This is a genomic window from Pedobacter insulae (assembly GCF_900113525.1).
Classification (GTDB): domain Bacteria; phylum Bacteroidota; class Bacteroidia; order Sphingobacteriales; family Sphingobacteriaceae; genus Pedobacter; species Pedobacter insulae.
This window is the reverse complement of sequence record NZ_FOPP01000002.1, coordinates 461,372-519,042: the sequence shown is the minus strand read 5'-3', so window position 1 is coordinate 519,042 and position 57,671 is coordinate 461,372. Positions and strand designations below refer to the sequence as shown.

37 protein-coding genes (2 of these 37 running past the window's edge) are annotated in these 57,671 nt (G+C 38.8%); 12 read left to right on the top strand and 25 right to left on the bottom strand.

What is annotated here, in order from left to right; translation table 11 throughout:
- The 6 genes from BM207_RS05115 to BM207_RS05090 form a co-directional block, all read right to left on the bottom strand.
- Nucleotides 1–2,840: the 5' portion of a SusC/RagA family TonB-linked outer membrane protein gene (locus tag BM207_RS05115; protein ID WP_090992530.1), read on the bottom strand. The gene continues 322 nt to the left of window position 1, outside the view; 2,840 of the gene's 3,162 nt are visible here — the first part of the coding sequence; it begins with the start codon at nucleotides 2,838–2,840; its stop codon lies beyond the left edge, outside the window.
- Between the two features lie 325 nt (nucleotides 2,841–3,165).
- The gene (locus BM207_RS05110; protein ID WP_090992476.1) at nucleotides 3,166–5,079 is read right to left on the bottom strand and encodes a 7TM diverse intracellular signaling domain-containing protein; all 1,914 of its coding nucleotides are present in this window, start codon (nucleotides 5,077–5,079) and stop codon (nucleotides 3,166–3,168) included.
- A gap of 43 nt (nucleotides 5,080–5,122) precedes the next feature.
- The gene (locus BM207_RS05105) at nucleotides 5,123–5,581 is read right to left on the bottom strand and encodes a MaoC family dehydratase (protein WP_090992475.1); all 459 of its coding nucleotides are present in this window, start codon (nucleotides 5,579–5,581) and stop codon (nucleotides 5,123–5,125) included.
- A 35-nt stretch (nucleotides 5,582–5,616) separates the two neighbouring features.
- Entirely contained in the window at nucleotides 5,617–6,087 is a 471-nt protein-coding gene (locus tag BM207_RS05100) for a pyrophosphohydrolase domain-containing protein (RefSeq protein ID WP_090992474.1), read from the bottom strand.
- 33 nt (nucleotides 6,088–6,120) lie between these two features.
- Nucleotides 6,121–6,897 carry a 3-keto-disaccharide hydrolase gene (locus tag BM207_RS05095; RefSeq protein WP_090992473.1) on the bottom strand — a complete coding sequence of 259 codons (777 nt, stop codon included), beginning with the start codon at nucleotides 6,895–6,897 and terminating at the stop codon, nucleotides 6,121–6,123.
- 62 nt (nucleotides 6,898–6,959) lie between these two features.
- On the bottom strand, nucleotides 6,960–8,774 hold the full coding sequence (locus BM207_RS05090; RefSeq protein ID WP_177217057.1) for a M61 family metallopeptidase: 1,815 nt from the start codon (nucleotides 8,772–8,774) through the stop codon (nucleotides 6,960–6,962).
- Nucleotides 8,775–8,968: 194 nt separating this feature from the next.
- Between BM207_RS05090 and BM207_RS05085 the strand changes: the two genes are divergently transcribed.
- From BM207_RS05085 to BM207_RS19085, 6 genes are all read left to right on the top strand, one after another.
- Complete coding sequence (locus tag BM207_RS05085) at nucleotides 8,969–12,121, top strand: SusC/RagA family TonB-linked outer membrane protein (RefSeq protein ID WP_090992471.1); 3,153 nt, start codon at nucleotides 8,969–8,971, stop codon at nucleotides 12,119–12,121.
- Between the two features lie 10 nt (nucleotides 12,122–12,131).
- Nucleotides 12,132–13,706 (top strand): RagB/SusD family nutrient uptake outer membrane protein, encoded by a 1,575-nt coding sequence (locus tag BM207_RS05080; protein WP_090992470.1) that lies wholly within the window; start codon nucleotides 12,132–12,134, stop codon nucleotides 13,704–13,706.
- 17 nt (nucleotides 13,707–13,723) lie between these two features.
- Nucleotides 13,724–14,410, top strand: coding sequence for a hypothetical protein (locus BM207_RS05075; protein WP_090992469.1), 687 nt, complete (start codon nucleotides 13,724–13,726; stop codon nucleotides 14,408–14,410).
- A gap of 29 nt (nucleotides 14,411–14,439) precedes the next feature.
- A complete protein-coding gene (locus BM207_RS05070; protein ID WP_177217056.1) occupies nucleotides 14,440–15,420 on the top strand; it encodes a DUF5007 domain-containing protein in 981 nt (326 codons plus the stop codon).
- 109 nt (nucleotides 15,421–15,529) lie between these two features.
- Nucleotides 15,530–16,237, top strand: coding sequence for an NUDIX hydrolase (locus BM207_RS05065; RefSeq protein ID WP_090992467.1), 708 nt, complete (start codon nucleotides 15,530–15,532; stop codon nucleotides 16,235–16,237).
- A gap of 61 nt (nucleotides 16,238–16,298) precedes the next feature.
- Nucleotides 16,299–16,457 (top strand): hypothetical protein, encoded by a 159-nt coding sequence (locus BM207_RS19085; RefSeq protein ID WP_177217055.1) that lies wholly within the window; start codon nucleotides 16,299–16,301, stop codon nucleotides 16,455–16,457.
- Nucleotides 16,458–16,596: 139 nt separating this feature from the next.
- Here the strand turns inward: BM207_RS19085 and BM207_RS05060 are convergent, their stop codons facing one another.
- The 5 genes from BM207_RS05060 to BM207_RS05040 all read right to left on the bottom strand — a co-directional run bounded on the left by BM207_RS05060 (nucleotide 16,597) and on the right by BM207_RS05040 (nucleotide 27,022).
- Nucleotides 16,597–20,145: a family 43 glycosylhydrolase gene (locus tag BM207_RS05060; protein WP_177217054.1), complete on the bottom strand. Its 3,549-nt coding sequence runs from the start codon at nucleotides 20,143–20,145 to the stop codon at nucleotides 16,597–16,599.
- Nucleotides 20,146–20,289: 144 nt separating this feature from the next.
- Entirely contained in the window at nucleotides 20,290–22,587 is a 2,298-nt protein-coding gene (locus BM207_RS05055; protein ID WP_245768029.1) for a S9 family peptidase, read from the bottom strand.
- A 239-nt stretch (nucleotides 22,588–22,826) separates the two neighbouring features.
- Nucleotides 22,827–24,239 (bottom strand): APC family permease, encoded by a 1,413-nt coding sequence (locus BM207_RS05050; RefSeq protein ID WP_090992465.1) that lies wholly within the window; start codon nucleotides 24,237–24,239, stop codon nucleotides 22,827–22,829.
- 61 nt (nucleotides 24,240–24,300) lie between these two features.
- The gene (locus BM207_RS05045) at nucleotides 24,301–25,950 is read right to left on the bottom strand and encodes a DUF885 family protein (protein WP_245768028.1); all 1,650 of its coding nucleotides are present in this window, start codon (nucleotides 25,948–25,950) and stop codon (nucleotides 24,301–24,303) included.
- Nucleotides 25,951–26,116: 166 nt separating this feature from the next.
- Nucleotides 26,117–27,022: an AraC family transcriptional regulator gene (locus tag BM207_RS05040; RefSeq protein ID WP_090992463.1), complete on the bottom strand. Its 906-nt coding sequence runs from the start codon at nucleotides 27,020–27,022 to the stop codon at nucleotides 26,117–26,119.
- A 277-nt stretch (nucleotides 27,023–27,299) separates the two neighbouring features.
- Between BM207_RS05040 and BM207_RS05035 the strand changes: the two genes are divergently transcribed.
- Nucleotides 27,300–29,282, top strand: a complete 1,983-nt coding sequence (locus BM207_RS05035; protein WP_090992462.1) for a glycoside hydrolase family 97 protein — start codon at nucleotides 27,300–27,302, stop codon at nucleotides 29,280–29,282.
- A 344-nt stretch (nucleotides 29,283–29,626) separates the two neighbouring features.
- Here BM207_RS05035 and BM207_RS05030 read toward each other — a convergent pair whose 3' ends face one another.
- From BM207_RS05030 to BM207_RS05005, 6 genes are all read right to left on the bottom strand, one after another.
- Entirely contained in the window at nucleotides 29,627–32,383 is a 2,757-nt protein-coding gene (locus BM207_RS05030; protein ID WP_143095919.1) for a DUF5695 domain-containing protein, read from the bottom strand.
- A 126-nt stretch (nucleotides 32,384–32,509) separates the two neighbouring features.
- Nucleotides 32,510–33,757, bottom strand: a complete 1,248-nt coding sequence (locus BM207_RS05025; RefSeq protein WP_090992460.1) for an NAD(P)/FAD-dependent oxidoreductase — start codon at nucleotides 33,755–33,757, stop codon at nucleotides 32,510–32,512.
- 11 nt (nucleotides 33,758–33,768) lie between these two features.
- Entirely contained in the window at nucleotides 33,769–34,770 is a 1,002-nt protein-coding gene (locus BM207_RS05020) for a 4-hydroxyproline epimerase (protein WP_090992459.1), read from the bottom strand.
- On the bottom strand, nucleotides 34,770–36,350 hold the full coding sequence (locus BM207_RS05015) for an aldehyde dehydrogenase (NADP(+)) (protein ID WP_090992458.1): 1,581 nt from the start codon (nucleotides 36,348–36,350) through the stop codon (nucleotides 34,770–34,772). Before BM207_RS05015 ends, BM207_RS05020 begins: the two co-directional genes overlap by 1 nt.
- Before the next feature lie 158 nt (nucleotides 36,351–36,508).
- Complete coding sequence (locus BM207_RS05010; RefSeq protein ID WP_090992457.1) at nucleotides 36,509–37,426, bottom strand: dihydrodipicolinate synthase family protein; 918 nt, start codon at nucleotides 37,424–37,426, stop codon at nucleotides 36,509–36,511.
- Between the two features lie 142 nt (nucleotides 37,427–37,568).
- Nucleotides 37,569–38,894 (bottom strand): DUF6055 domain-containing protein, encoded by a 1,326-nt coding sequence (locus tag BM207_RS05005; RefSeq protein ID WP_143095918.1) that lies wholly within the window; start codon nucleotides 38,892–38,894, stop codon nucleotides 37,569–37,571.
- A gap of 441 nt (nucleotides 38,895–39,335) precedes the next feature.
- Between BM207_RS05005 and BM207_RS05000 the strand changes: the two genes are divergently transcribed.
- From BM207_RS05000 to BM207_RS04980, 5 genes are all read left to right on the top strand, one after another.
- Nucleotides 39,336–41,249 carry a sialate O-acetylesterase gene (locus BM207_RS05000; RefSeq protein WP_090992455.1) on the top strand — a complete coding sequence of 638 codons (1,914 nt, stop codon included), beginning with the start codon at nucleotides 39,336–39,338 and terminating at the stop codon, nucleotides 41,247–41,249.
- A 3-nt stretch (nucleotides 41,250–41,252) separates the two neighbouring features.
- Nucleotides 41,253–43,466, top strand: a complete 2,214-nt coding sequence (locus BM207_RS04995; RefSeq protein ID WP_090992454.1) for a glycoside hydrolase family 52 protein — start codon at nucleotides 41,253–41,255, stop codon at nucleotides 43,464–43,466.
- A gap of 10 nt (nucleotides 43,467–43,476) precedes the next feature.
- The gene (locus BM207_RS04990; RefSeq protein WP_090992453.1) at nucleotides 43,477–44,673 is read left to right on the top strand and encodes an MFS transporter; all 1,197 of its coding nucleotides are present in this window, start codon (nucleotides 43,477–43,479) and stop codon (nucleotides 44,671–44,673) included.
- A 4-nt stretch (nucleotides 44,674–44,677) separates the two neighbouring features.
- Nucleotides 44,678–45,475, top strand: coding sequence for a phytanoyl-CoA dioxygenase family protein (locus BM207_RS04985; protein WP_090992452.1), 798 nt, complete (start codon nucleotides 44,678–44,680; stop codon nucleotides 45,473–45,475).
- Nucleotides 45,476–45,546: 71 nt separating this feature from the next.
- Nucleotides 45,547–46,608 (top strand): LacI family DNA-binding transcriptional regulator, encoded by a 1,062-nt coding sequence (locus tag BM207_RS04980; protein WP_090992451.1) that lies wholly within the window; start codon nucleotides 45,547–45,549, stop codon nucleotides 46,606–46,608.
- A 93-nt stretch (nucleotides 46,609–46,701) separates the two neighbouring features.
- Here BM207_RS04980 and BM207_RS04975 read toward each other — a convergent pair whose 3' ends face one another.
- The 8 genes from BM207_RS04975 to nagA form a co-directional block, all read right to left on the bottom strand.
- On the bottom strand, nucleotides 46,702–47,880 hold the full coding sequence (locus BM207_RS04975) for a glycoside hydrolase family 88 protein (RefSeq protein WP_090992450.1): 1,179 nt from the start codon (nucleotides 47,878–47,880) through the stop codon (nucleotides 46,702–46,704).
- Nucleotides 47,881–47,889: 9 nt separating this feature from the next.
- Nucleotides 47,890–49,944 (bottom strand): polysaccharide lyase family 8 super-sandwich domain-containing protein, encoded by a 2,055-nt coding sequence (locus tag BM207_RS04970; RefSeq protein WP_090992449.1) that lies wholly within the window; start codon nucleotides 49,942–49,944, stop codon nucleotides 47,890–47,892.
- Nucleotides 49,945–50,108: 164 nt separating this feature from the next.
- Nucleotides 50,109–51,575, bottom strand: a complete 1,467-nt coding sequence (locus BM207_RS04965; RefSeq protein ID WP_090992528.1) for a glycoside hydrolase family 28 protein — start codon at nucleotides 51,573–51,575, stop codon at nucleotides 50,109–50,111.
- Between the two features lie 13 nt (nucleotides 51,576–51,588).
- Nucleotides 51,589–54,450 (bottom strand): glycosyl hydrolase, encoded by a 2,862-nt coding sequence (locus tag BM207_RS04960; RefSeq protein WP_245768027.1) that lies wholly within the window; start codon nucleotides 54,448–54,450, stop codon nucleotides 51,589–51,591.
- Nucleotides 54,451–54,457: 7 nt separating this feature from the next.
- The gene (locus BM207_RS04955; protein ID WP_245768026.1) at nucleotides 54,458–55,279 is read right to left on the bottom strand and encodes a sugar phosphate isomerase/epimerase; all 822 of its coding nucleotides are present in this window, start codon (nucleotides 55,277–55,279) and stop codon (nucleotides 54,458–54,460) included.
- Nucleotides 55,280–55,294: 15 nt separating this feature from the next.
- Nucleotides 55,295–56,110: a phytanoyl-CoA dioxygenase family protein gene (locus BM207_RS04950; protein WP_090992447.1), complete on the bottom strand. Its 816-nt coding sequence runs from the start codon at nucleotides 56,108–56,110 to the stop codon at nucleotides 55,295–55,297.
- A 60-nt stretch (nucleotides 56,111–56,170) separates the two neighbouring features.
- On the bottom strand, nucleotides 56,171–56,932 hold the full coding sequence (locus tag BM207_RS04945) for a 6-phosphogluconolactonase (RefSeq protein ID WP_090992446.1): 762 nt from the start codon (nucleotides 56,930–56,932) through the stop codon (nucleotides 56,171–56,173).
- A 7-nt stretch (nucleotides 56,933–56,939) separates the two neighbouring features.
- Nucleotides 56,940–57,671, bottom strand: the 3' portion of a protein-coding gene (gene nagA, locus BM207_RS04940) for an N-acetylglucosamine-6-phosphate deacetylase (protein ID WP_090992526.1). The gene runs 468 nt beyond the window's last position; 732 of the gene's 1,200 nt are visible here — the last part of the coding sequence; the start codon falls outside the window, past its right edge — the gene reads right to left on this strand; its stop codon occupies nucleotides 56,940–56,942.

Genomic DNA, 57,671 nt, shown 5'->3' with positions numbered 1-57,671 from the left:
GTCCATGGCATATTGGCTGTTCCAAAAAATGGTGCTAATGTTTCTGTTGCAATTAAAAAAGATCTTTTTAACGTACCTTGAAAAGCGATAGAGAAATCAAAGCCTTTCCATTGCGCACCTAAATCAAAACCATAAGAATAACGTGCGCTTGTTGTGCCTAGGTTTACCAAATCCCCTGGGTTGTCTGGTGTACCCCCTCCGGCGCTGATTACACCGTCGCCATTCAAATCTAAATATTTAAGATCGCCAGCCTTTGTATTGGCAAAAAATGGATAAGTAACTTTTGTTTTATATTCGGCCGCCTCTGCGTCGGACTGGAAGAAACCATCAGTTTTGTAACCCCACACAGTACCCAGCGGAAAACCTTCCAATGCATTTACCACCCCACCGGCTCCAATAGAATTTCTTCCCTCATATTTAATCAATTCATTTCGATTATCTGAAAAATTAACCCCAACACTATAGCGTACTGCACCTAACTTATCTTTCCACCTCACATCGGCTTCCCATCCAAAACTTTTTAACTCGCCTACGTTGCTGCTTGAAATTCCAACACCGATGATGCTTGGCACGTTCAATGTTGCCAACATATTCTTATTTCGATTCTGATAAATCTCTGCAGTTCCACTTAATTTCTCATTTAGAAATCCAAATTCTAGCCCTAAGTTAGCAGATTGAACCGTTTCCCAGGTTTTACTGGGTGATGGAAGTGTGTTTTGATAAAAGTAAGGTGTTCTTACGCCGTTAAAGACCAAAGCATTGCCGTTCGTTAACAAACCAATGTAGTCATACAGCCCCAATACAGAGCCATTACCCACCTGTCCCCATGATCCGCGAAGCTTAAAATTAGATACAAAGGGAAGTGAAGCTTTGAAAAAACCCTCTTCGCTGATCCTCCATCCTGCGGAAAATGACGGAAATAACTGCCACCTGTCTGATGGTGATAAACGTGAACTACCATCATTACGAACGGTGGCCTCAAATAAATATTTCTCATCGTAATTATAATTGAACCTTCCAAATACGGAGCTAAATGCCCAGGTTTCTACTAGGTCTCTATTGGTTCTATTTAATGGATCAGAATAATTTAAGCTAAAGGAATCATTGCTATAGAGAACGGTTGTACCCGCTTCAATTTCGTCTTTTCTATATTGCTCATATGATGCACCCCCTAAGAGTTTGAAATTATGCTTTTGTGCCACTTGCAGTTCATAATTTATTGTTCCCTGAAGATTATCTAGGTAGCCTCTGTTTTTGACCAAGCTTATACCATTTGGCACATTAACCTGGTTGCGGACTGTCGAAGTAGATCTTCCATACCATGCAATACTTCTTCTATTTTCTTCGTAGTTATAGCTGTCTTGATTTCTTGAAGCTATTCCATTAAAGGATAGTCCCTTAACCAGGTTTTTAATTGTGACGTCAAATTTACCGGTGAAACTTTCGTAGATGGATCTAGCGGTACCCGCATTTTTTTGGATATCAATTGGATTGATTTGCAAATCACCATTAAATGGTTGCCCAGTTGTGTCTTCGCTAGGAACAAATATTGGCTGACGGTTACGCACCCTGTATAAAGCATTGATGATGCTACCAGTCGAGAAAGAATTTTCGTTGGTAATCGTACCGATATAACCCACTACCAAACCCAAATTGATATATTTATTAACCTCAGCATTTACGTTTAACTTAAGGTTATACCGAGCATTATCATCTGGACCATAGCGCAAAACACCGTCGCGCTGATTGTAACCAGTAGAAAACAGATAGTTGAGTTCTTTATTGCCCCCACCTACCGACAGTGAATAGTTTTGCAACGCATTCACTTTACTAAGTCCTTCTTTTATCCAGTTTGTTTTACTAAAATATTCCCAACGATCGGAGGTTAGGTTTGGACGATAGTTAAAGTTCGGGTTCCTGATCCATTGTTCCATTTCAGGTGTATATTCTTTAGCCCCCGTAGCATTAAAACGAGATTCGTCAATTAATGTCTGCTCATCCCAAGCATTAAGGCGTTCTGGCTGACGGGCTGTTACGTTCATGCTATAAATAGAATTGAAACTGATCCTCGTCTTACCACTTGTACTTCTTTTGGTGGTTACCAATACCACACCCCCTGCGGCCCGGGCTCCATAAATTGCCGACGCGGCTGCGTCCTTTAAGAATGAGATGCTTTCTACGTCATCCGGATTAATTAAATTAAGATCCATTTGAATTCCGTCTACGAGAACTAGTGCGTTAGAACCATTGATAGAGTTTGTACCGCGGATACGTAAGCCAAATCCCTCACCTCCCGGCCTCCCGTTGTTGCGAGTAACGACCACCCCAGAAACTCTTCCCTGCAAAGCCGCAGTTACATTCGGTACTGGCCTGCTCATTAACTCTTCTCCACTAATTTGAGAAACTGCCCCGGTTAGGTTAACCTTCTTTTGCGTACCATAACCAACTACAACTACTTCATTTAATCCCTGGGTATCATCTTCCAAAATAATTTGAAGTGTTAATTGGCTACCTACAGTTATTTCTTGGGATTTAAATCCCACGCTGCTAAATACAATAACATCGCCTACTTTCACATCTTTTAATGTAAATCTACCCTCCCCGTCTGTAATAACCACTTTTTGAGTGTTTTTAACTTTCACTCCAGCACCTGGTACCGGTGCACCATTTGCATCCTTCACGATACCAGAAATGTCGGCAAACTTGCTTGTCTTATTTAGGTAATTAGAGATGCCATTACTGCTCAGATAACTGGCAGTAGCATTGTTTTGTAGAAAAAAGCACCCGAGAAGCGCAATAGCGGATTTCCACAAAATTCTTTTTAATAGAATTTTACTCATACGGTTTTTAATTTGGTTAGTTAATCGTCCAAAAAATTTGGCGCCGTAAATATAGAGCAATACAATTCAGAAAAACAAATAAAAAAATACGTAATTAACTGATATTTAATGTGTTACAATAATTTTAATACACTTATTTCGCAAAACATAAATTTGATAACTCGCTGTAATAATGAGTTTTACAAAAAGGAAACAAAAGTGATTTGATACGCTTTATTCGCAACGAAAAAAAGATGTGATTTTTATCAACATTTACTGGAATGGAGCTCCAGAAGTGATTTTTTTGGAAGAGTTTATCGTCGCTGCGAGTCCCGTAATGACGATTTTATTTAGGAATGCTTTCCAGTACGAGTTTACTCCAGCCTGCCTTACCTGTGCCCTTAATGTCTTTTTTACGCTCTTCCATTATCTTTTTAATTTTAGACGCATAAACCCAACAAGTGCTTTGCCTAATCCCAATCTTTTCAGACAGTTTGTGCGAAGAAATTGCGCCCTTGCTGCTGTACATCAGATACACAAGGTAAAATGCCTTATTTATTGGAATACGGTTGTTTTCGAAAATGGTGCGCTGTAAAACGGACTCTTCATAGGAACACTTAGTACATCTTCTATTGAAAGGAACTTTACCATTGCAATAGCTCGAATTATGACATTTTATACAGGTGTAGCCATGTTCCCATTTCATATCAGCTAAAAACTTATAACAGGAATCACGATCTGGATATTTTTGACTAAATTCATCAAAATCGAGTTCAGTTGCGTTTACACGAGCAGTTGTTACTTTTTCAATACTGGTTTTCAAGTTAACGTTATCCTTTTCCAGTAAAATATTCATTCTGGAAATCTCTTCGGCCTGCGCCTCCAATAAAGCATTGATGGCCAGCAACTCCTCATTTTGGTCTTCAATTTTAATGTTCTGTTGATGCAGCTCTTTCGACTTCTGTTGGACTTCCTTTGTACGCTGTTCGACTTTTATTTCCAGTTCTTTATTGATACTATCCTTAAGTTCGGCATTCACCTGCATTTGTTTAATGATCTGTTTGCGGGCAGTATCTTTCTTTCTCTTTAATATCCTTACCTGGTCTCCAATGGCAAAGGATAAGAATACCATTTCCAGTAAAAACCCGAAACTTAAACTATAATAACCCAGGGCGCCAGGAATATGTCTGGCATAACCTAAAATATGTATCACCTTTATTATGAATCCTGCAAACAGAAAAAAGTATCCCAATACAAAAAACCTTGCGGGGCGGTATTTAAGTTTCCACCAAATATAAATCCCTGTGAAAAAAGCGACTGATAAAGGAATAAACTCAATGAATTTATATTTAAACCAATCGTTATTGTAAAAAAGGCATAATAGAAAAAATACTAGGCGCAAGCCAATTATCAAATTGATTATTGAATTTATTTTAGGAGCCTTAATCTTAACATGCAAAAGTTCCTTCGTAAAAATCAATGCAAATGTGCTTAAAAAATACAAGGAAACCCCATAAGCATACTCGTTCCAAATAGGATGATTGGGCCATAAATATTGAAATGCGATGCCGTCGATGGACATTTCGTACATGCCTACACTTAAGATGTAAAGAATGTAATAGAGATATTGTTTTCGTTTAACTGCCAAGAACATGAGCAGATTATGAAAGCTAAATATCACAATCATCCCATAAAAGAAACCATAGGTTAAATACTCGGTTAAAGTATATTGAATAAATCGCTCTGTAGTTCGCAAAACGATAATAACATTCACTAAATCTTTAGATTTTAATTTAAAATAATAGGTATGCTCACCCTTTGTTGCAGTATTTATCAGAAACTCAAAATTCTTATGCTGATATAAACGCTGGTTAAAAGGTAGATCTGCCCCAGCTTTACTGCTAACATAGCCTCCGTTACCATCTGGAATAAAAGCTTCGATATGATCAGTAGTTTGGTCAAAAAACTCGAAATTAGAAGCCCTCGTTAAGTCTTTGGTATATTTTACCTTGATTTTGTACCAATACGCAGATGAGCGGTTAAAGTTCTTCGGATAGTAATTCCTATTAACTTTAAATTTGTCCTTATAAGCGTTACTGGTAATTTCATTGAAGGTTAACTGATTGCTACTATCTTCCAAAAACAGTACATCGTCGCTTCTAAAAATATGTTCTTTTATACTTTCGTTAATGACCACCACTCGCTGCGCCCTCAGGCCAAGAGTACTCAATATAACGGCACAAAAGATCCAGAAATTCATTAGTTTTTTATCAAATCAAGAAGCTCCTCGAAAGCTATTACGCTCAATTAAAGTGATATAAAAACATTACATCACCAGTATAGGCGGGCTTTTTCTCGCCCTCTATCTCTAAAATCGCTTCAATAATAACCTTGGTAATTCCTCTTAAATTAGTAATAGATTTTAGTTTGGCCTTTAAGCATACCCTGCTATCAACCACTACCGCTTGCCCGAATTTAAAACTCTCTATTCCATAATTGATTTCCATTTTAATATTACGAATGTCGGCAATCTGCTTCCATAAATATGGGATAAGCGATAAAGTGAGATAACCATGTGCAATGGTTGCTTTAAACGGTCCTTCAGTTGCCGCCCTTTCTTTATCACAGTGGATCCATTGATGATCTAATGTAGCGTCGGCAAACTTATTGATCTGTTCCTGATCTATGGTATGCCATTGAGAAATACCGATTTCCTTACCTAAATAAGTTTCAAATTCTGCGTGACTATTTACAACTAGCATAATACGATAGGTTGAGTTTTTGGTTTCTTGGATAATTATCTTTCTACGATTGTTTTCAAATCAGCTGGAGAATAGGCAATCGACTTTAAAGTTTTAAAATCTCCGTCCCGATATACTAAAAACAATCCATCAATCTCTTTATAATGCGCCGCTACATTACCTTTACTTTTGTAATGGGCGAGGGTTTCATTTGCTTCTTCAATCGTTTTACAGGCTTTGCTCATATTAGAACGATGAACTTCATCAAAGAGTTCCTTAAATTTATCGCCGAGCCCGAATTCAAGCACAGCGCCAGCCAGTACATATTGTAAATCACATAAGGCATCGGCAATTTCAACTAGGTTATTATCATCTACTGCCTCTTGCAACTCTTTTAATTCCTCTGCCAACAAAGCTATCCTTAACTGGCATCGTTCTTTACTGGGTATAGCTGCTTGCTCAACAATCGGATGTTTAAAAGTTTTATGAAATTCTGCTACTTGGCTTAATGCGTTTAAATCGTTCATTCGTTCTTATTTCTTGTGCCTAAATTATTAATATTATAACTCCCTTATCCAGATATTGCGAAAGCTGATTGGCTCGCTTTTATCACCATGAGATTGTAGTTTGATTGGACTAGCGCCATGAGCTTTGTTATATGCAGCTTTACCAATGTATTGTGTTGGCCCGGCCAGTTCAAAATTGTGCTGAATTAAAACCCCATTAAATAAAACCGTTACTTTAGCCGCACTTTTTAAACTGCCATCTTCCTTAAATACCGGGGCAGTCCAAATCACATCATAACTCTGCCACTCTCCCGGTTTACGGTTAGCATTAACAATTGGTGCAGTTTGCTTATAAATGCTTCCTGCTTGTCCGTTGGTATATGTTTTATTGTTATAAGAGTCTAATATTTGTAGTTCGTAACCTAAATCGCCACCGCCCGTAGAAGCTAAAAACAAGCCGCTGTTGCCTCTGGCCTGGCCTTCTCCGGTAATATTTGATGGAATTTGCCATTCTAAATGCAGCTGATAATTGGTAAACTTTCTTTTAGTCTCTATATTGCCGGTAGTTTTATCAACGGTAAATGCACCATTGTTAACAATCCACTTTGCGGGGCTATTATCCTTTACACTCACCCACTCGTTTAAATTTTTACCGTCAAATAAAATAATCGCATCCGATGGAGCACTGCTATTTGTTGCTCCAGGGCTTACAACAGCCGGAACAGGAGTGTAAAATTCAGTATCAGCAGGCTTTGGCTTTTCTTGTGCATTAGCAGTAATAAATTGACTGCCAGCTAGAACCATAGAGGTAATTAAAAAACATCTTTTCATCTTCAAAAATCTATCTTTCGAAGATAGTAATTAGCACCAATAAATAGAATTTAATTTCTTGTTTATTCCTTTAACCAGCTCTTCAAAATTATTTTCTGAAGTTCATTGGGCCTCGAAAGTCGTTTGATCTCGAAACTTGTCTCACTTTTCTTACCCAAGAGCATCGGAATAATTGCTTTCTTACCACGATCAAAAGTCTCGATCTTTATTCTGTCATTTGGATGATTTTGCTTTGTTATTTGATCCAATAGTGTTTTACTCGCGGGCTGACCATTGATGCTGGCAATAACCTGGTTTCTTCTAATACCTTCAATCCAAGCTGGCGAGTTCCAGTCTACATCTCTAACCCGCAAGCTATCGTTTACAACAGCCGCATGAATTCCATGCCAAGCTCCTTCCATAACTCTTGGTTTAACATCAATCGTTAGACCTGCATAATTGAGATATTTGACATAATCCGGGGTTTTCACGGTGTATATGTAGCTAAAAAATTCTGCTAATGATCCCCCAGCTGTCTGCTCACATACCTTACGAAATTCATCTTCCGTATAACCTCGGTTTTCTTTTTTATAAAAAGTATAATACAAAGTCCTCATTACATCATTTAATGATTTCTTATTCTTTGTCTCATGTCTGATCTTAAAATCGAGCAACATCCCCATTACAGGACCCTTATCATAATAGGAAACAGTTTTATTAACCTCATCCCCTATTCTGCCAAAGGGGCCGTCAGACCAAGTATCATAACTTGCCTGACTAACAGCTTGAAACAAACTTCCGGGCGATGTCTCATATTTCTTAATTGCTTGTTGAAAGTTTACCAAAATTTGTTCACTGGATTCTAGTTTAGCCCACCTTAATAACATCTCATCATAATAGGTGGTAACGCCTTCCGCTACCCAAAGCATATTGGTTCTACTACCATTATCATAGTCAAAAGGCCCCAATTCTATGGGCCTAATCCTTTTTGCATTATAATGGTGAAAATATTCATGACCCAAAAAGCTTAGAATCCCCATCCGGCCACCTGGCTTATCTAAACTCTTGGATCCTGTAAACGCCACAGCACTGGAGTTTAGGTGTTCTATGCCACCTCCACCCGGACCGATACCGATAAAAGTATAATCTTTAAATGGTATATCGCCAATTACGGCTACAGCAGCTTCAATTACCTTTTTCAAATCTGCCATAAAAGCTTCCTTATTAAAATCCCCTAATTGATAGCCGATGAAATAATGTGGCACACCCTTAACAGTAAAGAAGGGCAATTCTTCCAGCTTTCCGATTAAAATCGGGCTATCATACAAGATGTCGAAATCATTTGCATGATATGTAAATTCTTTGATCTTTTCCAGGCCTGTTGCGATCCTGTTCCAACCCCTATACGGTTTAATATGAACGGTTACAGGTACATTAATCTGATCAGCAACATGCATAAACAAACCTGTTGGCGCAATAAAAGCACGTTCTGAATTCAAATAATTGGTAGCCACAAAAGATCTATTGGTCTTTACCTCATAATTAAGCTCAATTGCCTTTACCCCTCCTGAATACACTCTCCAGGTGTTGTGGTTTGCCTTATCCCATTTGACCGGATTACCTTTTAAATCACTAATTTTTAAATTTTTAATATCATTTGCATAATTTAATATTTGATAATAACCCGGCATCCATACCGGGATCTTAAAGTCGTAATAATTTTCACTTAATCCACCACAATTCAATACAACCTGAAAAGTATTTGACTCAGGTTGCTCCATTGAAACTGTATAAACCATCTCAAGTCTCGAAGCCTTATTAGACTGGCCGTTTGTGGTACCGGAAATAAACAAAATAAACAAGAGAAAAAAACTACTGAACTTGGGTTGCATTTTCATAATACGATCCATTTTTAATTAGGCAATTAAGGTAAATAAAAGTGTCAAAATCGATTTACCACCCTACTTATTTGGTTAAAAAATGATCATGATTAGATAATATATGAAGTATTAAACCATAAGTGGAATCATAATTTTAGTTAATGTTAAATCAATAATTAAAAAACAGCTAACTCACCCTAAACCAAACCATTATGAATTTGAAAAATTACCTAAGTAGATTATTTGGCGTTATTGCGATTATGATAATTCCATGGGCTGTATTTGCGCAGACCAAAATTACCGGAACCGTTAAGGATGCAACCGGACCAATACCTGGAGTTTCTATTTTAGAAAAAGGCACCAAAAATGGTACTCTAACAAATAGTGAGGGTCAGTTTACGCTAACCTTAACTAAGCCGAGTGCGGTGCTAGAGTTTAAGATGCTTGGTTTTATAACCAAAGATCTGTCGACCGAAGGCAAAAGCTCCCTTAGTGTGATCTTAGAAGAAGACACCCGAAGCTTGAGTGAAGTCGTATTAATTGGATACCAACGTATCACTAGAAAAAAGAACACAGCGTCCATTTCCAGTATCTCGGCTAAGGAGCTTGAGAATTTACCGGCCGCAAGTTTTGACCAACTTTTACAAGGTCGTGTATCGGGTGTAAACGTTCAAAATTTTTCTGGACAGCCTGGTACCGCACCTACCGTATCAGTTAGGGGTAACTCTTTACTTAGCAGGGGCTATGACGAATTTAATGTAGTGAATTCGCCCCTCTATGTAGTTGATGGAGTACCTCAGCCTACTGAGTCTTATGTAGGTCCTGGAACAGGAACGGGAACTAACTATCTTGCCGGAATCAACCCTATGGATATCGAGTCGATCGATATCTTAAAGGATGCTTCAGCCGCTGCGATTTATGGATCAAGAGCAGCGAATGGCGTAATTTTAATTACCACAAAAAAGGGAACAAGTGGTGACCCTAGAGTGGGCATCAACACCTATTATGGTGTTACAGCACGTCCTGAATTGCGTGATGTTACTTTAGGAACCGTTGAACGTAGACAAAAATTAGCGATTTTAGAAAATCAACTTACTTATGCCGATCAAAAACAATTACCTTACCTTTTAACAGACAGTTTAAATTCTGCATTCAATGGTAATACCGATTGGCAGGACATGTTTTATCAGCAAGGAAGAATCAGCAATGTCGATCTTAACCTAAGTGGTGGTGGAAACGGTGGAATGATCTATAGATTTAGCGGCGGCGCCTATAATGAAGAAGGTATTATCAAAGCTACCGGTTTTAAAAGATATACCGGTCGACTAAACCTTTCATCAAAAGCACTTAAAGAAAGATTAACTATTAACCCGCTTGTAGCCTTTTCTCGTTCGGATAGAGCAAGAGGAAATGGTAGTTCTGGAAGTCCAATTGCTTTAGGTTCTGGCAATATGCCTTCGTCGCTTTTCAATATGGATGATGAAAAAAGGGCTTTTTTATTGGGTGAATATGACGAAAACCTTGATAAAAACATAAGCAATCAGCTCACCTTGAATTTGAATATGAGCTATGATTTTTCTCCTAATTTCAGATTTACTTCTCAATCCTCTTATAAAGGAGATAATGATAGAAGAGATTTTAATAGAGGAAATGCATTGCAAAATAATCAGGGTAATTATTCATACAGCTTTGCCTCTAATGCAATAGATTTATTAACCTCGAACTTTTTAAGCTATAACAATACCTTTAAAAAACATAGCCTTAGCGCAGTGGTAGGTCAAGACATCCAATATAACCAATACCAAACCATAACCGCATCTGGATCCAACGGTGCGTCTGACAATATTCAAGTGGTAAATGGATTTCAGCAAGCAAAAATTGGTGCAGGATCTGACTACCAAGCATATGGTTTACTATCGTATTATGCAAGGATAGCCTATGATTTCGATAGTAAATATTTATTCTCATTTAGCGCCAGAGCAGATGGATCATCGCGTTTTGGAAAGAATAATAAATGGGGTTATTTCCCTTCTGCCTCGGCAGCATGGTTGTTAAGTGAAGAAGATTTCATGAAAGACAATAAACTTTTTTCAATGGTTAAATTGAGAGCAAGTATTGGTAACTCAGGAAGCTTACCAACAAGCAATTATCTACAATACAACCTATATAACGTAAACGCAGCTGGCTATTTTGGTGGAGGAGGTTCTACCTCTTACAATGGGGTTACTGCAATTACACCAAATTTTTATGATGGGGTAGCTCAGAAAAACTTAAGTTGGCAGAAATCAATGCAATGGAACATTGGTACTGACATTGAGCTTAAAAACGGAAAATTCGCTTTCCAATTTGAAGTCTATAACAAAGAAAGTTCTTTACAACTATTTAGCGTAAATTTACCTTTAACAACAGGTTATGATCTTGCATTAACCAACTCAATAGGGGTAAGAAACTCAGGAGCCGAGGTAACGGTGATAGCCAATCCATTAAAAGCTTCCAGTAAATTTAGATGGACTACCCAATTTAACATCTCCTATAACAAAAACCGTATCATGAGCTTGCCAAATGGCGGTAGAGATTTGGTTATGGATGGGGATAGGTTTGATAAATCTCACATTCTATCAGTAGGCAGTCCGATTAATGCATTCTATTTGTATAGAACCAAAGGTGTATTTAAAAGTGATGCCGATGTACCTCAAAACCCATTCACCGGTGAGAAGTATAGAAACAGTAACGGAACGTTCTTAGGAGGTATGTTTTATTTCGACGATTTGGATGGAGATTACTTTACCGACGTGTTTAATTCAGGGATAAATCCAGACAAACTACCAATGGGGGATCCTAATCCGAAATATACCGGGGGTTGGACAAACAACTTCAGTTACAAAGGTTTTAGTTTACAAATCTTCTCTGCATTTACCTTTGATAGAGATGTACTTAATCTATTTGAAGCAGATCGTTTCTCGACTTCAACTGATGGTAATGCCGTGGCTAATTATGCACAATTTTCTTCACCAGATTATAGTAATATCGATATCTGGAGAAATCAAGGCGATGATGCCCGTTATGCCAAAGTAGACCTTGGTTCGTATCGTTATTATTATACGAGTGCACAAAGTTTTTTCTTAGAAAAGGGTGGATGGTTTAGAATCAAGAGCATAAACGTAGGTTATCAACTGCCTGCGCCAATGACAAAAAAATTAGGTATGTCCAAACTTAAAATATTCGGAATCGCTGACAATGTAGCCATGTTCCAACAATCGAAAAGACTACCTGATGCAGAAGCGGTAAATCCATACGGCGAATATAACGGGGCAGGTTATCCAATTCCAAGAAAATACACCTTAGGTTTAGAAATTCAATTTTAACTTCTAAAAGATGAAAACAATATATAAAAATTTAATTATACTAAGTACAGTGCTCATTGCAACTAGTATAACCTCATGTAAAAAACTTTTAACAGAAGAGCCTAAAAATTCTACCTATCAAGAAGTTTTCTGGCAAAATGCCAGAGATGCTCGAAGCGCGATAGCCGGTAACTATGCTTTGTTAAGAGATGCTGTTACCGATAAAGAAAACAGATATTATATGTACGGTGATGCAATAGCGAAGAGCTACTTTACCATGCAATATACCGGTGATGGTTTAGAAGGCATCCAAAATGGTGATTTCACGTTCCAATACAATGTCGAAAGTTTGGCTAATTGGACCAAATACTATAAAACAATTGCCATGTCTAACATTGTATTGGCAAACATCCCTAAAATGACCGATACGCAGCTGAAAGATGAAGAGAACCCAACTGAATTTAGAAATAGCTTAATGGGACAAGCTTTATTTATTAGAGCACTTAGTTATTTTATGATGGTGAGAGTTTGGGGCGATGTGCCATTGGTCACAGAAGCGTATGAAGATCCGATCAGCGCGCCACAATTAGGTCGTTCGCCAAGGGCAGCTGTAATGAAACAAGTTGAAGACGATTGCCACAAGGCTGCAAGCCTTTTAAGCTGGACTTACGAGAATACTGGAGACGCTAAAGTTACGGCTAACAAAGGGTCGGTTTATGCTTTATTAGCTCACTTATATCTTTGGAGAGCAACTATGACAGATGTAAGTAACAATAGTCCTATTATGGCTGATGTTAACAGTGCAGATACAACCATCAATGCAATTATCAGTCGTGGAGGTTATTCTCAGACAGATACATCGAAATATTACAATACCTTCATTGGACGCTCACCGGAAGGCATTTTCGAGATCAATATGAGTGATAATACATTAGAAGGTTCAAATAGTAGCATTGGAACACGTTTCTTAAATGGCTCATATGTGAATGGTTATGGAAACAATCCACGCAATTTCGTACTAAAAAGCTACCTAGATAATCATTTTGGTTTAGGTGGTCAGTGGGTATGGGACGGCACTCAATGGAACTGGGTTGCTCCTTTAGATAAAGGCGATGTAAGGTTTAAAAAGAACTTTGACCTTGTTGAAACTGATAAGCCAATGCTGATCAAATACTCAAACGTAATTTATCGTAATCCTGGACAACGCCTTGATGCAGTACTTAGCAATAACATGATTATCTTTAGATTGAGTGATATGATGTTGTTAAAAGCAGAGATTGCTTTATATAAAAATGACCCAGCCACAGCAACTGATATTATCAATTCGTTCAGAAAAAGAAATGGGGCTTCACCACAAGCACAAATCCCAGCGGGATGGAGCAAAGACGATGTAATGTATGAATACATTTTAGAGCGTGGAAAGGAAATGTTCTTAGAAGGACATCTATACTATGATTTACTTAGAACTAGGACTTATGAGTATTTTATTGATTGGATGAGCGAAGACAGGTTTAAACGTGAAGGGTTCTACTGGCCAGTTGATCCAGCGTTATTTAGAGAAAATCCAAATTTAAAACAAACCACTTATTGGTTAGGTAAAGTTTAATCTAAGAGAAATTAATTATGAAAAATAAAATCACCATCTGTGTACTTTTTGCACTTTCTATATTGTTTGCCTGCAAGAAGGATGATTATAAAAATGACGGCGGCAAAAGTATCGCTTACGTTGATATGACGACCTATGATTACCTAAAATCGAACAAAAAATTCGACTCTTTGGTAAAGGTAATTGATAAGGCAGGTTTAAAAGATGCCATCAATGGAAATATTACCTTTTTTGCCACAACCAACTATGGTGTAGCAGATTACGTAGCTGCCAAAAAATACAAAAGATCTGTAGAACTTGGTGATGAAAACATCAAGTTTACCATTCAGGATTTGAATGTACAAGAGCTACGCGATTCTTTAAAAACTTACATGTTTCCCGGTAAAATAAACAGAGAAGATATAACCCTAGGCGGAGTATTATATGATAGTGCATTAGGGAACATTCCTGATGTAAAATTTATGATCAAATTTAGAAGATCATATAGCTATAGCAACTATGTAAGCTTTATCGACTACGTGACCTACACTAAAGTAATTGGAACCCGAGATGATAAAGAAGCCGATCAAGCTACAATCCCGCAAAATCAAAAGGATAAAGCAGTTGATTGTCAAACATCGGGAATTATCACCAAAACGGGTATTATTCATGTGCTAGATGGTAATCATCGATTGTTTTTCAACGCTGAATCAACAGGAGGTTAAAGATGGATAATCACATTTTAAAAAATTATATGATGAAATTTAAATATATATTGGCAGCTGGGCTTTTAGTAAGCATAGCAGCATGTACAAAAATCGATGATGGTTTTCAAAGTTCAGCAATCCGTTATAAGAACAATGATATCTTCGCAAAAAGGGGCCTAATACTAACCCAATCTGACCGAATAAATGCAGATGGTTCTACGCCTCCCTATACTTTTAAGATGCTGAATCTTAGAGGTGTTGACGGAAGCCCAGCACCAAAAGAATTCTCGACTGAATATGAAGTATTAGTATTTAAAACTGGTGAATCATTTAACATTGCAACAGATACAACCGTTGCGTTGCTAGATAAGAAAAGGGAGTTGCAAAAGAAATTCCCAATGTACTTTAATGAGCAAAGTGGGCAACTAACTTTCAATAAGGCATCTGCCAACCTTCCGATTGGCAAATATGTTTTTGATGTTGAAATGACCAACCCTACTGGAACTAAAGTATTTCCATCGCTGGCAACAATCAATGTAGTTGATCCAATTGGAGAAGATTTATTTGTAGTGAACTCTACAGGTGCTGCAGGGGCCCATGATGTGACTGGTGCTTTTCTAGACATGAAAGCGCCGAAAGTAACTGCAAAGAAAATCTCTAACAATGGTGCTCGTGCTATTTTAAAGATCGTTGATAGAAATGGAGTAACCTTTAATCCGAAAGCGGGTGAAATTATTAAACGTGGCGACCGTCCTATTTTCGAAAATTACGCAAAATTTAACCCGGTATTAATTACAGATACGGCGATGATCTGCGACTTTGAAGTTGCACCATTTCCTTTAGCAAGGTATGTTACGCCTGCAACAGACTGGGGGTTTTTGATGTACTATAGGATACCAAGTCAATTTGTGAATATTGATGGGATGGCTCCTGGCCTTTACTCGGCTAATCCTAGATTTGAATTCCAATTAAAATTAGAAGGAACCTATGTAATTGAAGTTAAGTTAACTGATGTAACTAAAAAATAATCGATTTCTTTTTAAAACTTAGGCAATCACTTTGACAAATCAAATATTTGTTAAAGTGATTGCTTTTTTATATCCAAAAACTACTATCTTAACTTCATAAAATACGTTAATGAGACTATATACCGACCAAACTCGCATCTTAGTTGCAGTAGACTGTATCATATTTGGTTACGATGGCGAAAATCTAAAATTACTACTTATTAAAAGAGGCTTTGAACCTAGAAAAGATGAGTGGAGCTTAATGGGCGGATTTATTGGCGGAAACGAAAATTTATATGAGGCCGCCGAACGAATATTATATCAATTGACGGGTTTAAAGGAGGTTTATTTAGAACAACTGAAAGCTTATGGCACACCAGATCGTGATCCTATTGAGCGGACATTATCGGTTGCCTATTGTGCATTAATTGATATAAACAAATATAAGATGCAAATTAATGACCAATACCATCCCGAATGGTTTTTGCTCAATGAGCTGCCCAGGCTTATTTTTGACCATGATAAAATGGTGGATGAAGCCAAACGCAAAATAAGATATAAGGCGGCTATCCATCCTATTCTATTTGAGCTGCTACCCAAAAAGTTTACCATTCCTCAACTTCAAAAACTGTACGAGCAGGTATATGGCACTACAATTGACAACCGAAACTTAATCCGTAAAATAAACTCCAGTAAATTACTCATCAGACTTGATGAAAAAGATAAATCAAGTTCAAAAAAAGGTGCCTTTTATTTTAAGCTAGATGAAGATAAATATGAAGCTAACTTCCAAGCATTCCTTAACTTTATACCCAATCCTGGCAACCTTATAGGTTAAATCCCCCACCGATCACCCTAATGTTTGGTAAAATCTACCAGCTGTAAAGTTTGATATTCCATTGGTAACTGAGCTAGGCGCTATTACAGAGGCTGAAGATCTTCCACCCACCAAAGAAACACAAGTAACTACCCAATGTATTAAAGACGTCAATACAGCCATAGGCTTGTTAAGCTGGGACTATGAAAACCCGAGCAATAGAACCGTTAGAAATACGTAAATCGTGCAAACTAATATGTAGTGAAGCAATTTAGTAGTCAGATTACTGTGGCCGACTCCACTGTGGCTCTAGTAAACAAAAAAACAAGATCAGCCTGTTTTTGTTAACTAACTTCCGTCATTGCGAGGCACGAAGCAATCTAGTCGTGAGATTGCTTCGTGCCTCGCAATGACGTTTTTCGTTGATCAATCCTAAAATTACTAAACGAACCGTATCCACTTTGTTCACCATAAGTAGCATGATATAGGCCAATTTGAAGAGGCTTCTTGTCCATATCAGTACGTAGCACCGGACTTCCTGGTAACTCTTTCCAAGATTTGCCATCCTCACTTGATCTCAAATAAAATATATTTCCATCACGCTCAATCTGCAGATATCTATGAAAATTGAAAGCAGTATTATTATTGGTTTGAATACGACCACGGCTACCGAAATTCGTAACCATATTGCCAATCCCCCACCCCAGCATCACACTGTTTTGCAACAAACCACCGTTTTCTGCATTCCGTACCATGAGGCCTACGTCACTAGCGCCATTAGCTTTTCTTTCTTTCAAGCCACTCATATCGGTCAAATTAACTTCAGCAACAAAATTGCCACTAATGGTTTTGTATAAAAAGGGGCCAAGTGGAGTAGATCTATCCCATTTTGTATTGGTAGACGACAAGGTTAACACCCCTTCTGCAACAGCTGCCTGGTCTGCATTGCCCATCAGACCATCCCATCCGGTTGAAGAAACTCCATTCTTAAAATCAATGTTAGTACTAAAACCATTGTTAAATATCTTAAACTGATTTTTAGCGGTATTTACGTTAACATAAACCGCCGGCAGAGTTACATTGCCAAAGTTATCTCTTGCTTTAACGGTATATTGATAGGTCTTCTCTTCAATTAAACCAAAGTTCGTAAACTTTTTATCATTTATCCACCCACTGTTAAACAGCCCATCGTTGGTGGTAAAATAGTATTTCACGCCCTTGCCTGGCATTTTCGCAATCTTCGCAGACATGGTAATCATTGTTGGTGAAATAGCAATCGGTTGCTGTTCAAATTCAGCAACTACACTGGATGCAAGTTTGTGTTGCTGCCAACTTTCATATTGAGCTAATGCGGCATTGTGGCTAAGTGCATAATTATAAAGAATAAGTGAGGCAATTCCATTTTTGGAACTTTCAGCTCCCTCATTATTTGTAAAGATGTTAAAACCATTACGACTAATTTTCTCTACATTAACAATGTTCTGTTTATCGATTATGCCATTTATATAGGTTTGATGGAGGCGGCCATCAAAAGTGCTTACTACATGCTCCCATTTTCCAGTCCCCTTAATTTTTAAGCGCTTAGCGCCCATACTAAAAGTTAAGTCTTGTTTAGCCGATGAAGCAAATACCTGTGCAACGATGGTAAAAGGCTTTTCAGCTGAAGGACTAGCTTTATCAAAAGTAACTTTACCGCCATTTCCCAAATTAAGTGCAACTTTACTTTCCATATCTTCAACTATGAGAGGGTTTTCGGCTGGCACTAAATTCCCACCAGCAAAACCCTCATTTTTCCAAGCCTTTAGCTTACCATAGTCCAATGAAGTAGACTCGAAATATAAAGCCGCCTCCGAATCGTTATTTTCAGTTGCCAATTTCTTTACCTCATTTGCCGAAAGTGGAGTATCATAGAGCTTTACGGAGGCTATTGCACCCGAGAAGTAAGCATTTCGATCTGGAGTAGTACCGATATAAATCTCACTAAGCCGGTTGATAAAAAGCATTTTCCGTTCCTCGGTATCCAACACACCATCCACATACAGTCGTTCCATAGTACCATCAAACACCAATGCTATATGATGCCATTTCCCAGCTTCCGGTAATTTTTTATAGGGCATATCAGGCCAACCCATGTGGGCTACTGCACCCCAGTTTCTATTGCGGCCATAACCAACGGTGGCATTTGTTAAATCTACTCCTCCGCGTTGGGTCCAAGAAAGAATTGGCTCTTCATCCCCAATTGTTGGATTATAAACCCACATTGCTGCAGTAAAACTACTGTTTCCACTTAAAGAACCTGGTGCTTTGAAGCTGGATTTAAAATAAGACTTTCCCGGAAAAACCAGTGCTTTTTTCCCTCCGATAATATCCACAACTGGCGCCTCTGTTTGATCGGTAGAAAAAACACCTTTCACCTTACCTGCATTTAGCCATTCGCTTACACTGCTTCCAACTTTCAAAGATTTAGCGTTAAGGTCTACAATTAAACCTTGGGGAGTATATGTACGGTGATCGGCCAACTTTTTGGTAGTGGTAATTGCATTTGGGCGATACGCATCGTTATCGAAGACTTTTATGTTCCACACAGCCTTGTTTAACCCCGGATATTCAGTATCAGTAATGGTTAATTTAAGATAACGGGCCTTTACATCCCCAAAATCTATAACTGGACTTCCATGCTTCGTGTTTTGCGTTTTATCAGCGTATACTTTCCATATTTTACCGTCCACAGAATAATCAATTCTATATTGGTAATACCATGTGGCATATTCAAATTGCGTATGAATGCTCTTCACACGCTTAACAGTCCCCAAATCTAGTTCTAGCCACGAAGAAACCGTATTATTTTTTGGCTTCCATAGCGTTCCATTATGATCATCAACGGCAAAACCCGGCTTAAAATCTTCACCATAAAACGAAGAAGCTTTAACTTTTGCATTAAAAGCTAAATTAGGGAATGGGTTACTATTTTTAGCTAAATAACCTACTCCTTCATGAGTTGGATTAATTTTAACAATATTTCCTTCCGAATCAAATTCCATCTTATCGGCTACAACTTGTCGGTGATAGCCACCTTCGTTATTCGGATTATTGTGCCTATGATATATCATGTAAAAGTCGGCACCTTGCTGTAAAACGGACTGATGTCCAGGCCCATGAACTGTGCCATCTGCATTGGTAGAAAGCACCGGATTGTTCTTTCCGAACACGAATGGTCCCATTGGCCCGGTTTTACTCATTACATACTGAACCCTATAGGTACCATCTTCACAACGACCAGAAGAGTAGGTTAAATAATAAATACCATTCCTCTTAAACATAAATGGGGCTTCGAAAAAATCCTTCGCCACCGTATTGGGAATTTGTGCTAACTGCGCAAAAGACTTCATATCAGCATTCATTAAACCCACCCCACAACCATGGTTAGGGTAAATGCCCCAAGTACCCCAATACATGTAGAATTTTCCATCATCGTCTCTAAAGGTCTGCCCATCGAGCGTAATCACATTAGGAACTAAAAAATTGGGTACTATTGGCTTTCCTTCTGGCAATAAGGAGGTCCACGGACCCACCGGCGTATCGCCCACTGCTCCAAAAATTTCTACCGGCTGGCAATAGTAAATGTAATACTTACCATCGTTTCCTTGTGTTACATCTGGTGCCCAGTAATGATGGGTTGTTGGCCAGTTCATATCTTGCAGCGACCAGTTTACAAAGTCTTTCGACATCCATACCTGCGATGGACCGAAACCTCCTCCATTCCCATCCGTCGTTGCATAGATATAATAGGTATCGCCAAACTTTTTCACAGTTGGGTCGGCAAAATAACCTGGAATAATAGGGTTTCCTTTACCCGGCTGTTGATGAGTTTGAGCAAGCAAAGCTGTACTGAAACAACACAAAATTAATAGAACTAAGTATCGTAGCATAAGTTGTTGTTTTGGAGGTGGCATTCGTCTTTGAGTGGTTATTCGCCATTGCGAGGTACGAAGCAATCTCCTTTCTAATGGTGTGCTGTAAGATTGCTTCGTACCTCGCAATGACGATGAAACCGTTTGTATTTACCCACGACGTTAACGTGTTGCAGTTTGATTATTTCGGCTAGGTAGCTCAATGTTGAGCAAATGTTTAATAAAGAACTCACGTTTTCTGCGCCTTCCGTACGTACCGCCATCGCTATGTCCCATTCCTGGAATAGTTAAAATCTCGAAATCCTTATTTGCCTTAATGAGCGCATCGCCCATTCGATAAGTCGATTCTGCCGGTACATTCTCATCCGCTTCACCAACAATAAGTAAAAGATCTCCTTCCAATTTATGTGCGTTGGTTATATTAGATTGGGCTGCATAATGTGGACCAACGGGATATCCCATCCACTGTTCATTCCACCATTGCTTATCTACCCGGTTATCATGGCAACCGCAGGCTGAGACTGCGGTTTTATAAAACTCAGGATGGAACAACAAAGCACCCGCCGAATTTTGTCCACCTGCAGACGTTCCGTAAACACCAACCCTGCTAATATCAGCGTAGGGATACTTTGTAGCCATTGCTTTCATCCACGCAATCCGATCAGGAAAACCAGCATCAGCCAGATTTTTCCAAGCCACATCATGAAAAGCTTTTGAACGATTAGCTGTACCCATTCCATCAATTTGCACTACGATAAATCCCAATTCTGCAATACTCTGCATTTCACTAACAGGCATAAAATTTTTAGGCACAAAACTGTCCTGCGGACCCGCATAAATATTTTCTATAACCGGATAAGTTTTATTAGGATCTAGGTGGGACGGCCGACAAATTACGCCCCAAATATCCGTAATACCATCTCTTCCCTTTGCCATAAAGGGTTCTGGTAATTTAACACCGGTTGCAAGGTACGCTGCTGCGGAGCCCCTCTCCACTTCCATTAGTTTCTTGCCGTCGGCAACTCGTCTGAACTCCATCACTGGTGCAATATTAACCTGAGAATAGGTGTCGATATAATATTTTTTATCAGGGGTATAAGTAACCGTATGATTTCCTTTTTCTGGTGTTAGATCTAACATTCCCTTCCCATCAAAACCAATGCGGTAATAATGGATATAATAAGGATCTTCATTGGAATTTACTCCGCTTGCTCTAAACCAAAGCTGACGTTTAACTTGATCGACACTATCGACATTGCGCACCACCCAGTTTCCCTTAGTAATTTGATGCTGTTTACCCGTTATACCATTCACCAAATAAACATGTTGCCATCCATCTTGTTCACTTGTCCATATAATCTCATTTGTTTTAGGCAAATAACTGGTAAATACTCTGTTCTGGTAAATAAAAGTGTTAGTTTTCTCGTCAACTACATTTCTCGTTTTCCCCGTTTGGGTATCAACTTCGATAATTCTAAAGCGCTGATGCCCACGGTCAGTTTTCTCATAGGTATAGTATCTATTGTTCCCCTCTCTCCATTGAATTCGCGGAGGACCATTTAAATCTAATATGTCGGTTTCAACTTTCGTCTGTTTCTTTGTGGCAATATGAAAAACGAAAGGCTCATAAGAACTAAATTCATCGCCCGGTTGCGCATAAGGTCTGGTTTTTAATTCTCCCCTCGTTGTACCTGGAACTGAACTAAGGATATAGCTAATTTCCTTGGTTTTAACAGGGTTGCTTTTATAAGCTACTAAGGTTTTGCTATCGGGCGACCAAACGCCATATCCGTAAGGCTTTTCAGCGGTACCATCCGTTGTTAATTGTGTTTGCAAATTGGTCGACAGCTCTTTTATAAATAAATTTCCTCCCTGAAAAGCAATTTCCTTTTTTCCATCGGGAGATTTCAAATTCGGGCCAAACCTTCCACGTCCCCTTCTATCCTGAAAAGATGGTCTTCTATTGTAATTGGCATATACTGTATCCGTAGTTGGGGTAGCATTATAGCTCGATAAATTGACCTGAAACCACTCCCCCTCGGCTTTTAAAGTTAACACTGTGGCGTTCTTATTGAAAAACATTTCGCTTATCCTCAATCGTGCGGCCTCTTGTTTCTTCCCAGATGCTGCCCCCAGCACCTGTGCTAATTTGTGGTGGTCGAATGCGACCTTTTTTGTTCCTGCAAGTGGGTTTACATAGACATACTCCCAATTCCTTCCCGGCAAATTCTTTCTATAATAAAACGAGGTTTTATCTTGTTGCCAAAATGGAACGATACTATTGTTAGCCGCAACATTTCTTAATGCCGTATCAAGGGAACTCGCTTGCTTCATCACTTCTAAAAACTCAGCAGTAAAAGGTTTAAACGGTTGAAGTGCAGTCTGCTGCGCATTTGCACAAAAACTCATGCCAGAAATTAGTAGGAAAAGCGCAGGTTTTAAGTAAGAAATTCGTTTCATATCATTATTCGTTTGTTGTTGTCATTAGTCTGCTAGGCATAAAATTCTACTTCATTCTCATCTGTCGTCCGTCATTGTGGTCTTATCATCCGTCATTGTGGTCTCTCGTCCGTCATTGCGAGGCACGAAGCAATCTAGCCGTTAGATTGCTTCGTGCCTCGCAATGACGGAAATTCACAGGAATTGCACATACTTGTGTAAATCCTTTTCCAGATGCATCACATATTAATAGACAATCCCTATTTAACTCCTTTTTTATTTAAAAACCCAACCAAGTAATATACTGGAATGCCTATTAGTGTAATAATTAAGCCCGGCCAAGTAAATTTCGGCTTAAAAATGATGAGCAATGTGCAAAATGCCAAACCCATTAGTATATACACAATAGGTAAAACTGGATAACCAAATGCCTTATAAGGCCTATCTGCATCAGGGCGCTTTTTACGTAATATAAAAATACCAAAAATGGTCAGCATATAAAACAGCACGACCACGAAGGAAATCATATCTAATAAATCTCCATATTTTCCACTAAGACACCATAAACAAGCAAAAAGGCATTGGATCCATAAACCGAAACCGGGTACCGCATTTTTGTTAAGCGTTCCAGCTTTTTTAAAAAAGAGTCCGTCTTTCGCCATTGAATAATACACTCTAGCCCCCGCCATGATCAAACCGTTGTTACAACCAAAGGTTGATACCATAATCATCAAAGCGATAATAATTGTTCCTGAGGTACCAAAGATGAAATTGGCAGCTGATACAGCTACGCGGTCTTTATCTGCATAGGCAATATCGTGCAAAGATAATACGCCGATATACATCATATTGGTTAACATATATAAAACGGTCACAATGAGTGTTCCCAAGGCCAGACTCAAGCCGATGTTCTTCGCAGGGTTTTTAATTTCGCCCGCAATAAATGTTACATTGTGCCATGAATCACTGCTAAAAATTGAACCAACCATCGCTGCAGCAATGGCACCAAAGGCTGCTAAGGTGGTATACGAACCCAAACTTCCACCGATGGTTAATGGCGCCAATGTCCAGCTATTTTGCCAGTTTTTTTCCCATATACCACTATCTAAAAAGAACAAGCCAAAAACAATTAGGCCGAAAAGACTCAATAATTTGGTTAGCGTGAAAGTAGTTTGAATGGCTTTACCACTATTTACCCCTCTGCTATTGATATAAGTTAAAATGACTATCACACCGATCGCTAACATTTGGGCAGGGGAAATTGTCAAGAACCCTAAATCTACAAACACTAAGTCTTCACTAAATACCGGAATTAAGTAAGCTGTAAATTTCGCAAAAGCGACTCCAACTGCGGCAATGGTAGCCGTCTGAATCACGGTGAAAAAACTCCATCCATATAAAAAACTGACTAACGGATTGTAAGCTTCTTTAAGATAAACATATTGTCCGCCAGCCTTAGGAAACATCGAACTTAATTCGCCATAACTAAGTGCCGCGGTAAGGGTCATGAAGCCTGTAATTAACCAAACCACCAATAGCCACCCCGAACTACCCACGTTTCTAGTAATATCAGCACTTACAATAAATATGCCTGATCCTATCATGCTCCCAGCAACGAGCATAGTAGCATCCATTAACTTAAGCGAAGGCTTGAATTGTATTGTTTCTTTCATGTTGGTGTTGGTTGATGGTTAATGGGTTCCTATTTTCGTTATTGCAAGGCACGAAGCGATCTTATTTAAAGTCATAAAACTTCCACTGCGTGGTAAAATCCCTTGTGAGAGGTTGGTTAATAAACGTGGCTCTAACCATTTCTATTGGAATTTGATTTTCCTTCATAAATGATTCATGAAACTCTTTATAGGACATCTTTCCTTTATCGACCATCTCATTTTTTAGCGACATAATCTGAAGGCCACCCACCAAATAAGCAACTTGGTATAACGGACTATATCCGCCTGCAAAAGATCTTCTGACTTCTCCTTCAGCATTTGCTCTTTCATGCCCCACTCTATCTACTAAAAAATCAACACACTGTTGTGGATTCCATTTACCCATGTGGAAATTTAAAGAAAAAAGTATCCTAGCGCACCTGTGCATTCTCCAAAACAGCATGCCAATTTTCTCTTCAGGAGTTTTAGCAAATCCTTTATCATACAGTAATAACTCCCAGTATAGTGCCCATCCTTCGCCACTAAACGGCGTAGAAAATGTATTTCTATAGCTCTTGTACCGACTGTTCATATAATACTGTAAGTGATGACCGGGGACTAGTTCGTGGTGAACAGTAGCTCTGGAAAAGTATGGGTTATTGCCTCTCATACTCATCAATTTATCCTCCTGCGACATAGATTGAGTTGGATAAGAAATACTAATTTCTCTTCCACCAGTAAAAAATGGGTTAACCAATTGCCTTTGTGCACTCATCATCACCATACCCCAAGTTTCGTTAGCTATAGGTGGAAGATCCATAAGGTTATGAGTTTTAATAAAATCAAGCGCATCATTTTGTAGCTTAACAATAAGCTCTGGCTGCTTTCCGAGTGGAACATAGCTATTTTTTACCTGCTCTTGCGCCTTCTTCCAATCGCTACCAAAACCCAAGTCTTTGGAGGCTTGAAGCAATTCTTTATCACAATAAGCAAACTCCTTTTCGGCTAATTGTATCAGTTGTTCTGGCGTATAGGGCAGCATTTCCGCCGTAATCTGTCTTTGTAGCTCTTCTTTTCCAATTGGTGAACCTACAATTTTGTTGCCTTCCGGCTTTTCCACTTTTACTGCAAAATTAGTAGCGTACTTACTCAAAGATGCGGTTAAATCTTCGGCTGGTTTCGGTACCCACCAAGTAAATTCAGGATCGTAATTCACATAAAAATCGGTAAAGTTCTTGAGTCTGGCCGATAATGCATTGATAGCCCGGCTTGCTGTTGCTATTTCAGTTGCTTGAAGCTCATTATTTTTTTTGAACGCGGTCGACGCAGAATCGACTCTTTTCATGATTTTTGTTAGTTGGGCGGCCACTGTAGCTCCCTGCATATATTTACCGCGCCTACGTTGTTTCTCTAGTTCATAAATTTCATTGGCAAAAGGAATATATCTTTGAATGCTTTGATAAACGCTTGCATCTTCCTTCAATCTTTCCAAATTAGAAGATAGTTGCTTCTTAAGTAATACGTAATCTACTTTACCGTAAATACTAAACTTATCAAACTCCAAATTCTTCAGCTTTGATAAATAATCGCTATTTATTTCTATCAATCTATTTCTTTGTTCTGGCGAAGCGTAATTATTTCCTCGACCGGAAAAACCACCCGAACTTGCAGGACTATAAAAATCTTGAATGGCAATAATATCTCGCTGATAAGATACAATTGTTGTGCCCATTTCACTAGTTTGCTCATAAAGTGCCTTCTGAGCGAAAGCGTTTAAATTCGAAAAAGCTATTAGAAGAAAACAATAGCAAATAGCAGAAATCAATGATGAAATTGGTTTGATCATTTTTAGATAAAGCATAATTTGGAAGATTTGTTGATTATTTAATTACCAAGAATTAACTATAGGCTACCATTTTGACCTTACTCACATTGTTATAAGTGTCCATATATACCCTAGGAGATTTACCAATGATACTTTTGAACACCCTATTAAAGTTAGTTATACTATTAAAACCCGCTTTATAGGCAACTCCAGAAATACAATCTGCCTTCTGGCCAGAAATTAAACTTTTGCACGCATCATTAATTCGAACTTCGTTTAAAAAAGAGATAAAAGTATGTCCTGTATGTTTCTTAAAATAGCGGCAAAACGCCTGTGGAGTCATGTAAGCTGCATTGGCAACATCTTCGAGCGTAATCTGGTTGTTATAATTGCGCATGATGAAATTGAGGATATTACTTAGTCTTCTGCCCTCATTTTCAGATATATCAGAGGAGTAAACTTCAGAACATAAAGCTTCTAAATTTGTATCTATATTCTGAAGTGAGTTGAGGAACTGAATGAAACTAAATAATACATCTGTACCGCTTGAACTATGTACAGCCACAATTTTAGCGGCAATTTCCTTCTCATATTTAGATGGGATTTTAAATCCATGTTTATGATTACTTAAAAAACCATTTACTGCACCCATTTCCGGCAGACTAAATAAAGACTTCAAAATTCCGGTAGGATTAAAATAAAGAGAACAAGCTCTTATCGTTTTCTTTTTATCAGACATGAAATATTCTGGATTGCTTTTAAATAAATGCGGTAGATTGGCACCGATTAAAAATATATCTCCAGCACTAAAAGAATGCATGTTATTTCCTGCCAGCAAGGTTCCTTCTCCTTCTTGAACCCAAGTAATTTGCCACTCGTCATGGCGGTGAAGATATTGATAGAAATGAGGAAGTTCAATTTGCTCTGAAATAACACTCTTATCATCAGGAACCAGCATTGTAAATGGAAGTACTTTCATCTTTATTTCGTTTGGTTAATTTAATTTACAAATATTAACAGTTGCCGAAGAAAAAATCCCCCAAACGGTTAAAATCCTGTTACCATTAGTCAATATACGTTAAAATGACGCTTATTAACTCAACTTCGTAAGTCGCCCACCCATCCCCCGACTTCGCAAGTCGAGCCTGCAAGAAATCAGTTAAAATCCGGCAAAAACCTGCAAAATATGATAGACATACGCTAGAAATAACTTCCTAATTTTATTTCTTTAATAATCAGCTCAATTAAACCATATCATGGACACAATTATTGGTAAAATCCTTTTAATCGGCACATTTTTTTATGCGATCTCAGCAAACGCACAGAGTAGACCAAAAACGTATCAACTTCAATCTCCCGATAAAAAAATAAAAATAGACGTCGCAATTACCGATAAAATCACTTGGGCTGTTAGTCAGGAAAATGAGCCCCTATTACGACCTAGTTTAATTGCGTTGCATTTAAATAATAAAGTTCAACCCGGAGTTAATCCTGTTTTAATCAAGCAGCAAATAAAATCATACAATGACTTAATTGTTGCCACGGTTGCTATAAAAAACAGGGAGATTATTAACCACTTTAATGAATTAAAACTTGATTTTAAAGGAGGTTACAGCATTTACTTTCGCGCCTATAATGATGGAGTTGCCTATCGCTTTGAAACCCATTTAAAGGACCTAAATATTGAGGTTTTGGGAGAAACAGCCGATTTTAACTTTAACGGCAATAACAGGGTATTTTGGCCTCAAGAAGAAAATAAGGAGTTTTTATCCCATTTCGAGAGTTTATATAAAGATTCTGTGATAACTGCCTTTAAGCCCACACAACATGCTGCCTTGCCAATGCTTCTATTTGCTACAAATGGAACAAAATTACTCGTTAGCGAAGCTGACTTATATGATTATCCAAACCTATTTCTTTTTGGTACCAATGGTAACAGTTTGAAGGCGGGGTTTCCGAAAGTGATCGAAGAAAGTTTACCCGTTAGAGATCGTGGAATAAAAATTACGAAACTGGCTAATTATATCGCAACAACTAGCGGACGAAGAAAATATCCTTGGCGTACGATCGCAATTTGCAGAGATGACAAAGAACTTTTAGTTAACAATCTCACTTACAAGCTCTCCACACCTTCTGTTTTAACAGATACGGAATGGATAAAACCAGGAAAAGTTGCTTGGGATTGGTGGAACGACAATAATATTTATGGGGTGAATTTTAAAGCTGGTATTAACACAGAAACTTATAAATACTACATAGATTTCGCATCGGCCTATGGCTTGCCCTATATTATGTTGGATGAAGGCTGGACAAGAACAACAACAGATCTGTTAAACCCATCGAAAAATATCGACATCCAGGGGCTTATTAATTATGGCAAATCAAAAGGCGTTGGTGTTTGGTTGTGGACGTTATGGGAGCCTTTAGACAAAGATATGGACAAAATAATGGCCTTATATGCCAAATGGGGTGCAAAAGGCATAAAGGTAGATTTTATGGCAAGAGCCGAACAATATATGGTTAATTTCTATGAACGCACCGCGGCAACAGCGGCAAAGTATAAGTTAATGGTCGACTTACATGGAGCTTATAAGCCTGTTGGCTTAAACAGAAAATACCCCAATGTACTAACTTACGAGGGCGTTAGAGGGGCAGAAAATAACAAATGGAGCACTGAAATTACCCCAACACACAACTTAACCTTACCCTTTATCAGAATGGCTGCTGGACCGATGGACTACACCCCAGGTGCAATGATCAATGCAACCAAGAAAAACTTCAGTATTGTTTATTCAGCACCTATGAGTATGGGAACTAGGGCTCATCAGGTAGCGATGTATGTAATGTATGAGAGCCCGTTACAAATGCTAGCCGACAACCCTTCAAATTATTTAAAAGATAGTTTATGTACGTCTTTTATTTCGCGTATCCCTACCGTATGGGATCAAACAATTGCGTTAGAAGGCAAGGTTGGTGAGTATGCCGTTATAGCGCGCAAAAACGGAAATAAATGGTATATCTCTGGAATGACTGATTGGAATGCAAGATCATTTAAAACTCCCCTCCCTTTTCTGGACCTTAAAAAGTATAAAATGGAGGTACTAAGTGATGGTGTAAATGCCAGCAGACATGCCGCCGATTATAAGCTTTCGAGTAGTACGGTAACTGCTACAAGTACGGTCGACATTCGTATGGAAAAAGGCGGTGGTTGGTGTGCGATATTAACGCCAGTTGAATAAACCTTCAAAGTAAAATTAAAGGTCATAGTTTTTACGGCTCTTGACTTGAGATTCTTCTTTATGTTCTGAAGAAATAGGCAAATTTACAAAGGGGGTCTGTTTGATAAGATATGGGCTCAAGCCGCGTCATTGCGAGGTACGAAGCAATCTTAAAAACGCAATAGGAGGAAGAGATTGCTTCGTACCTCGCAATGACGCAACTTTGTTATTCAACGCTGTTTACCGTACGTTAATAGTTGCACTTCCAATTAAATGCCACATACCATGCATCAAAAACAAAAAGCCTCGAAGCGTTTTAACTCCCCGAGGCTTATCAACTACTAACTAACTAACTAACTTACAACTTACTTACTAATAATAACTTCTGTATTCTTACCACTTTCTAGGACTATTTTATGAGTACCATGCGTTTTGACGCCTTCATTTTGAATGGTATAATTCGCGATACCAGCAATTTTGGCTGGTTGCGACAAACTGATAAAGGCATTGGGAATATGCTCAGTAGCGGGCATTAATTTTAAATGAATTTCCCCAGACAAGCTATTGTAAGAAACCTCGTCAATCTGCCCCGCAGCCAGGGTAATCCACAACCCTACCGGTGCGATATATACTGCTGACTTAGCCGCCGTTGTTAATTTTAGCGTAACTACATTTTTTCCCGAAGAAACATTTCCACCAAAACCTAAGTATCCAAATTCTTTATGGTTAATTAAATAGGACGAAGTATTAACTGCATAACCAAAAAAGCCAGACCCATAATCTCCCGTTATTCCATCATTTTTTAAGGTTGATGGAAATGCATGGAAAGCTGCCGGTGCGAAACCATCTTCCGTAATATTAGCAATACCGCCCAATAAACCACCATAACCAGTCCGTAACAAATAAAAATCAGCAGGATTTTCTCGGTAGTTCATCAGAACAGGAATAGCATTTAAAGCCGAACCATAATGATGAATCATCCTTTCAATCCGCGAAAGTTTACCTCCATATAAGAAATCCCAATAACGACGCGCATTACCGTTATACGCCCAGTGGGGAACAACCGGCATATAAGCTAATATGGCGTTCAAGGTAACATTCGCCTTGTCATCAAAGTCAAAGTATTTAGACCATACATACACCTCCTCCTGACCGGTAGAGTCCCAAGGCATCTCGCTCCCGAATGGGTATTTTAAAGAGCGCCAATGGTCAGCACGTTTTTTCATAGCAGCCTCTAGCTTTGCGGCCATCTCTGTAAGGCCTTCATTCTGTAAATCCTTTAGTATTAAGTAAAAAACAGTTCCCTCCATTTGTCCGAACTGCGCATAATATCGTGCGTACTTCACCATCGCCAATCCTGTTTCAGCGGCATTTATTAAATGTTCTTTCCACTGCTGTTCCTCCACTAATCCTTTATAATTACGGGCTAGTCTATATAAAGTCCAATGTGCAGCAGCAACGTGGGGGTAATTGTAAGACCTACCGATATTGTTAGCCTCTTTAAGCGGCCAAGCAGACCAGGTCTTAAAATTAATATCCTTATTATAAGTATCTTTAGGCAGTGAATCTGGTGCATAATAGAACAAACTTTTCTTCACCCCATATTTTTTATCGCCTTCACTAAGCTGTATTCTTCCATACATCACGCTATCAACAAAAGTCTGCAATTTTGTCACCTCAGATTTAACTGGGTTAACCAATTGTTTCATAATTGCCCCCAGCCAACTTCCAGCACCGCCTTCATCACTTAAACCTGCAATCCAAGCTCTGTTGTCTTGCAAAACCTGTTGTTGTTTTTCATAATCATAGGTGATTGAAGATGGACTACGTTTAAAAATTGGATCTGGCTGATCAAACCATTGTTTGGTAGTTAAGAAATTACCATAGGCTGCAATCACTTCGCTCTCTGGCTTAATTACTTTATAATTAATAGTTTGCACTAATCCATCTTCGTAGGTGATTGTTAACCTCGCACGACCCCAAGTATTACCTTTTACGAGGTAAGTATGCCAAGCGTTCTTAGTAACGATTGATGGCATTACGGTCAAAGCATTCGTTGGAACTATTTCCATCGACTTTACCTTTTTACCGTATTTGATAAATAATTTTGCATTTACATCTTGAGGCAAAACATAGCCAGGAACCGACATTACAACCGGCTTGTTATTGGCAATCAACGTATTTTCTATATCCTTTACGGTGCCCGATAATAAAAATTTAAGTCCATAACTACGTGTTTGACCTGGCTTTAAAATGGCCGAAGTTGGTTTATTCCATTGTTCAGCATTTTTCCATTCATTTTCAGCATACGCTTTACTATGCACCATCCACTCATAAAAACCCTCGAAAACAATTCCACGAGGTGTTGGGTCATCCAATAAAGGATTGTAAGCTTCGAACGGTGTTTTTCCATATGGTGTCACCACTAGCGTAGGCTGTTGTCCGCTTAAACGGGCCACTTGTAAATAACCTGCATCATTACCGATATAAGGGTCGTAAAATACATTATCCGAATGAGATTTGTCTAACGTTTTACCTTCTAGAATATTATTAAAAATCATGGGAATTCCCAAAGCACCGATCTCGACAGGTCCCGTGCTTTTATTACTTAACTCAAAGCGCAATATCAGTTGCCCCTGCTGCAACTCCCAAAATCTCTTAACAGTGAGAGGGATATCACTTGGCAAGGTAGCAGCGAGGTCTGCTGCGGCAATTATGTTTCCGCTAACTTTTAAGGCTTTTACAGGTGCGCGATTAGCAGCTGTATGGTATTTCTTCCATTCCTGTTCATCTCCAGTTCTTAAGCTAAGATTAATATCGCCCAAATGGTAAAGTCCATTGGCGCTCCGTACCTTTAAGCTATCGCTTGGTGTAAAATCAAAATCTTTAACCAGCTTAGGAAGCAATCCTGCTACAGTTTGAGACGCGTTAACTAACTTAAGATTAAATGGACCTGCATTTAGGGTGGAAAATCCTTGATCTAAACCCAAAGTTGTTGGTCTTTTTGCTAATGCTTTCCAAGGGGATTGCGCAACCGATACCTGAGGCACCTGCATTAATGCGAACATTAAAACAAATAGACATACTTTACTTAATAATGCTGGTAGTGTATTCTGGGACATGCTTAAAATTAGTTTGTGTTAAATTACTTACAAAAACTAAAATATGCTTTTTAAGCTAGCTATTTTTCATCTAGCTTAAAAAGCGCAAAATCCGTAAAGAAGTAGTGTAATTATAATAAGTTTGGTCTAGTTGAATCTAGACGGAGAGAAAATTCCAAGAGCGACAGTTGGTTTCTCTCCTGCTATGAGTTCACTTACTAATGATCCCGTTGCAGGACCTAAGCCAAGGCCCATCATCCCATGTCCGGTGGCTACAATCAAGTTTTTTACTTTATGGCTATAGCCTATATAAGGCAGTCCATCAGGTGATGAAGGCCTGAAACCATACCATATTTTATCCATACTAGGCACCTCTGGCTTTAAATCAGGAAAATATTTTGGCACAGATTCAACAATACCCAGCACTCGTTGTTTATTGATCTTTTGATTGATCTGACCTAATTCCATGGTTCCTCCATATCTAATACTTCCATTCATTGGGGTAATAGCTACTCGTGCCTCACATAAAAGCGCCGGGATTTGCATTCTTTGCTCCGGCTCCGGCTCCATAAAAGAATAACCTTTACCTGGCATAATAGGAATGTTCATGTCAACCATTTTTGCAATTTCGGCCGACCATGAGCCAGAAGCCAATACAAAATGATCTGCTTTCCAAGCCATATTGCCGGCAAACACGGAATTAATTGCTTTTTCTGCAACCTCAATTCTGGTTACTTCATGGTTAGGCATTATTTTCACTCCATTTAGTTGAAGATAATTCAATAAGGCATCCATCAATTTTTTGGGATATAAATGAGAATCGCAACGATAGTGAACCGCTCCCAATACATCTAGTTTTAATCCTGGTTGTAAAGCGGCACATTCCGCAGCACTCAGCGCTGCCATATCTAAGCCTAGTTCTAAAGCCTTTTTCACTAAATGACCTTCTTCTTCCGCGGCCTTCTCTGTTTTATAGAATGCTAATATGCCTTTATCTTGAAGTTCGAAATCTGCTTTAAGTTCATCAGCCAGACTGTGATAAAGGCTTTTACTTAAAAGCGATAAATCGCGTAGCGGAATTCCAGCTCGTTCTACATGTTTTGCATTCGCATTTTTTAAGAACTTTAACCCCCAGCCAATCAACTTTCCATTTAAAGATGGTTTTACGTAAAAAGGACTTTTACTATTAAACATCCAGCGAATACCCTGCTGTACCATCCCTGGCGAAGCAAGAGGCACAAAATGGCTAGGCACAATCATCCCAGCGTTACCATAAGAACAGTTGTCTTTCAAATCGCCCTTGTCTAAAATGGTTACACTATATCCTTTTTTATGGAGATAATATGCAGAACTTAATCCGACAATACCACCTCCTATTATAATTACTTCTGCCATTATTATAAGAATTATATTACCTGAAACCCGTGGGCATAAGGATCATCATCGTCAATTTTTATCGTGTTATAACCGAACACTCTTGCCCAGCCTTCCACACTAGGAATAATCGCATCAATATCGTTTACTTTCACCACGTCCTCTACCTTACCGATAAACTTGCTACCAATAATACTTTCGTGAATAAATGTTTCACCAGCTTTAAGCTTTCCTTTGGCATGCCATTGCGCCATACGAGCAGAAGTACCTGTTCCACAAGGCGAACGATCTATGGCCTTATCGCCATAAAAAACAGCATTTCGCGCAGTAGAAGTCGAATCTAAGGGAGCTCCTGCCCATAACACATGACTACAACCGTTAATCGTCTCATCTTGTGGATGTACAAAAGTGTACTTTTCATTTATATTCTTGCGAATAACCTGACTCCAGGTAATTAATTGAGAAGCGCTATACTTCTCTAAGCCTGGAAAATTTTCTTGAGGGTCTACGATGGCATAGAAGTTTCCACCATAGGCGACGTCAAAAGTTAAGGTTCCTAAATCCGGACACTCAACTGTTAAGTCTGATGCAGCTAAATAAGCGGGCACATTGCGTAGTTTTACCGAAGTAACCTTTTCTCCTTCTTGTTTGTATTCAATTAACACTAGTCCGGCAGGTGCCTCCATTCTTACTACTCCCGGTACCTTAGGCTTTAGCAAACCCTCTTCTATGGCGATAGTTATTGTACCAATCGTTCCATGTCCACACATGGGCAAACAGCCACTTGTTTCTATAAATAATACTGCTACATCATTTGCAGGATCGTGAGGGGGATATAAAATACTTCCAGACATCATATCATGTCCCCTTGGTTCGAACATTAATCCGGTTCTAATCCAATCATATTCCTTTAGGAAATGTTGACGTTTTTGGCTCATGTTAGCTCCATGTAATAGTGGTCCCCCGCCTGCTACCAACCTTACGGGATTTCCACAGGTATGTGCATCGACACAGAAAAAAGTTTTACTTGCCATTAATCTTTTGTATAAGTTTGATCAATTAATCTAAATATGCCTAAGGGGTTACCTTGTTTAAGTTCATCGGGCAATAGTGAATCATCCCAGTCCTGGAAAGCAATTGGTCTCACAAATCGATAAATAGCGGTCGACCCTACCGAAGTAAACCTACTATCGGAAGTTGCTGGAAACGGACCACCGTGTTGCATTGCCGCACAAACCTCTACGCCTGTAGGTACTCCGTTTAAAATTAATCTGCCAGTCTTTTCAGAGAGTTTGCTTACTAATGCCGGATAATTAGCTATTTCTTGATTTTCAGACATTACTGTTACGGTAAGCTGACCTCCTATGGTTTGAATTATATCTTGTAATTGCGAGCTATTTTCGGCAACAACTAATAGTGAATATGGTCCAAAGATCTCTTCATGAAGTTTTGGATTAGCTAAAAAATCTGCACCACTTACTACTGCAACTTTTGCGACCGACTGATTTTGCAAATCTCCGTTAATAGCGTTTGCTTGTGCCAACCATTTGATCCCTTTCACCTGGCTCACTTCTTCAGATAATGTGTTATAGTTCTGGTAAATTCCGCTTGTTAACATAGTTGCGGATGGAATGGCGCTGATTGCATTCGCTAATGTTTCCTTAAACTTATCGAGTTCGGGCGATTCTATCGCTAATAGTAACCCTGGATTGGTACAAAACTGACCCGCTCCCAAAGTAATTGATGCTGCATATTTATGGGCAAGTTCTTCTGCTTTTGTTGCGATAGCTTGTGGTAAAAATATGATGGGATTGATACTGCCCATTTCTGCAAATACGGGAATCGGCTTCTCGCGTTCTTGAGCCATTTTCATCAAAGCCATCCCTCCTCTAAACGACCCTGTAAATGCCACAGCTTGGGTAAATGGATGTTTTACCAATTGCTCACCGATTGTATATCCATCGTCATAAAGCATCGAGAAAACTCCTTTTGGCATCCCGCATTTTGCTACTGCTTGTACAATCGCACCTGCAACTAAAGCACTGGTACCTAGATGCGCCGGGTGTGCTTTTACAATCACCGGACAGCCGGAAGCCAAGGCCGAAGCGGTATCTCCTCCTGCCACAGAAAATGCCAATGGAAAATTGCTTGCTCCAAAAACAACTACCGGACCAATGGGAATTAGCATACGCCTGATGTCGGGTCGTGGTAAGGGTTGCCTCTCTGGTAAAGCATGATCTATTATTGCATTTACCCAAGAACCCTCTTCAACCAGTTTGGCGAATAGATTTAGTTGTCCAACTGTGCGCCCAACTTCACCTTGCAGTCTGCCAACAGGCAAACCGCTTTCGCTCACTGCTCTATTTACCAAGGTCTCTCCCAATGCCGTAATCTCCTCAGCAATTGTTCTCAAGAATTTAGCTTTTGACGCTTTGTCAACGTTCTTATAGGCTGTAAAAGCGCTTTCTGCTAACATGAGTGCTTCTTCAACTTGTGCAGTATTAGCAACCCTAAAATTACCTTCCAGCATTAATCCCGTTGAAGGATTAATAGCAGAAAAAGATTTACCCTCACTTGTGGCATAGGTAGCACCAATAATATTATTTTCGTTCATTGATCTAGTTCCTTAGTTGAAACAATCGACAATTATGCACGACTTAGTTTCTATTTTATTGTTCATATTGTTATTGCGAGGCACTTATCGTCATTGCGAGGTACGAAGCAATCTCCTGCTTTAAGATTGCTTCGTACCTCGCAATGACGGGCTTTTTATTATTTACCCCAACTTCCAGCAGGTAACTGTGGTCTGTTCGCTAAAGCATCGTTAATAGTTTTTAGTACACGTTCTCTTTCTTCTCCCTTAAGTGGCAAGCGCGGAGCTCTAACAGTTTCTGTTCCGATTCCTGTTGCTACCTCGGCAAGTTTAATATACTGTACTAATTTTGGATGGATGTCTAATTCCAATACAGGTAAAAACCAACGATAGATGGCTAATGCTTCTTGAATACGATTTTCTTTCACTAATCTATAAATTGCAACGGTTTCTTTAGGAAATGCATCTACAAGACCGGCAACCCAACCATGTGCACCCATTACCAAACTTTCCATGGCTAACGGATCTACACCGGTAAAAATCTTGAATCTTTCGCCAAAGCGATTAAATAATCTCGTAACATTCGATATATCTCTTGTCGACTCTTTTATGGCTTGAATATTAGCGTGTTTTGACAAAACTTCAAACATATCCAATGTTACTTCAATCTTGTAATCAACAGGGTTATTGTAGATCATAATTGGTAACGGAGTACTCTCAGCAACTGCTTCAAAAAAAGCGATTGTTTCGTCGAAGTCAGAATAATAACGCATTGGTGGCAATAACATTAATCCATTTGCCCCTAATTCTTCGGCTTTCTTTGCGGCTTCAACAGCTTTTTTAGTCGTTGGCTCAGCGATGTTTAATAATACTGGCACTCTACCGTTAACTGTTTTTAAGGTATGCGATAGCAAGGTAAACTTCTCCTCATCACTTAATACGCTGGCTTCACCAAGTGAGCCACCTAAAATAATGCCTTCAGCTCCAGCTTCTAGCTGCGCTTCAACGTTGATATCGAAAGTAACTAAATCAAGCTCATCATTAGCGGTAAATTTTGTGGTAACCGCAGGGAAAACCCCCGTCCATTTAATACTCATCTCTTCTTGTAATTATACGTGATTAATTGTGTTTTTTGTGTTTAGCAAAAGTAAAAGTTAAGTATAGGCGTGACTAAGCTAATATTAACCAATTTCTCTTATAAATATGCAATATTTATCTCCCATTATTATTTATGTTCAATTAGTTTGTTACTGAACTGTCTAAATTTGTACCAGTTAGCTTCACCTGATAAGGCCATTGCTCATTGTTCTCATCCTTACCAGAAACTTGCCAGTGTTCTTTTGGAGCGCCACTTACCACAAGCCATAAAAATGCTGTTTTATTGGGTACTTTAAAAGTAACCGTACCATTTGGATCGTGATAAGTTTCACTATAGGTTCGTTTACCATTCTCCTTTACGGCTACAAAACCATATCTCCAGCCAGCTTTGTCGATTTTTACAGCCCTAAAGCCCTCAGCACCCGCTATCCCCTTAAAATTTAGGGTAATAGTGGTACCGCCTGCGGGTACTTGTAGTTTAATACCGTTATAACCATAATTTTGCGGGCAGATAGCTGGGTCGATCTGGTACCATCCGTCCTTAATAGCGTTCAATTGGCTAACATGTTGATTTGCATATTTGCTGGCAAACTTTTCTATCCTTTTCATATCCCAAGTTATGAACCTGCGATTTGCATCAAAAATTTCGTCGTTAAATTGCTCCTGACTAATATTCGTAATCCTTTTGTAGACCATTACAGGGTCTTCTCCTTTTTTTACATCGCGCAGTAGCTTACCAAAAAATTCTATGCCGTGTTTATTAGACCAGTATTCAATTACATAAGGCGTATGGTACATGTTAATTGGATGTAGAAATGCATAATGCGTTTTCGTCATAAAGTTTACCAGATGATAGTTCTCAAAAGTCATCCATTCAGGATACACCTGCCATAGCATATATTGGGCCGACATTTCCATAATCGCCCCTCTTAAACCTGTTCCATTATCGGCACTGGCTAAATATTGGAATGAGTGACCTAATTCATGTGCTAACGCGCCATAAGGCATTTTATTCATCCGCACCGCCGGAGTCCACAAGATACCGAATTTATTTTCTGCACCTCCACCAAATGCGGTTTGTTCAGTTCCGCCAATCACGTAAAATAAGATTTTATACTTATCGGTTAACGATTTTCCTTTCTGCACCAACTTAAGGTTGTTCACATAGTAATCATAAAACCTTTCACATTCTTTAATAGCGATATTGGGATCAAAGCGTTTGTTTGCATTCGCATTTTGTGTTGGATCATTACCAAACTCCTTAGCCCAAAAAATAACAATATTTGCTGATTCTACTTTACGCTGATGGCTATATTCGCTGTCGTTGTTTGTATAATCATTGTTATCGGGCACACGCCAAACCTTTGCTGGAAGGTAAACTTCTTTTTCTGCTTTCCTTTTAATCGGGTCTTCATGATTGCTCACCATAAGCGAAACAAACATCAGTAAAAATGAGTTGACTAGCATAACATTAAGGTTTCTTTAAAATTAATTTTTAAAGGTAGGTAGCCCACAAAAATATCTTAACCCATAATTTAACTCATATGAGTACTCTTTTAGCCAATCCTTTCACTCACACACATCCTCATCAGACTAGCAGTTAATACACACATATTTATAATGAAATATCCTCGGTTTTTCTATGGACATCATTCGGATAGAATTGTCATATGTCCGACTAAAAGCCGAATAAGATCCATTCTGATTATAGCAAAAACTTTCTTCAACATTGACTGATTTGCGCTTTGTACAGGTCTTACTTACAGAAATCGAACCATTAACGAGATTAAATTTATTACTATCAAGAAACTCCAATAAACAAAAAAAATCAAATAATATCATTTCGTGTACGATAACTTATATATATTTTTTTTATCTTGGCTAAATCAAACCACTTATAAACCACTCATGAAAATATCATACGGTATCATTGGTTGGTTGCTATTGGCTATTACAGCAAATGCAGCAGTAAAACTTCCACAATTGGTAAGCAATGGCATGGTATTGCAACGGAACACGCCATTAAAAATCTGGGGTTGGGCTAATCCTGGCGAAGAAATAACCTTAACCTTCAAACATAAAACCTATCGTACCAAAACAGGAGAAAATAAACAGTGGATGATCGTTATTGCACCACAACTGGCAGGTGGACCTTATACCATGCAGATTAACAAAATTGAGCTTAGGGACTTACTCATTGGCGACGTGTGGTTATGTTCGGGCCAATCTAACATGGAGGCGATGATGGGCAGGGCCAATATCAAGGCAACTTATCCTCAAGTAATTGCACAAAGTAATTATCCACAAATTAGACAATTTACGGTTAAAAGAGCTATGAAATTTAACCCTACCGGAGATGTTGGGAGCGACAAAGGCTGGGTTTCAGTAAATCCGGAAACCGTATTGGATTTTTCGGCAGTTGCCTATTTTTTTGCTAGAGAGTTGCATACAAAATACAAAATACCGATTGGTATTATTAATTCGAGTGTGGGTGGTACGCCTATCCAATCGTGGGTAAACAGCGAGTCGCTTAAAGGTTTGCCTGCCTATGATACGGTAGCTCAAAAACTAAAGGATACTACCCTGGTAGCCCAAATTCTTAAAGCCCATCAATTAAAAACTGAAGCATGGTATAAATCAATTAAAGAGGATGATTTAGGAGTTATCCAAAAGTGGCATTTAGCGACTGCACCTCCGGGAACCGATTGGCAACAAATCATTGATTTGGCTAAATTAGATCAGCAGGTCAAACTTCCCAAATATGGCTCCATGTGGTTTAAAACCACGGTAAATATTCCCGGGCATTTAGCTGCAGAAGCAGCCATTCTTTCATTGGGCATGATGCATACCGAAGATGAAACCTATTTAAACGGACAAAAGATTGGAAGTATTAATAGTGGTTACACCGATCGCAATTATGTGATTAAAGCTGGTTCACTAAAGGCAGGTGAAAATGAGATCACGATCAGGCTTACGAGTCCGACGACAGGCATGAGTTTTAATCCTAAAAATACATATCAGGTTAAATTTAATAACGATTCCATTGTTTTGAATAATCCATGGAAATTCAAATTTGGCATAGAGAAAGATCTTTTACCAAAAGGAAATGGTTTATCGCTTCATAGTCCTACCGCCTATTATTATGCGATGATTAAACCTTTAGCTAATTATCGCATAAAAGGGATGGTATGGTACCAGGGTGAAAGCAATATACCCCGACCAGAAGAGTACTATAATCTGTTGACCTCCTTAATAAACTTATGGAGAAAAGACTGGCAGCAAGTAAGCTTGCCATTCCTATATGTACAACTACCGAACTATTCAGCTACTGGAATTGAGCCTGTCGTTAGCCATTGGGCTTTGCTGCGAGAGGCGCAAGCTAAGGCCGTGAAAATACCCCATACGGCTATGGTGGTTACACACGACATTGGTGAAAAAGAAGATCTTCATCCCCGAAACAAATTAGACGTTGGAAAACGATTGTCATTGGCCGCACAAAAAATTGCTTATGGTGAAAATATTGTTTCTTCCGGTCCATTGTATCGATCAATAAGTATTGCTGGCAAGGAGATTCATGTCACTTTTGATCATGTTGGAGGGGGCTTAATCGCCAAAGGGCAGGCATTAAAGGGCTTTACTATTTCCGCAGATGGCAAGAATTTTATACCCGCACAGGCAAAAATAATTGGAAAACAGGTAGCGGTTTCCAATGCGGGAGTTTCGAAACCAGTAGCAGTACGTTACGCATGGGCTGATAGTCCGGACGACGCCAATCTATATAATCAAGAAGGCTTACCAGCATCCAGTTTTAAAAGCAACTAAATTATGAATTTAAAAAAAGCACTTTTAACCTTTTCATTACTCAGTTTCACCCTAACTGCCTTTTCGCAAAGTTTTAAAGTAGATCAAAACCTAATTGCTACTCCCCTTACGGACAGTACAAATTTTTCGTTGCTCAATTCTAGGTTAGGAAGTAGATTTACGTTTTCCTTACTCAATGAAAAGCAAAGCATACAAACGGGAAGCTTGGGTTTTGACATGGATGAACAAACCGGTTTGTTAATTGGTATAACCGTTAACCAAAAACTATACTGTTTTAGAACCACCAAACTTCCACGCAACGCTACTTATTTACAAAATCAGCAGCTTAAATTCGGACCAACTTCAATGCAAATTACAGGAGAAACGCCAACAGGCATTAAAGTTGATTTTACCTTAATCTCTGCATTTACTCCTTCTAAAGACCTCAATGATACAACAGCGATTAAAACACAAATCTTTCCGGGCTTTTATATGCAAATTAATATTACAAACGAGCATAACGTACCAGTAAATGGCAAGCTTAAAATTGCCTTGGCCAAAACACCTGTTAAAGGCTTCAATTTTATGAGCCTCGAACCCATGCAGCCAAACAACGGAACACAAGTGGTACTATTTAGGGACAATGCAGATTTGAACGGAAAAACCGCCTTAGCAACGATCAAATCTCCTGCTAATGGCACGTTTAACGAGGAGGGATTTGGCGGTTTGTACTATGAATTTAACTTGGAACCGCAGGAGAAAAAAGAATATCATCAAGTGTATGCCACCCATCATCATAGTACGGTGATTGAAGACAAGCGCGTAAATCAACCACTTCGTTTTTATTATTCCCAATACTGGAAAAATATTTCCGAAGTATTAAGTTACGCCCAAGAAAACATTGCCGAAAACCTTCGTTTAACGCAAAAATTTGAGGACAATTTAATGAATAGCAAGTTAACTGCGCAAGAGAAATGGGTTTTAGCCTTAACGTTTCATACCGATTTGGCAAACACCTTCTTTTTAATTGACAATCTTAAAGAAGCTCGGTTTTATGTTTCGGAGGGTAGATTTAAACACCTAAGCACGGTTGATGTAGCCCATGAAACGGAGGTTAGCGCTATTTTTTGTCCCTGGAGATTAAAACTTCAACTAAGTCAATGGACAAACTATATTGCTAGAGCAGAGCTAACTGTAGCTGCTAATGCCACTCAAAATAAACCTGCTTACCAACAAGGTATGACAGCGGCAGAATACGGCCCCTATCTTTATCACGATGTAGGTGATTTACCTTTTGTTAGCGAAACAGCAAATTATAATTATGGGCCACATATGGCTGTTGAAGAAAACACCTCATTTGTTTTATTGCTCTATTATTATTGGAAAATTAGTAAGGATGATGCTTTTGTGAGGTCGATGCTGGGAACGGTAAACGTTTTAATGCAATCGGTGATCAATAGAGATACCAATGGAAACGGAATAGCGGATAAAGGTTATGGCTGGACAACCTATGACGCCAATGAGGCATTAAAACTTTCGCCAGACAATACATTTTTGGGTGCTAAGCAATTGAGTGCGTACGCCGTTGCAGGAGAAATGCTGAGGACTTTAGCCAATAAAGAAGCTGTAACCGCCATAGATGCGACAAACACAGGTGTGGTGGATGGAGAAGGCGCAGGTTTTAAAAGTATGGGTATTGCTGTAAACAATGAGGGCTTGCGCAATAAACAAGCCTTACATTTGGAAAGAGAAGCTCAACTTATTCTTAATGTATTAAAAAAGGCACAGAAAAAATATGGGTTCATTCCGGTTAGTTTAACAGAAAGTTTTCCTAAGTGGAACCAGCGTTCGGTAGTGATTGGTGAAGGTTTGTTTTTACCTGGTTTGGTTGGTGCCAAATTACCACTCTTAAATCAGCTAGCTTCGGTTTTAAAAAAGGATTATGCCGATACCTATGTCCAAAGCATTACCGATTATGGGATTAAACTGACCACCCAAGAAGGAACAACCTGGTTTAGCAAAACTATTGTAGCCGATGTGGTGGCTTCGCAATGGTATGGAATTAAACACTCTTCTGCCCCTTACATTTATGAATGGAATAAGAATAGTCCGTATGCCTATAATGATGGCCTGCTGAAAAAAGATGATGTTTGGATAGGCTATTGGTACCCTCGGGGCATTTCTATCCTAGGTTATTGGCTTTTGCAAAATCAACCACATTTAAATCAATATCAATAACCTTTAATTCATGAAAATTTCTTACGGTTGGAAAATTTGCATTCTGCTTTTCTTTAGTACCACCATTAATTACCTGGATCGGCATGTGTTGAGCATATTGGCGCCCGAGTTACAACGAATATACAATTGGACTGAAATAGATTACAGTTATATTGTCATGTCATTTCAGGTTTCCTATGGCCTAGGCGTGGTGCTAACAGGAAAGTTATTGGACAAATTTGGCACCAAGTGGATATTTGCAATTGGGGTTGCTTTATGGAGTGCCGCAGGAATGGCGCATGCTTTTGCAAAAGGAGCTTTCGGCTTTGGCATCGCCCGTTTTAGCTTGGGCTTAGGGGAGTCAGTTAATTTTCCTGCCAGTGTTAAAACAGTTGCCGAATTATTTCCTCCGGCCCAAAAAGCATTTGCAACTGGTTTTTTTAATGCGGGATCGAATATAGGTGCCATTGTTGCCCCTTTACTAATTCCTTTTATTGCCTATAAATTTGGTTGGCAATGGGCGTTTATCTTAACAGGCGGTTTAGGTTTTATATGGCTTTTCTTTTGGTTCATCACTTATAAATCTCCGCCTAAAGCAGTTTTAGCAACGCAAGCAGCGGTAGTTACGAAGAACTGGAAGCAGGTAGTGCTAAAGAAAGAAGTATTGACAATTTGTTTAGTCCGCTTCATCTCCGACCCCACCTGGTGGTTTTTATTATATTGGCTTCCTAAGTTCTTAAACGAAACAAAAGCAGTGAGTACAGGTTCTCTGGGGTGGCCATTGGTAACCGTTTATGTATTGGCTGATGTGGGCAGCTTGGCAGGAGGCTATTATTCTTCCTACTTAATAAAAAAAGGTAAAGGAGTCAATGCTTCCAGAAGACAGGCATTACTTACCTGTGCGATAATTGCCCTAGTACTATGTGGGGTGGGCTTTACCACAAACTTATGGACTGCCGTACTTTTAATTGGCGTAGGAGCGGCGGCTCATTGCGGTTGGACAGCAAATATTTTCGCTACCATTACCGATATTTTTCCATCAGAAGAAGTAGGCACCGTAATGGGCGTAGCTACCCTTTCGGCAGTAAGTGGCGGTATTGTGCTTTCTCTGCTAACTGGCAGAATTTTGACATTTACGGGTGGATATGGAGGCATATTTATGATGATTGGATGTACTTATCTTATCGGCTATATTATTCTTACACGGTTAATTAACAATAAAAACTAAAAAAATGAACTATAAAAAAATAAGCAAAGCGGAAAAAGAGCTTTTTGATAAAGATGGATATATACTGGTTAAGGGAATGTTAAAACCTGATGAGGTAAAGAAGCTTTATGCCATTGCCGTACAGGACCAAGTAATCAGCCACAAATCATATGATCGGGGTGATGCCAATGGCTTACGCACCAAGCTTGCTTTGTGGTACTCGCTAGGGGACGATGTATATAGCTTACTAGCCCGTTCTAAGAGAATTGTAAACGGCGCCCGTGTTTTGTTAGGCGGAGAACCTGCCCATTTTCATTCTAAGCTAATGCAAAAGGAGCCCAAAGTTGGAGGAGCTTGGGAATGGCATCAAGATTATGGTTATTGGTATCGTGACGGCTTTCTATATCCACAGATGATCAGCGTATTAACTGCTTTAAGTCCGGCAACTAAAGAAAACGGCTGTCTGCAAGTTTTAAAGGGTTCACATCTAGCGGGGCGGATTGAGCATGGGTTTAGTGGCGAACAGGTTGGGGCCAATCAAGAACGTGTTGACGAACTTCTAAAGCAATTAGCGTTGGTATTTGTAGAAATGGAAGCTGGAGATACTTTATTCTTTCATAGCAATACTTTACACCGTTCTGATGCAAATCTCAGTGATCATCCAAGATGGTCATTAATCTCGGCCTATAATCTCCTTACAAACAAACCTTATAAGGGAAATTATCCATCCGCCACTGCGCCTATCAACTGTGTAAATGATCAGGCATTATTAGAATCCAATAGTGAAGGCATTGAAGAAGATGCAAACTTTTTGGTGAAATAAATATGAGCTAAAATTTAGCTTTTATTTGTCGGATAGTAATAATACTTTTACAATAGAATTCGATAAGTACAATGAAAACAAATTTGCAGACTGGGGTAAAGGAAATAGCAAGACGAGCGAATGTTTCCATAGGTACAGTTGACAGAGTTTTGCATAATAGAACGGGGGTTTCTAAGATGACCAAGCATAAAATATTGGCCATTATGAAAGAACTCGACTATCAGCCAAATATTTTAGCACGGAGATTGGCTTCCAAAAAAGTATTACGCTTTGCGAGTTTAATTCCTGCAATTTCTACGGAGACTGAATTTTGGGATGCGCCTATCAAGGGCATTGAGATGGCCGAGGCAGAAATTAAGCAGTTCGGCATTGTAATCGATAAATATTTTTATGATCAAAACGATAAGCAATCATTTGTAAAGCAAAGCAAGAATATTCTTAAAACAGAAATCGATGGGATTTTGGTTGCGCCTATTTTTATTGAGGAGTCTTTAGCCTTTTCTAAACTTTGTAATCTTAAGAAAATTCCTCAGGTTTTTATCAACTCCGATATTCCCAACGAAGCCAGACTAAGTTATATAGGGCCAGATTTATTTCAAAGCGGACATTTAAGTGCCCATATGGTGAATTACTTAGTAAACAAGGGTGATAAAATCCTGATTGTAAACATTTCGAAGGAGATTGATAGCTATCATCATTTGTTACGAAAAGAGGAAGGTTTTATCTCTTATTTTAAAGACCATCAAAAGCAGGTTAGAATTATTAAGACAGATATTACACCAAATACCGATTATAAATCTGTTGCTGCCTGCTTAACGGAAACACTCGCACAGAACAGTGATATAAAGGCCATTTTCGTAACCAATTCGAGGGTTTTCTCGGTTGCCCAGTTTTTAGAGAAAACCGGGCAAGAACATATCTTCTTAGTGGGATACGATTTCTTGCCCGAAAGTATCCAGCATCTGAAAAAGGGAATCATCGATTTCTTGATTTGTCAGAAACCCCAGGAACAGGGATATAAAGGGATTATGACCTTGTACCAAAATGTGGTTTTAAACGCCGAAGTAGAGCCTACCTATTATATGCCGATAGATATTATCACGAGAGAAAATTATAAATCGTATCGCAATTAGGGGGAAGCTCGTTATTGCGAAGTACAAAAGCAATCTCACGATCAGATTGCTTTGCTTCATCCTTCGCAACTCCTCGCAATGACGGTTAGCTTATTACTTCCCAAATGATTTCTGGTACCGTAGCAAGGCTTCCAGGTAATAATAATCTGCATAAACGATAGGGGTGTTGATTTCTGAGTTACCAGGTTTGTGTCCTACTGAATGTTTTAAAATAAAATTATTGTTTTCACTGATTTTCGCAGTATATGCGGGAGACGCCAGGCTCAACAACATCTTTTCGGCTGTATTGAAATATACTGCTTTATTCTTTTTGCTGTAGGTACTGAGTTCTAATAATGCCGAAGCAAATATTGCTCCTGCGGAGGCATCCCTTTCTTCGTTAGGAAGATTGGGTGCATTAAAATCCCAATACGGTATTTTATCCTCAGGCAGGTTAGGGTGATTGATAATAAACTTGGCAATACCTTCTGCCTGTTGCAGGTATTTTTGATTTTTAGTTTCCCTAAACATCATGGTATAGCCATAGAGTGCCCAAGCCTGCCCCCTGGCCCATGCCGATGAATCTGCGGCACCTTGATGTGTTTTCTTTCTAAAAACTTTAGTTCCAGGCAAATAACAAACTACGTGATAGCTGCTAAAATCGGGTCTAAAATGATGCATTAAAGTGTTATCAGCATGAGTTACTGCTATATCATATAACCTTTTATCTTTTGATTGTTTAGCTGCCCAAAATAAAAACTCTAAATTCATCATATTATCAATGATTACAGGGTATTCACAATCGGCATGTTTATCCCACGATTTAATTAAGCCATATTTGGGGTCGAAACGGGTGGCCAACGACTTAGCTCCGGTAAGTATCGGTTCTATATAGGCTTCATTTTTGGTTAGCCTATAACCATTGCCAAACGGGCAATACAACATAAAACCTAAATCGTGCGTACTCGTGTTATACTTTTCTTTTTCTACAGCTTTTGTCCATTTATCAGCGGCTGTTTTCCATTTCGTATCGCCCGTATATTCAAACAAATACCATAATGAACCGCCAAAAAACCCACTACACCACCAAGCTGAGTTACGGTTATCAGGCGTTCCGTCCTTCTTTGTTGATTGTGGAAACTTGGTGATATCTGGATGGCTTGCCAGCATATTGGTATATTGTTTTGCAGCCACATCAAATGCCTGATCAATATTGATCACTGGTTTTTTCTGGGCCAGTGCACTAGTAGTTATGGAAAGTAATAAAATAAAGGGTAGGATTATTTTTTTCATAATTTATGATTAATTGAATTGAAAACTAACAGTTGCACCTTGATGATCTCCTTGAGGAAAAGTAAGTGATGCAGTGGAAGTGTTAAAACTAATTTGAACGTCAGTTAATTTTTGGGTTGGATCAGCTAGGTAGGCTGTAGGGTTTTGGGTGTCGATTGCTTTCATTAATAACACACAAGGTTGATTAACTGTGATAGTATATCCAGGCTGAACTAAACTTCCTGCTTGATAAAACACCACTTGAACCATTTTTAAATCCTCGTGTTCAACGGCCTGCATTTGAGGCGTATTTTGAAGTATCTTAACTGATGAAGGTTTAACATTCAGCATATCGTGCTCACTTATTCCAGGTTTTACGGTATAAGCATACGACTGGTTAACAGGATCTATGCCATGGTTAAACCACAACTTAAACACCTTTCCTTTAACTTCATTTTTGGAACGGTTTGCATTGATAGTGGCCCAATTTCCCTTTTGTTCTTCGGTTGTTAAGCTCACCAAACCACCTTGTGGAAAATAATAAGCTATGCTATCATGCCATAACCATTTAACTTCTTTATCCTTAAAGCCTTGGTTTACCTCCATCAATTTATGGTTTGTAAAAGCCATTACTTTACCCTTTTGCCAAGCTTGATTAACGGTGGTAGTGATGGGCTCTCTAGCGAAACTGTTGATTCCTGTACCTAAACAAACTACTTCTTCATCGAAAAAAAACCAAGCCTTTTTTGCCGTAACTTCATTGTAATTCAAGTCATAAACGGTCGTTCCGTACCATCCATCAGTTGTACCGCCAATAAAGCTTCCTACTCCCCTTTCGCCCCATTCGAGGGTTGTTCTTTGATCAACGGCATAGTCTCTGCTTGTGATCCCCGGAATTTTATCCCATTCCCAAACTGGCATAATATTGAAATATTCATCCCCGCTTCGCTGAATATTTGTGGAACCATCAGGCAAGAATTTTCCCATTAAATTTTCTCTGTTACCTGTTTCAGTTCTAACGGTGCGTTTAGAAACGGTACGCACATTGAAATTATAGGCCGGTCGAGTGTGTAAAGTATAATCACTTTTATAAAAATAAGCGTGGCTAGGTTTAACCTCAAAAGAGGGCGCTTCTGTTTTTAAAATCCGCTTTTCAGCCGCTTCTAAAGCTGCTGTATTTTTGGGGTTCACTTGTTTTGCCAGTTCCAACAGGCTATGTTTTCCAGCTTGCGCTGTAATGTTATGCTTTGCTAATACATCATTTCTGGCTATTCCCCTACCTTCGGTATTAAAATCAATATAACGTCCTCTAATAGTTTTCAAATAAGTATGGATTAAATACTGGTCCAAAATTTTCAACTTTTCTACAGGTATTGCATAGGAAGTACCAATTAACCAAGATGCAACTTTGTACTCGCCAGTTAAAAAAACTTGTCCGTAACTTGCAATCTGCAATTGTGGGCCATGTTGTCTGTAAGAGAAATCGGGCTGCAAGCCTTCGTTATTCCCCAATGTAATTGGTAAAAAGGCTTGATAAACCGCTGAATCCATTACCTTTTTATCGTTCATTATACTGGCTCTGTACATCATGTGGATAGCGATATCTAATTTATTGGCTCCAACTGCTCTTTCAACATCTCCTTTAGTCATACACTTAATTAACGAATCTCGCAGAGAAATTGGCACACTATTGCCACTTTTTAAAAGCATCAAAATCTCGCCAATAGCCGTTGGTGATGCAATTTCATTTTGGAACCAATTATTGCTTGTTGGGTTAGTTTGTAACCAATAGCGCAACGCTGCATTAATCTTGGCTTTAGGAGCGGTTTGACCTAATAAAGCAAATTGTTTAACTCGATTTAAATGCAATAAAGGTGACCAATTTGTTTCTGCTTTTGATAGATAATCAATATCCGGCCAGCTTCCATTTGCTTTCATAGTGTTATGATGGCTTGTATCGGCTTCCTTTTTTAAATATGCTGTAATTTTAGATTCTATCTGTTCAAATTCCTTTTGTGCAAACGAAGGACTGCTGATAAAACCCAGTAGCAAAACTTTAAAAAATAGGCGGTATAATTTATTCATTTAAATTCATTCGTTTAGGTCGTCATTGCGAGCGCAGCGAAGCAATCTCACGATTAGATTGCTTCGCTGCGCTCGCAATGACGAGTTCGTTCCTCGCAATGACGAGGTTGTTTTTCGCAAGAACGGGCTTTGTTAAACTTGCTTAACGTTATTTTATAATCACCTTATTTAACTGTAACGTTAGTTGATTTATAGGTATGTATTAATTTTTTCTGACCAATTTGTTCGAAGGTAATTTTCTTCAATTGTGCATCATGTACATCGTCCATCACGATGGGTAATCGATAGTCTTTCTTTTCTGCTTTTAAATGGATGTTAGCAAAATTAATGTTCTTGGCATGTCTAACGTAAATACCCCAAGCTGGCACCTCTTTGAACATCGAAAATTCTGGATAGCCATCGGGATTCTCGGTAATACTATCCAGCTGGTCTAAACCCACATAGGCCAAGAATTTATTTCCACCTCCGGGATAAGAAACTTCAAAATTAGTGAAACTTACCTCGTTGATATATTGTCCTGGTAAACCTGCAATAATAATCGGAGAAATATTCCGTGGCATATCTTCAATAGGTCCTTCATAATCATAACCTGCATCTGGTTTACCAAAAGGCACATCGGCAACCACATTTTTAATGGAAATTCTATTCATGGTTGATTTTTTACCGGCAATCCTTTCCCCCAGCCTTAAAAAGATTACATTGCCAGTATTGGTGCTTTTCAAGCCATCTACCACAATATCTTCTAAAAAACCTCCATCTACACTCTGCAAAGCTATAGCCGAACGGTAGGTATCATAAACGATATTATTAATAATTTTAATGTTTCTGAAGCCACCCTTTCCTGCTGTGCCCAGTTTTATACCATTTGCGCTGGTACGCACTATATTATTTTCGATTAAAATATTATTACAGTAAAATTTTTCATTGTGGGATTTCAAGCAAATTCCATCATCTGCTGCGTCAATTTTATTATTCGTGATAACCACATTATCACAGTCTACTATATCAATTCCATCGCTATTCCAAAAAGCAACGTTATTAACAGTAATATTATCAATTAACATATTTTTACAGCGTTCGTAAGTCTGTAACCAACAAGCAGAATTTTGAAGAATAACATCTTTGATGGTTACATTTACACAGTTAACGAAATAAATTACCATCGGACGGATTGACTCGCGGGTACGATCGTATTTTAAGATGTCCTCTATCAGTCCATCATTCGCATAAGCAATAGAATTGTTTGCTAGCGCCCTGCCCTGTCCATCAATCATTCCCTTACCTGTAATGCCTACATTTTCCAGATCTCTTGCATGGATAAGTGCGGTGTTACCTAATCGATCGTAGTCGAAAGGGTTGGTAGATCCCAATAAAACTGCTCCTTCTTCTAATTGCAAGGTTACATTAGATTTTAAATGAATAGAGCCTGTTAAATATCTCCCCACATAAAAAACCAAACGACCACCTCCATTTTTGCTAATATAATCTATTGCAAATTGGATAGAGCGAGTATTCATGGTTGCGCCATCTGATTTGATATGGAAAAATGACGCTTTATAATCTTTAGCAAATACCGCTGTACCTTGTAATAAAACAAGCAGCATCAGGACCATTCTCTTTTGAAATTTCATAAACATAGTATAATTAAAATAAGTTCACTGGGCCAACCATACCCATGGATTGAAGTGGTTGTTCTTTTCTTTTACTGTTATTGGACCAATATTGAGCAATCGCATTTTCTGTTAACGATTTCATGTAATTTAGCATCACTGTAGTCACTTTAATTTCTATGGTATTGGCTCCTTTTATGAATGCATTATTAACGGTAAAAGCATTTCGACCGTACCAGGTAGTGCCCATATCCTTACCATTTATGATCAGTTCAGCGATACCGAATACTTTTCCCAGATCTATATAGCGAAAGCTTGACGGATTTGATAAATGCAAAGTGGATGTATACGAAACTATTCCGGCAAAATGGGTAAACTCTCTAAGTTCTTTTAAATCATGCAGTTCACGCATTTCTTTAGTTTTTACTGTTTTATCCATATGCCTAAAAGTTACTTTCCAAATTGAATTTAATTTTATTGCTTTGGGCGGTACTTCAGGAATAGGATGCCACATCTGTCCACTATCTTCCTTATTAAAGACAATGAGCTTAGAATCGGCTGGATATAGCTTAGTTTTAAAATTCCCATTTTTCAGGTCAATTTTAAATTTATCACCAGTTGCCGCATCCCAGATCCAAGCCTGTTTATCTGCTGTAATTTCGGGTAGAAATGTGGCATCAAGCATAATAGAGTAATGTGCATTTGCATTAGTGAAAAGTAATATTTCGGTGTCTTTTGCTTGATACCTTATTTGGGTAAGCATTGAATTTGGTTTAGCGAAGGTCACGTAGGGTTTAACTCCATATTGTGTTTGAATACGTTGGTACCATGTTTTAAAATCGGCCGCTGGTTTAGGTAAAAGGATAAATTGTTTCGGATAGCTTTTCAGCTTATCGATCCATTCACTTACTTCTTGGTCTCTTTTATGATGATTAAGCCAACCTAAAGATTTCTCGGGATATGCCTCGATGCAAAAGATACGTCCTCCTGCCTTTACAAAATCATATAGCTTTTTTGCGGTTTGGGGTTCAATACTTTTAACCTCTATTAAAAATAGTGTGTGGTACTTTCTTGAACCATAGATCATCAGTCCATCTTTAAATTCAGCACTGGCAATTACCTGCTCTGAAACATAATCGCACGCATTTCCATTTTGATGAATTGATTCCCACACCAACATCTGATAAGGAGGAGTAACCCGTGAAGGGAAAGGTTCCATTTGTGCGCCAAAATCGCCCCACATATCCCCTATTGGTGCCATTATAGCAATATCGGCAAAAAAAGTAGCTTGTTGCAATAAGGCCGACTGTCTGGCTCTGTAATCGGTATATTTTTTAAAGTGTGGCCATATGGTATTTTGTTCATTAAAATAGCCACCATACGTAATCCAACCCGGAAATGCGGCTTTTTTTGGGGAATAATTGAAGCCATGAAAAATTGGATGGGTAATACCTGAAATGGTACTTTGATCTCCCGCAATCTTAAAAATCGCTAAGGTTTCGGCAAATACCATATCTGTATTGGTCAATTCTTCTGAACTGATCAATTTCTTATCCTTTAAATGTGCGGCTGAAGAAACATATTTATTGATCATCGTATTTCCCCGACCCAGATGCCAGGGGTACTTAGTGAAATCGGCTTCAGTAATCTCTTCCCCAATACCGTATTTTAACCAGGTCTCTCCTTCTGGGATATCCATTCCAAAACTACCTTCCAAAGGAAAATGTCCTCTTCCGTAAGCTTGTGTTCTAGATTTTATTTTATTTTGTGCACACCATTGACTAAAAGTAATGGAAAATCGTTCTCTAAAAAGTTCAGCTTTCGTTAATTCAAAGTCGAACCGCATCCTATTCAGCATTTTCTCCAGTTCGGGGCTCATTTTTACCGCATAGTTTAAATCTACCGTATTCCCCATTCTCCCTGTTCTGAAAAGAATGAACGGTAAGTATGGGTACAAGTCATATCCCCGTCTTTTTTTAAATTCGGCCATCATATCGCTCGTCCAATTGGCCCCTTCCATTTCTAAACTATCGAGAAAAAAAGAGCGGATGTACGGAGCTAACGGACCTATTCTATTTTGAATGGTGTCTGTAATTTTGTTAAGGTATTTTTTAACGGCCTTTTCATTGTAATGGTTCAATACAGGTCCAACACCTCCCGGAGCGCCTTGTATAACGCGCATGAAACCATCAATTTTCACTAAACCATAAATAGCGAACTTCCCTGCTGGCAAATCAACCTTTACTACCCCGTTCGTAACTTGGTCGGTGATGTTCTTTACCTGTTCCATGCTAATCAGCGGATCTGGAACAATATTTAACTCGAGCATTTCCATGGTACGCCCGCTATAAGGACTTAAAGTTGCAGGATCCGCTTCTTTAAAAAGGTCGAAAAGCGAGAATTCAATTTTGATTGGTCCTTCAAGCTTTTTAACGGCTACTACAACTACCTGTGCACGTTCCTCCCCCTGTAAGAAATCGGCACCATAAGGGAAGCCTGTACCTGCTAAAAGATCGCAGGTTAATCCCAGCTTTTTAGCTTCTTCTAAGGTAAATTTCAATAAATCTATCCATTCATCACTCAACCACTCAACTGAAGGGATACCCATATCGTCTGTGTTGGACGGAAAAGAAATCGGGTTTATCTCTACACCTCCAATCCCAGCATCTTTCAATAGGCTAAGTTCTCTGGCAAGTTCAGCTTTTTCTATTTTATTGCCATTCCACCACCATCTTACAAAGGGACGATAATGTGTTACAGGATTTTTAAAATCATCCTCCACTAACTCCATAAAGGTGTTTGCGATCGAATTGGCAAAACCATTATTATGGAGCATTACAATGCTAGCTGCCGACAAAACAGTACTTTTTAGCAAGAAGGATCTTCTCTTCATCATTTCCATTTTAGCGATATCGATTATTTAAAAAATTCTTCATCCATGCATTTAAACGCCATTGTTCATCAACAAGGGAATTTGTTCTGTTTCCTTTTACCAAATAGGGTGCTGGTCCAAATTCTGGAGTAATGGTTATGAGTTCATTCGTCAATTTCATTTGCTCAATCCATTGATCCCAGATCTTCACATGTGCGGCGAGTGCTTCAGCATATTCTGCATTTGCAGGATCCCAAACCTGTGAGCTTTGTGTACTTCCTATTCTGGCATGGATGTGCTTAGTATGTAAAATTGCTTTGTTAACTGCCTCTTGTTGATCTTCCAGATAGCTTTCGGAAACACAGAACCAGTGAGAAACATCTAAAGTTAATTTTAAAGCCGGCTCATTTGCCAATACAGGCGCTACTATATGTGCGGCATACGACCATTTGTTACGGTGGGTTTCTTGGTAAATAGGGGTTTGATATTTTTCTTCTATCTGTTGGCAAAGCGTTAAGCACTTTTTAATTTGCTGTTCATCAAAAAACTCTCTCCCTATTTGTGCGCTAAAAAATAGGGGTGCTTTATTTTGATCTCTAATTTCCATTAATTGATGCAAATCCATTTCGAGTTTTTGCAAATAGCTTTCAAAATTACGGTAAGGTTCAATGACTGCCATTACGATCGCAAAATCTAATTCATAAGATTGGAGCAGTGCTAATACGGTACGATAATCGCCTGGTTCGCCGAAAGGAAACCATTCAACACCAGCATAACCTTCTTCCTTAACCTGTTTTAGGAAGATATTCCAGGGAATATCTTCAAAACCCCAACGTGGACACAAAAATTTCATGGGTGCAGCCATTCACTAAGCTTTATATATCAATGGATTTTGCTCCTCATTATTTAGCAAATCACCAACTTTTAATATTTTCAAATAAGTATCCGGTAAAATATTTGGCTCGCCATTGAAGGTGTTTCCATCCGGCATATAGGCGCAGGTCATTGCCCTTCTATATCCGCTCGTCATATTAGCTCCTGCGCCATGTATCGTTAATCCATTGTGAAAAGAGCAGCTTCCAGCTTTCATGGGCGCAGCTACAGATACTGCTCTTGCAAATTGTGGATAGGCCTGAAAAATGCCGTCCATATTTTTGCCTATTCCTTTATTTTCGTATGTCGTTTCTTTAAATGAAGCTGGAATAAAATATAAGCATCCATTTTCTAAAGTTGCATCGTCTAGAGCTACCCAAATAGAAAGAGCTTTACGATCAGAAAAAGACCAAAAAGGAGTATCTAAGTGCCATGAAGTTGGGTTGGCCCATGGGCGTTTAAAGAGGGCTTGATCATGCCAAATCCGGATGCCATCGGCACCAGAAAGCTGGGCTGCCATTTTGCCAATTCTTTCGTCCAACATAATTTCTTTAACCTTATCATTCGTTTGCCAAAGATTAAGCAACTGGTCAAACACTTTCGAGAAATACTCCGAATCTTTGTTGATGCCATCATCCATTCCTACTTTAGCATCCTTTCCAGGCATTTTTAATCCATTTCGCTCTTCTATTGCCTCGGTAACCGCTTCACGCCATTGTGTTAATTCTTCAGTGGAGAGAAAATCTTCGATTACAATAAATCCGTTCGATTGGAAAAACTGAATCTGTTCTGTAGTTAATTCACATTTCATTTCTTAAGGTATATTTGGTTCAAAGCATCTAATTGTTTACATAGATACAGGATTTTGATTCTAAATACTAATTTGTTTACTGCTTTGCTCGTCTAAGAACAGTACTGCATTTTTGTGTTTTCTTAACAATGTAGAAGGGAGATTATCATTAATTTCTGCTGTTAAGGTATGGTAAACCGCCTTTGCCTTTTTTTCTCCCGGCACTGTACAAAAAGCATATGGAGCTTTTAATAAGGCTGGCAAAGTAAGTGTAAGCGCATGTGTTGGCACCTCATCAATATGCTTAAAGCAACCGTCGTTGACCTGCTGTGTACGGCATGCCTCGTCTAAATCAACGCGCTTTACAAGATAAGGATCATTTTCATCAGCTACATGTGGATCGTTAAATGCCAAATGCGTATTTTCTCCAATGCCCAGGCACACGATATCTGTTTTTAACTTTTTTAGCAATGTTGCATACCTTAAGCATTCTGCTTGATAATCCTTTACATTACCATCAATATAGTTTACTGTATTAAAAGGAACTAAATCGAATAGCCTTTCTTTTAAAAAATTACCGAAACCTTGGGGTGCATCTGCAGCTAGGTCTACATACTCGTCCATATGGAAAGCATTTATCCCAGCCCAATCGATGTCTTTTGTAAGCAAAGCTTCAAAAAATTCATTCTGAGACGGTGCAGCGCCAAAAATAATGTTTACAAATGGTTGCTTTTTTAACAGATTATGAATGCAGTCGGCTACGGCAGTAGCAACTGCTTCCCCCATTGATTTCCTACTCTCAAAAACCTTCACCGTTAACTTGTCTTTTAAAAATTCTTTCATTTCAATATTAGTTACTAAATTCTGCGGAAGTATACACAACCTCTCCGTTAATCATAGTGGTTTTAATGTTAATGTTTTCATCAAAAATTAAAACATCGGCATCTTTACCAACAGTTAAACTCCCTTTAGTAGCTTCTATTCCCATAATGGTGGCTGGGGTTTTACTCATCATCCTAACCGCTTCAACCAGCGGAATATCGGCCATTTGCACCATCGTACGAACCAGTCGATCGGTGGTAGCTACACTTCCTGCAAAAGAAGATCTATCAGCCATTATGGCTACGCCGTTTTCTACGATCACTTTTAATCCAGTTTCCTTATTACCGAGTATACTCTCCCCTTCTGGCATTCCGGCGGCACGCATGGCATCGGTAATCAATGCAATACGATCGGGGCCTTTAATTTTATACACTAATTTTAGTAATGGTGGAGGTAAGTGAATGCCATCGGCAATGATTTCTACATCCATTGAGTCTATTAAATAGGCACTTTCGATCACACCTGCGTAACGGTAAGTATTTCGGCGTGTAACGCCAGACATGGCCGAGTAGAGATGAGTAGCTAAGTTGTATCCATTTTCTACAGCTTCCGCTACTTCTTCATAAATGGCATCAGTATGGGCAATTGCCGCTATAATTCCATTTGCTTTTAAGTATTTTCCCATTTCAACAGCACCTGGTAGTTCTGGAGCCACACTCCATCGCTTAATAACATCCTGACCATAGGCAATGATTTCTTT

What these genes read in the sequence shown, in the direction of transcription:
- BM207_RS05110 (WP_090992476.1), bottom strand. Translation starts at nt 5,079, where the DNA reads ATGAATTTCTGGATCTTTTGTGCCGTTATATTGAGTACTCTTGGCCTG.
- BM207_RS05105 (WP_090992475.1), bottom strand. Translation starts at nt 5,581, where the DNA reads ATGCTAGTTGTAAATAGTCACGCAGAATTTGAAACTTATTTAGGTAAG.
- BM207_RS05100 (WP_090992474.1), bottom strand. Translation starts at nt 6,087, where the DNA reads ATGAACGATTTAAACGCATTAAGCCAAGTAGCAGAATTTCATAAAACT.
- BM207_RS05095 (WP_090992473.1), bottom strand. Translation starts at nt 6,897, where the DNA reads ATGAAAAGATGTTTTTTAATTACCTCTATGGTTCTAGCTGGCAGTCAA.
- BM207_RS05090 (WP_177217057.1), bottom strand. Translation starts at nt 8,774, where the DNA reads ATGAAAATGCAACCCAAGTTCAGTAGTTTTTTTCTCTTGTTTATTTTG.
- BM207_RS05085 (WP_090992471.1), top strand. Translation starts at nt 8,969, where the DNA reads ATGAATTTGAAAAATTACCTAAGTAGATTATTTGGCGTTATTGCGATT.
- BM207_RS05080 (WP_090992470.1), top strand. Translation starts at nt 12,132, where the DNA reads ATGAAAACAATATATAAAAATTTAATTATACTAAGTACAGTGCTCATT.
- BM207_RS05075 (WP_090992469.1), top strand. Translation starts at nt 13,724, where the DNA reads ATGAAAAATAAAATCACCATCTGTGTACTTTTTGCACTTTCTATATTG.
- BM207_RS05070 (WP_177217056.1), top strand. Translation starts at nt 14,440, where the DNA reads ATGATGAAATTTAAATATATATTGGCAGCTGGGCTTTTAGTAAGCATA.
- BM207_RS05065 (WP_090992467.1), top strand. Translation starts at nt 15,530, where the DNA reads ATGAGACTATATACCGACCAAACTCGCATCTTAGTTGCAGTAGACTGT.
- BM207_RS05060 (WP_177217054.1), bottom strand. Translation starts at nt 20,145, where the DNA reads ATGCTACGATACTTAGTTCTATTAATTTTGTGTTGTTTCAGTACAGCT.
- BM207_RS05055 (WP_245768029.1), bottom strand. Translation starts at nt 22,587, where the DNA reads ATGAAACGAATTTCTTACTTAAAACCTGCGCTTTTCCTACTAATTTCT.
- BM207_RS05050 (WP_090992465.1), bottom strand. Translation starts at nt 24,239, where the DNA reads ATGAAAGAAACAATACAATTCAAGCCTTCGCTTAAGTTAATGGATGCT.
- BM207_RS05045 (WP_245768028.1), bottom strand. Translation starts at nt 25,950, where the DNA reads ATGGGCACAACAATTGTATCTTATCAGCGAGATATTATTGCCATTCAA.
- BM207_RS05040 (WP_090992463.1), bottom strand. Translation starts at nt 27,022, where the DNA reads ATGAAAGTACTTCCATTTACAATGCTGGTTCCTGATGATAAGAGTGTT.
- BM207_RS05035 (WP_090992462.1), top strand. Translation starts at nt 27,300, where the DNA reads ATGGACACAATTATTGGTAAAATCCTTTTAATCGGCACATTTTTTTAT.
- BM207_RS05030 (WP_143095919.1), bottom strand. Translation starts at nt 32,383, where the DNA reads ATGTCCCAGAATACACTACCAGCATTATTAAGTAAAGTATGTCTATTT.
- BM207_RS05025 (WP_090992460.1), bottom strand. Translation starts at nt 33,757, where the DNA reads ATGGCAGAAGTAATTATAATAGGAGGTGGTATTGTCGGATTAAGTTCT.
- BM207_RS05020 (WP_090992459.1), bottom strand. Translation starts at nt 34,770, where the DNA reads ATGGCAAGTAAAACTTTTTTCTGTGTCGATGCACATACCTGTGGAAAT.
- BM207_RS05015 (WP_090992458.1), bottom strand. Translation starts at nt 36,350, where the DNA reads ATGAACGAAAATAATATTATTGGTGCTACCTATGCCACAAGTGAGGGT.
- BM207_RS05010 (WP_090992457.1), bottom strand. Translation starts at nt 37,426, where the DNA reads ATGAGTATTAAATGGACGGGGGTTTTCCCTGCGGTTACCACAAAATTT.
- BM207_RS05005 (WP_143095918.1), bottom strand. Translation starts at nt 38,894, where the DNA reads ATGCTAGTCAACTCATTTTTACTGATGTTTGTTTCGCTTATGGTGAGC.
- BM207_RS05000 (WP_090992455.1), top strand. Translation starts at nt 39,336, where the DNA reads ATGAAAATATCATACGGTATCATTGGTTGGTTGCTATTGGCTATTACA.
- BM207_RS04995 (WP_090992454.1), top strand. Translation starts at nt 41,253, where the DNA reads ATGAATTTAAAAAAAGCACTTTTAACCTTTTCATTACTCAGTTTCACC.
- BM207_RS04990 (WP_090992453.1), top strand. Translation starts at nt 43,477, where the DNA reads ATGAAAATTTCTTACGGTTGGAAAATTTGCATTCTGCTTTTCTTTAGT.
- BM207_RS04985 (WP_090992452.1), top strand. Translation starts at nt 44,678, where the DNA reads ATGAACTATAAAAAAATAAGCAAAGCGGAAAAAGAGCTTTTTGATAAA.
- BM207_RS04980 (WP_090992451.1), top strand. Translation starts at nt 45,547, where the DNA reads ATGAAAACAAATTTGCAGACTGGGGTAAAGGAAATAGCAAGACGAGCG.
- BM207_RS04975 (WP_090992450.1), bottom strand. Translation starts at nt 47,880, where the DNA reads ATGAAAAAAATAATCCTACCCTTTATTTTATTACTTTCCATAACTACT.
- BM207_RS04970 (WP_090992449.1), bottom strand. Translation starts at nt 49,944, where the DNA reads ATGAATAAATTATACCGCCTATTTTTTAAAGTTTTGCTACTGGGTTTT.
- BM207_RS04965 (WP_090992528.1), bottom strand. Translation starts at nt 51,575, where the DNA reads ATGAAATTTCAAAAGAGAATGGTCCTGATGCTGCTTGTTTTATTACAA.
- BM207_RS04960 (WP_245768027.1), bottom strand. Translation starts at nt 54,450, where the DNA reads ATGATGAAGAGAAGATCCTTCTTGCTAAAAAGTACTGTTTTGTCGGCA.
- BM207_RS04955 (WP_245768026.1), bottom strand. Translation starts at nt 55,279, where the DNA reads ATGAAATTTTTGTGTCCACGTTGGGGTTTTGAAGATATTCCCTGGAAT.
- BM207_RS04950 (WP_090992447.1), bottom strand. Translation starts at nt 56,110, where the DNA reads ATGAAATGTGAATTAACTACAGAACAGATTCAGTTTTTCCAATCGAAC.
- BM207_RS04945 (WP_090992446.1), bottom strand. Translation starts at nt 56,932, where the DNA reads ATGAAAGAATTTTTAAAAGACAAGTTAACGGTGAAGGTTTTTGAGAGT.